At 67.9% G+C, this 56,797-nt stretch carries 49 protein-coding genes, 8 tRNA genes and 1 other RNA gene; 30 read left to right on the top strand and 28 right to left on the bottom strand.

Annotation, left to right across the window (positions count from 1 at the left end; all coding sequences use genetic code 11):
- Positions 1 to 923: 923 nt before the first annotated feature.
- The 8 genes from ACFXJL_RS04935 to ACFXJL_RS04900 form a co-directional block, all read right to left on the bottom strand.
- A complete protein-coding gene (locus ACFXJL_RS04935) occupies positions 924 to 3,041 on the bottom strand; it encodes an AAA family ATPase (RefSeq protein WP_384689287.1) in 2,118 nt (705 codons plus the stop codon).
- Between the two features lie 427 nt (positions 3,042 to 3,468).
- Positions 3,469 to 3,654 (bottom strand): hypothetical protein, encoded by a 186-nt coding sequence (locus ACFXJL_RS04930; protein ID WP_359242043.1) that lies wholly within the window; start codon positions 3,652 to 3,654, stop codon positions 3,469 to 3,471.
- Positions 3,655 to 4,263: 609 nt separating this feature from the next.
- Positions 4,264 to 4,803, bottom strand: coding sequence for a hypothetical protein (locus ACFXJL_RS04925; RefSeq protein WP_384689284.1), 540 nt, complete (start codon positions 4,801 to 4,803; stop codon positions 4,264 to 4,266).
- A gap of 791 nt (positions 4,804 to 5,594) precedes the next feature.
- Positions 5,595 to 5,915 (bottom strand): hypothetical protein, encoded by a 321-nt coding sequence (locus ACFXJL_RS04920; protein WP_384689281.1) that lies wholly within the window; start codon positions 5,913 to 5,915, stop codon positions 5,595 to 5,597.
- Positions 5,912 to 6,142: a hypothetical protein gene (locus ACFXJL_RS04915; protein WP_055560624.1), complete on the bottom strand. Its 231-nt coding sequence runs from the start codon at positions 6,140 to 6,142 to the stop codon at positions 5,912 to 5,914. The genes ACFXJL_RS04920 and ACFXJL_RS04915 overlap by 4 nt, the downstream gene beginning before the upstream one ends.
- A 96-nt stretch (positions 6,143 to 6,238) precedes the next feature.
- Entirely contained in the window at positions 6,239 to 6,745 is a 507-nt protein-coding gene (locus tag ACFXJL_RS04910; RefSeq protein ID WP_384689278.1) for a hypothetical protein, read from the bottom strand.
- A 5-nt stretch (positions 6,746 to 6,750) separates the two neighbouring features.
- Positions 6,751 to 7,080: a hypothetical protein gene (locus tag ACFXJL_RS04905; RefSeq protein ID WP_384689276.1), complete on the bottom strand. Its 330-nt coding sequence runs from the start codon at positions 7,078 to 7,080 to the stop codon at positions 6,751 to 6,753.
- Between the two features lie 131 nt (positions 7,081 to 7,211).
- Complete coding sequence (locus tag ACFXJL_RS04900) at positions 7,212 to 7,610, bottom strand: hypothetical protein (RefSeq protein ID WP_384689273.1); 399 nt, start codon at positions 7,608 to 7,610, stop codon at positions 7,212 to 7,214.
- Positions 7,611 to 7,673: 63 nt separating this feature from the next.
- Between ACFXJL_RS04900 and ACFXJL_RS04895 the strand changes: the two genes are divergently transcribed.
- From ACFXJL_RS04895 to ACFXJL_RS04885, 3 genes are all read left to right on the top strand, one after another.
- A complete protein-coding gene (locus tag ACFXJL_RS04895; RefSeq protein WP_384689270.1) occupies positions 7,674 to 8,642 on the top strand; it encodes an HNH endonuclease in 969 nt (322 codons plus the stop codon).
- A 119-nt stretch (positions 8,643 to 8,761) separates the two neighbouring features.
- Positions 8,762 to 9,217: a hypothetical protein gene (locus ACFXJL_RS04890; RefSeq protein ID WP_384689267.1), complete on the top strand. Its 456-nt coding sequence runs from the start codon at positions 8,762 to 8,764 to the stop codon at positions 9,215 to 9,217.
- 461 nt (positions 9,218 to 9,678) lie between these two features.
- Positions 9,679 to 9,879: a hypothetical protein gene (locus tag ACFXJL_RS04885; protein ID WP_384689264.1), complete on the top strand. Its 201-nt coding sequence runs from the start codon at positions 9,679 to 9,681 to the stop codon at positions 9,877 to 9,879.
- A 111-nt stretch (positions 9,880 to 9,990) separates the two neighbouring features.
- Here the strand turns inward: ACFXJL_RS04885 and ACFXJL_RS04880 are convergent, their stop codons facing one another.
- Positions 9,991 to 11,232: a helix-turn-helix domain-containing protein gene (locus ACFXJL_RS04880; RefSeq protein ID WP_384689261.1), complete on the bottom strand. Its 1,242-nt coding sequence runs from the start codon at positions 11,230 to 11,232 to the stop codon at positions 9,991 to 9,993.
- Between the two features lie 78 nt (positions 11,233 to 11,310).
- On the opposite strand from ACFXJL_RS04880, the gene ACFXJL_RS04875 reads away from it, so the two are divergent.
- Positions 11,311 to 11,508 carry a hypothetical protein gene (locus ACFXJL_RS04875; protein WP_078609429.1) on the top strand — a complete coding sequence of 66 codons (198 nt, stop codon included), beginning with the start codon at positions 11,311 to 11,313 and terminating at the stop codon, positions 11,506 to 11,508.
- Positions 11,508 to 11,774: a hypothetical protein gene (locus ACFXJL_RS04870; protein ID WP_384689258.1), complete on the top strand. Its 267-nt coding sequence runs from the start codon at positions 11,508 to 11,510 to the stop codon at positions 11,772 to 11,774. The genes ACFXJL_RS04875 and ACFXJL_RS04870 overlap by 1 nt, the downstream gene beginning before the upstream one ends.
- Positions 11,775 to 12,035: 261 nt before the next feature.
- Here the strand turns inward: ACFXJL_RS04870 and ACFXJL_RS04865 are convergent, their stop codons facing one another.
- Together ACFXJL_RS04865 and ACFXJL_RS04860 are read right to left on the bottom strand one after the other, a co-directional pair.
- The gene (locus ACFXJL_RS04865; protein ID WP_384689257.1) at positions 12,036 to 13,172 is read right to left on the bottom strand and encodes a tyrosine-type recombinase/integrase; all 1,137 of its coding nucleotides are present in this window, start codon (positions 13,170 to 13,172) and stop codon (positions 12,036 to 12,038) included.
- Positions 13,173 to 13,340: 168 nt separating this feature from the next.
- A tRNA-Ser gene (locus ACFXJL_RS04860) sits at positions 13,341 to 13,428 on the bottom strand.
- 71 nt (positions 13,429 to 13,499) lie between these two features.
- Between ACFXJL_RS04860 and ffs the strand changes: the two genes are divergently transcribed.
- The 6 genes from ffs to ACFXJL_RS04830 all read left to right on the top strand — a co-directional run bounded on the left by ffs (position 13,500) and on the right by ACFXJL_RS04830 (position 22,413).
- Positions 13,500 to 13,598: signal recognition particle sRNA small type (gene ffs, locus ACFXJL_RS04855), an RNA gene on the top strand.
- Positions 13,599 to 13,656: 58 nt separating this feature from the next.
- Positions 13,657 to 15,858, top strand: coding sequence for a DNA polymerase III subunit gamma and tau (locus ACFXJL_RS04850; protein ID WP_384689255.1), 2,202 nt, complete (start codon positions 13,657 to 13,659; stop codon positions 15,856 to 15,858).
- 59 nt (positions 15,859 to 15,917) lie between these two features.
- Complete coding sequence (gene purD, locus ACFXJL_RS04845) at positions 15,918 to 17,171, top strand: phosphoribosylamine--glycine ligase (RefSeq protein ID WP_384689253.1); 1,254 nt, start codon at positions 15,918 to 15,920, stop codon at positions 17,169 to 17,171.
- Between the two features lie 479 nt (positions 17,172 to 17,650).
- Positions 17,651 to 19,330 (top strand): hypothetical protein, encoded by a 1,680-nt coding sequence (locus ACFXJL_RS04840; protein WP_384689251.1) that lies wholly within the window; start codon positions 17,651 to 17,653, stop codon positions 19,328 to 19,330.
- Between the two features lie 489 nt (positions 19,331 to 19,819).
- Positions 19,820 to 21,277 (top strand): N,N-dimethylformamidase beta subunit family domain-containing protein, encoded by a 1,458-nt coding sequence (locus ACFXJL_RS04835; protein WP_384689249.1) that lies wholly within the window; start codon positions 19,820 to 19,822, stop codon positions 21,275 to 21,277.
- Positions 21,278 to 21,510: 233 nt separating this feature from the next.
- Positions 21,511 to 22,413, top strand: a complete 903-nt coding sequence (locus tag ACFXJL_RS04830) for a phosphoribosylaminoimidazolesuccinocarboxamide synthase (RefSeq protein WP_384689247.1) — start codon at positions 21,511 to 21,513, stop codon at positions 22,411 to 22,413.
- Between the two features lie 275 nt (positions 22,414 to 22,688).
- Here ACFXJL_RS04830 and ACFXJL_RS04825 read toward each other — a convergent pair.
- The 8 genes from ACFXJL_RS04825 to ACFXJL_RS04790 form a co-directional block, all read right to left on the bottom strand.
- Positions 22,689 to 22,761 (bottom strand) — tRNA-Gly (locus tag ACFXJL_RS04825).
- Between the two features lie 22 nt (positions 22,762 to 22,783).
- Entirely contained in the window at positions 22,784 to 23,392 is a 609-nt protein-coding gene (locus ACFXJL_RS04820; protein ID WP_329020959.1) for a response regulator transcription factor, read from the bottom strand.
- A 73-nt stretch (positions 23,393 to 23,465) separates the two neighbouring features.
- Positions 23,466 to 25,178 carry a histidine kinase gene (locus ACFXJL_RS04815; protein ID WP_384689244.1) on the bottom strand — a complete coding sequence of 571 codons (1,713 nt, stop codon included), beginning with the start codon at positions 25,176 to 25,178 and terminating at the stop codon, positions 23,466 to 23,468.
- A gap of 87 nt (positions 25,179 to 25,265) precedes the next feature.
- Positions 25,266 to 26,090 carry an ABC transporter permease gene (locus ACFXJL_RS04810; protein WP_384642447.1) on the bottom strand — a complete coding sequence of 275 codons (825 nt, stop codon included), beginning with the start codon at positions 26,088 to 26,090 and terminating at the stop codon, positions 25,266 to 25,268.
- 1 nt (position 26,091) lies between these two features.
- Entirely contained in the window at positions 26,092 to 27,009 is a 918-nt protein-coding gene (locus tag ACFXJL_RS04805; RefSeq protein ID WP_358880876.1) for an ABC transporter ATP-binding protein, read from the bottom strand.
- Between the two features lie 179 nt (positions 27,010 to 27,188).
- A tRNA-Gly gene (locus ACFXJL_RS04800) sits at positions 27,189 to 27,261 on the bottom strand.
- Between the two features lie 80 nt (positions 27,262 to 27,341).
- Positions 27,342 to 27,413 (bottom strand) — tRNA-Gly (locus ACFXJL_RS04795).
- Between the two features lie 671 nt (positions 27,414 to 28,084).
- Complete coding sequence (locus ACFXJL_RS04790; RefSeq protein WP_329020951.1) at positions 28,085 to 28,423, bottom strand: Lsr2 family protein; 339 nt, start codon at positions 28,421 to 28,423, stop codon at positions 28,085 to 28,087.
- A gap of 324 nt (positions 28,424 to 28,747) precedes the next feature.
- Here ACFXJL_RS04790 and purS point away from each other — a divergent pair, with 324 nt between their 5' ends.
- The 9 genes from purS (at position 28,748) to purM (ending at position 38,564) form a co-directional block, all read left to right on the top strand.
- Complete coding sequence (gene purS / locus ACFXJL_RS04785; RefSeq protein ID WP_250921286.1) at positions 28,748 to 28,993, top strand: phosphoribosylformylglycinamidine synthase subunit PurS; 246 nt, start codon at positions 28,748 to 28,750, stop codon at positions 28,991 to 28,993.
- Positions 28,990 to 29,670 (top strand): phosphoribosylformylglycinamidine synthase subunit PurQ, encoded by a 681-nt coding sequence (gene purQ / locus ACFXJL_RS04780; protein ID WP_329020949.1) that lies wholly within the window; start codon positions 28,990 to 28,992, stop codon positions 29,668 to 29,670. The genes purS and purQ overlap by 4 nt, the downstream gene beginning before the upstream one ends.
- Positions 29,667 to 31,916, top strand: coding sequence for a phosphoribosylformylglycinamidine synthase subunit PurL (purL, locus tag ACFXJL_RS04775; RefSeq protein ID WP_358880878.1), 2,250 nt, complete (start codon positions 29,667 to 29,669; stop codon positions 31,914 to 31,916). The genes purQ and purL overlap by 4 nt, the downstream gene beginning before the upstream one ends.
- Positions 31,917 to 32,042: 126 nt before the next feature.
- Positions 32,043 to 32,552 (top strand): ArsR/SmtB family transcription factor, encoded by a 510-nt coding sequence (locus ACFXJL_RS04770; protein ID WP_384642441.1) that lies wholly within the window; start codon positions 32,043 to 32,045, stop codon positions 32,550 to 32,552.
- Positions 32,553 to 32,702: 150 nt separating this feature from the next.
- On the top strand, positions 32,703 to 33,653 hold the full coding sequence (locus ACFXJL_RS04765; protein WP_384689238.1) for a M23 family metallopeptidase: 951 nt from the start codon (positions 32,703 to 32,705) through the stop codon (positions 33,651 to 33,653).
- 10 nt (positions 33,654 to 33,663) lie between these two features.
- Positions 33,664 to 34,458 (top strand): sterol carrier family protein, encoded by a 795-nt coding sequence (locus ACFXJL_RS04760; RefSeq protein ID WP_384689235.1) that lies wholly within the window; start codon positions 33,664 to 33,666, stop codon positions 34,456 to 34,458.
- 79 nt (positions 34,459 to 34,537) lie between these two features.
- Complete coding sequence (locus tag ACFXJL_RS04755; RefSeq protein ID WP_358880882.1) at positions 34,538 to 35,359, top strand: META domain-containing protein; 822 nt, start codon at positions 34,538 to 34,540, stop codon at positions 35,357 to 35,359.
- Between the two features lie 491 nt (positions 35,360 to 35,850).
- Entirely contained in the window at positions 35,851 to 37,368 is a 1,518-nt protein-coding gene (gene purF / locus ACFXJL_RS04750; RefSeq protein WP_358880883.1) for an amidophosphoribosyltransferase, read from the top strand.
- Positions 37,369 to 37,496: 128 nt separating this feature from the next.
- Positions 37,497 to 38,564: a phosphoribosylformylglycinamidine cyclo-ligase gene (gene purM / locus ACFXJL_RS04745; RefSeq protein WP_329020934.1), complete on the top strand. Its 1,068-nt coding sequence runs from the start codon at positions 37,497 to 37,499 to the stop codon at positions 38,562 to 38,564.
- A gap of 176 nt (positions 38,565 to 38,740) precedes the next feature.
- On the opposite strand, the gene ACFXJL_RS04740 is transcribed toward purM, so the two are convergent.
- Complete coding sequence (locus ACFXJL_RS04740) at positions 38,741 to 38,995, bottom strand: DUF3073 domain-containing protein (protein WP_329020932.1); 255 nt, start codon at positions 38,993 to 38,995, stop codon at positions 38,741 to 38,743.
- A gap of 324 nt (positions 38,996 to 39,319) precedes the next feature.
- On the bottom strand, positions 39,320 to 40,444 hold the full coding sequence (locus tag ACFXJL_RS04735) for a Leu/Phe/Val dehydrogenase (RefSeq protein ID WP_384690304.1): 1,125 nt from the start codon (positions 40,442 to 40,444) through the stop codon (positions 39,320 to 39,322).
- Positions 40,445 to 40,622: 178 nt separating this feature from the next.
- Here ACFXJL_RS04735 and ACFXJL_RS04730 point away from each other — a divergent pair, with 178 nt between their 5' ends.
- Together ACFXJL_RS04730 and bldC are read left to right on the top strand one after the other, a co-directional pair.
- A complete protein-coding gene (locus ACFXJL_RS04730) occupies positions 40,623 to 41,459 on the top strand; it encodes a hypothetical protein (RefSeq protein ID WP_358880884.1) in 837 nt (278 codons plus the stop codon).
- Between the two features lie 478 nt (positions 41,460 to 41,937).
- On the top strand, positions 41,938 to 42,144 hold the full coding sequence (gene bldC / locus ACFXJL_RS04725) for a developmental transcriptional regulator BldC (protein ID WP_003949541.1): 207 nt from the start codon (positions 41,938 to 41,940) through the stop codon (positions 42,142 to 42,144).
- A 441-nt stretch (positions 42,145 to 42,585) separates the two neighbouring features.
- Here the strand turns inward: bldC and ACFXJL_RS04720 are convergent, their stop codons facing one another.
- From ACFXJL_RS04720 to hrpA, 3 genes are all read right to left on the bottom strand, one after another.
- Entirely contained in the window at positions 42,586 to 43,020 is a 435-nt protein-coding gene (locus tag ACFXJL_RS04720) for a DUF6274 family protein (RefSeq protein WP_384689229.1), read from the bottom strand.
- A 714-nt stretch (positions 43,021 to 43,734) separates the two neighbouring features.
- Positions 43,735 to 43,809, bottom strand: a tRNA-Asp gene (locus ACFXJL_RS04715).
- A gap of 94 nt (positions 43,810 to 43,903) precedes the next feature.
- Positions 43,904 to 47,824: an ATP-dependent RNA helicase HrpA gene (gene hrpA / locus ACFXJL_RS04710; protein ID WP_384689227.1), complete on the bottom strand. Its 3,921-nt coding sequence runs from the start codon at positions 47,822 to 47,824 to the stop codon at positions 43,904 to 43,906.
- A gap of 312 nt (positions 47,825 to 48,136) precedes the next feature.
- Between hrpA and ACFXJL_RS04705 the strand changes: the two genes are divergently transcribed.
- The 3 genes from ACFXJL_RS04705 to ACFXJL_RS04695 all read left to right on the top strand — a co-directional run bounded on the left by ACFXJL_RS04705 (position 48,137) and on the right by ACFXJL_RS04695 (position 50,245).
- Entirely contained in the window at positions 48,137 to 48,526 is a 390-nt protein-coding gene (locus tag ACFXJL_RS04705; RefSeq protein ID WP_384689225.1) for a hypothetical protein, read from the top strand.
- A gap of 61 nt (positions 48,527 to 48,587) precedes the next feature.
- The gene (locus ACFXJL_RS04700; protein WP_384689223.1) at positions 48,588 to 49,364 is read left to right on the top strand and encodes a DsbA family protein; all 777 of its coding nucleotides are present in this window, start codon (positions 48,588 to 48,590) and stop codon (positions 49,362 to 49,364) included.
- On the top strand, positions 49,361 to 50,245 hold the full coding sequence (locus ACFXJL_RS04695; protein ID WP_358880889.1) for a cytochrome c biogenesis CcdA family protein: 885 nt from the start codon (positions 49,361 to 49,363) through the stop codon (positions 50,243 to 50,245). The genes ACFXJL_RS04700 and ACFXJL_RS04695 overlap by 4 nt, the downstream gene beginning before the upstream one ends.
- A gap of 156 nt (positions 50,246 to 50,401) precedes the next feature.
- Here the strand turns inward: ACFXJL_RS04695 and ACFXJL_RS04690 are convergent.
- The 4 genes from ACFXJL_RS04690 to ACFXJL_RS04675 all read right to left on the bottom strand — a co-directional run bounded on the left by ACFXJL_RS04690 (position 50,402) and on the right by ACFXJL_RS04675 (position 52,478).
- Positions 50,402 to 50,475, bottom strand: a tRNA-Phe gene (locus ACFXJL_RS04690).
- Between the two features lie 27 nt (positions 50,476 to 50,502).
- Positions 50,503 to 50,577, bottom strand: a tRNA-Asp gene (locus ACFXJL_RS04685).
- A 37-nt stretch (positions 50,578 to 50,614) separates the two neighbouring features.
- Positions 50,615 to 50,687 (bottom strand) — tRNA-Glu (locus tag ACFXJL_RS04680).
- A 150-nt stretch (positions 50,688 to 50,837) separates the two neighbouring features.
- Positions 50,838 to 52,478, bottom strand: coding sequence for a metallophosphoesterase (locus tag ACFXJL_RS04675; RefSeq protein WP_358880890.1), 1,641 nt, complete (start codon positions 52,476 to 52,478; stop codon positions 50,838 to 50,840).
- A 193-nt stretch (positions 52,479 to 52,671) separates the two neighbouring features.
- Between ACFXJL_RS04675 and ACFXJL_RS04670 the strand changes: the two genes are divergently transcribed.
- The 5 genes from ACFXJL_RS04670 to ACFXJL_RS04650 form a co-directional block, all read left to right on the top strand.
- Positions 52,672 to 53,022 (top strand): metallopeptidase family protein, encoded by a 351-nt coding sequence (locus ACFXJL_RS04670; RefSeq protein ID WP_329020913.1) that lies wholly within the window; start codon positions 52,672 to 52,674, stop codon positions 53,020 to 53,022.
- Positions 53,019 to 53,609 carry a fluoride efflux transporter CrcB gene (gene crcB / locus ACFXJL_RS04665; protein WP_384689219.1) on the top strand — a complete coding sequence of 197 codons (591 nt, stop codon included), beginning with the start codon at positions 53,019 to 53,021 and terminating at the stop codon, positions 53,607 to 53,609. The genes ACFXJL_RS04670 and crcB overlap by 4 nt, the downstream gene beginning before the upstream one ends.
- Positions 53,606 to 53,968 carry a CrcB family protein gene (locus tag ACFXJL_RS04660; RefSeq protein WP_358880891.1) on the top strand — a complete coding sequence of 121 codons (363 nt, stop codon included), beginning with the start codon at positions 53,606 to 53,608 and terminating at the stop codon, positions 53,966 to 53,968. Before crcB ends, ACFXJL_RS04660 begins: the two co-directional genes overlap by 4 nt.
- 120 nt (positions 53,969 to 54,088) lie before the next feature.
- On the top strand, positions 54,089 to 54,664 hold the full coding sequence (locus ACFXJL_RS04655) for a hypothetical protein (protein ID WP_384689216.1): 576 nt from the start codon (positions 54,089 to 54,091) through the stop codon (positions 54,662 to 54,664).
- Between the two features lie 216 nt (positions 54,665 to 54,880).
- Positions 54,881 to 56,797: DEAD/DEAH box helicase (locus ACFXJL_RS04650; protein WP_384689213.1), on the top strand; the 1,917-nt coding region annotated here is incomplete at its 3' end.

The raw sequence follows: 56,797 nt of genomic DNA, 5'->3' as shown, positions 1-56,797 counted from the left end.
GCTGCTGCTGAGGTGTCGGCCGGAGGAGAAGGCCGGCCCCAAGCGGCGGCTGCCGCGGGGCGGCGCCTCTCGTCGAGTGGGGTCAAGACGCAGGCCAGGACGGAGAAACGTTGAAGGGCCCCGTCTTGCGACGGGGCCCTTCAACGTTAGTGCCCGGTGAGGCACTGGCGGAGGATACGAGATTCGAACTCGTGAGGGGTTGCCCCCAACACGCTTTCCAATCAGGTCGACTATCTGCCTCGTGTGTGCTGCGACTAGGACCAGTCTGACCAGCGCATATGTCCTGGGTCAACAGAGACCAGGCACAACGCTGGCACACGAAGCGTCTCGCTCAGTAGCCACACGGACACATGGATATGTCACTCGCCGTACGTGCCAAAGTCACAGAGCGTCGAGCGCGCTCCTGTCTCCCCAGACGTCGATAGGCCGTCCCTAGGCCGTTCTCCGTAGCCCTTCCGGGGGGAGTCCCCAACCCACTTGCGCACACCCGACCGGGCCCATCCCTCACGCACCACACAACGTGGATGACACCTGTTCCACACCCAGCCGAGAACGAAGGCGCACTCCACCGCACTCAGACTCACCACGCGGATGACACCTGTCCCACACCACCCACGACGTTCGACAGACGCCGTTCTCCCGCGTCGTCTCGCTCGCTCTGTCCCACCGAACTCGACACGCAGCTAGACACCGATCTTGAACACGTCGAACTCGACACAACTCGACAAGCTAGACACCGATCTTGTTTTAGCGTCCGTACGTGCGGAAACAGGTCGACACGCAACTAGACAGACATCGACACACAGCATGTCTAGACACGCGCATCTCTAAGAGATGCGCAGCGTGTCTAGCTGTCGAGCGAGACAAAGAAGAGAGCACGCCACGTTGTGACGCGCTCTCGTTCTCACCCTCTCGGTACCGCCTCACACAGACGAGCCGAGATACGTCCAGGCGCTCGCCTGCCCCTGCTTCCCCTTGCTGATCTGCGTCTTCCGCTTCGGGTCTTGCTCGAACCCCTTGAGGTGCCGCTCTGCCGTCTTGTCCGACTTCCCGATGACCTCGGCTGCTCGTGCTGCCGTCACCGGTCTGCCCACCGCCAGCGACATGAAGGCCCAGATCTTCTCAGCGTCGCTTAGGTTCTCGCCCACCTCATCGAACTTGTCCTGGCTGCTCTCCAGCTCGTGAGAGGTGCAGCCGTCCGCCCACATGCCCTCGTGGTCCTTCTTGCCCCGCCGCACGATGCTGAACGAGTCGTCGCCGTGCCCCGTCCGTGTGTGCGTCCGCTTCATACCGAGGGTGATCACCACCCATTCGCCGTCCGGCTTCCTCTCCTTGCGCTCCCCCTTGACCGTCATTTCCCAGACGTGGTCAACGTCCTGCGCCTTGGCGCTGTTGCCGCGAGCGCCCTTGGTCTCGTCCTTGCCGAAGTGGTCGATACGAACGCCGCCCACACCCCGCGACTTGAGCGGCGCGTGAACGAGCCGGTAGAGCTGGAGCCACGGAGCCGAGTCGTTCTCGTTGCCCTTGATGAACCGCGACGCAGTATCGAGGATCACCACGTCTGGCTTCACCTCATCCACGATCGCCAAGAGCTGTTCGGCCGCGTTCGCCTCCGGGTCATCCAACGTGCCGTCGAAGGCTGGGAACTGCTTGTAGATGAACCGCTCGGAGAGGGCGGCCAGGTCCTTGTCGGTGACCCCGAGCGACCGCGCACGCGTGATGATGTCGCGGAGGTTGTTCTCACGGTCGAAGTAGAGAACCCGCGCGCCCGACTCCTTACCGTCCCCTTCGTCCTTGCCGTCGCCCTTCCCCTCATCGCCGAGGAACGACCACCCGAGAACCAGGGACAGGGACCAGTCGAGAAGGAGCAGAGACTTCCCCTCCTTGCCGCCAGCCACGAAGGCGATCTGTTGCCCGCGCTCCAGGAACTTGCCCAGGAGCCAATCTGGGCTGGAGTAGTCCCGCGTCCACGCCGATGCCCAGTCGAGACTGGGGAACCGCTCGGTCAGGCCGTCGCCCACGATCACGTCTCCGCCATCATCCGCGCTGGTCACGACCGGTTCAGCACTCACGCCGGCGCTCGTGCTCTGACCCCGGCTCTCAGCACCGCTATCGGGCTGGTGTGGGACCTCCTTGGAGTACACCCTCGCCACGTCGGCGGCGATCTGTGCTGGCGTCCACTTGTCCGTGGCCGCGTCGCACTCCAGGAGCACGCCCAGCGCCTCACCCTGGCTGAGCCCGATCCGCAACAGGTCCTTGGTCAGGCCGCTCGCGAGCTTGTGCCGACCGTCGTAGTTGCCCTCCGCGAACCTCCCGTTGGCCTTATCCAGAAGGCGGCGAGGTGACATCCCACCGAGCCCCGGAGCCGTCTTGCCCGCGTACTTGCGGAACGTCTCAGCAGCGCTCACGGCGTCCTCAACGGCGACAGACGCACGCTGATACTCGCTCGCACTGCTGGCGTCCGTACGGAGCGCCTGACGGACGCTCGGGAGCGTCTGACGAGACGATGACAGGCGCACAGTGCGACAGAGCACCGGTTCGCCCTTGCGGTTGAACGACCCAGGCACCCGGAGGAAGGACGCGGGGTTCTGCTTGGCGTCGCCGTCCAGCGCCACGCGGAGAGCCTGGTTCAACTGCTTGATGACGTGCGGGGGGTGTGGGACATCCAGGGGGACGAACACGTGGTGACGTCCCACACCGCCCGACTCGTTGACCGTGGCGTCCAGCCGTTCGATGAGCGCCCTCTGTTCGTCGGTGAAGTCCTGGTCCACGTCAGCCCAGATGACGGCCGCGTCCTTTGCCTGCGCCTCACTCGGCATACCCTCGCCGCTCATTGGTACGGGGGCGAAGAACAGTTCCGCCCCCTCCCGCTCAGCCTGGCGAAGCAGGCGGCGGACCGTGAAGTCCTTCGGCTTGGCCTGAGCAATGACGTCGGGAATGATGCTTCCCCGCGCATCCCTATTCGGGCTGGAGATGAACGTAATTCGCGGCATATCAGACCCATAGGTTTCCGCGAAGAAAGCCGCAGTGTTACTCTTCATTCCGTTGCCTATTCCTTTCCAGGCGCGTTGAGTTCCAGAGAAAGCCCCTGTTGCCAGGCGGGGGCTTTTCTCATGGCTCCATCTCCAGGCGAATCACTTCGTGCGCTCGGTAGCACCCGCCGCCACATCCGAAGCGGTTGATCCATTCCTCCTGACGCTTCGCGTTCTCGCGGGAGGACCAGAGGCTGACAATGCGCTGGTCTCCGGCCGTGTGCGGCTTGCGGCAGTTCGAGACCAGCGCGTACGGTAGGTCGTCGCCCGGCTCGAATGCGCGAACCCAGATAGCGTTCCGCCACACGCAACGGGCGAATGCCAGATATGTCCTGTGCTGCCTCTCGCAGTAGTGGCGGCGGTATGCCTTGAGCGGTCGAATGGCTGTCTTCATGGCCCATCGTTTCCGTTCTTCCCTCGGCTCTCAAGTGGGTAATTACTCGGCGCTCTCGGCGGCCTTGGCCTTCCGCCGCGTGCACCACGCCTTCGCCTTCGGGTCGTCGCTGTGCTCGCACCCGTCGTGGAGGCGATCGAGTCGGCACAGTCGGCGGTTGCCCCCGGTGTTCTCGTGCTCGCAGGCCGAATGATCGATGTAGGTACGGCGGGTCTTGGGTGTTTCCATCGCTGCTTCCTCCGAATTGGTTCGGCTTCCTTGATCGAATTCTCTCAGTGGCGGATTCCGCACTCAAAGGGAAGCGTGGGGTCGAATCAGCAGGCGGATTTGAAAGTCTGTAGCTTCGCACAAAGAGATCGGAATAGCGGCCATGCAAAAAGAAAGCCCGCACTGGTGGATTACCAATGCGGGCTATCTCGTGAGTGAGCGCGACGCGTGAGCGACGACAGAGCGCAGACGTATGCGTTAGGCGCTCAGAATCGACGCGTGAGGCGCCAGAAGAGTCGAGAGTGACGAACTCTGTCGGCGAGCACTTCGAGGCGTCCTAGCGCGCTCTGAGAGCTTCTGCGCTGTCGCCACTCCATGAGGTCGAGAAACGCGTTATCGGTCGGCTCGGCAATGCGCGGCATGGCTGGTCCTTCACTCGGCGGGGCGGTGTGGGAACGGTGTCACCACTGCGCCGACGCGCGCAATCCACGCCGCTCACGGTCCGTGATCGCGCGAAAGGTACCCCTGATATGTGCACGGGCCATGAATGGGAATTCCGCAGGCTGGAGGCGGTGAGTGATTCCCGCCACATCGAGCTGGTACTCATCCGTTTGGGGGAGGGCCTAGCTCCTACAGGGCAGAGACGTCCATGAGCATCCAGTGGCGCTTACGGCACCGGTCTCGCTCGTTCGGGGTGCTGGGGTGGGTGCACTCCGAGAGGTGGTCGATGAAGGGCGACCGTGGAGGTGATGAGACGGGCTGTTCCACACCACCCAGCATCAGCCCGCTGTTGGGCAGGGCCCAGAACGTGATGCGGTGCGTGGAGGTCCACCCGTCGTAATCCTCCGGGTCGTAGACGCGGGTGATCTCGCCCATGGCCTCCAAGAGAAGAAGGTGCCGCATGGCTCGGGAACAGGACTTCCTGGACCCTGAGCCGTGTACGCACGCCTTCGCCACGTCGTAAGTCGACGGCAGGGAGGAGCGGTTACCGGCTGCGCCCTCCTTGAATTCACGGGTGATGAACTCGTGGATGCGCCTGGTTAGCGCGGTGTGAGCCTTGGCCTTCCTGGCCCGAGTCTGCGGCTTATTCGGCTGGTGTGGCAGATAGCCGTCCGCCTCCAGCTCGGCTATGGCCTCGTCCAGCCAGGAGTCAGAGATGGCCGTGGTCATTTGGGCAGTTCGCTGATGTGGCCACGGTCCACCAGGAGTTGGAGAGCCGCGTCGATAAGCTCGGGTCCATTGGCCTGCATGCCTGGGTACTGTCGCCCGATCCATTCCCGCGTGAACACGGACTGCCTATCGCGGTTATATCTCATCCGCTTCAAGATAATGAAGGCCATAGTGGGAGCGTCGGGAAGTCTCCTTGCCATCATCCAACCCGAGGCGGGTAGGGCCGGATTGCCCTGGCGAGCCCTACGGCACTTAGTCATCTCCCAAGCCGTGTCCGGGTGGTCACAGTCGGCGTGGATTCCGACCCTCTTGCCAGTCTCGACAGCTCTCCGACCTTTTCTGCACTTCAGGCGGCCAGCCTGAGTAGCAGGGTGATCACAGTCCTCATGGCTGGATTGAACCATTCCGCTGGTCCCATTTAGACCCCGTGCCTCACGGCACTTCTGGCGGTCCCAAGAAGTGCTCGGGTGAGTGCAATCCCGATGAGAGATTTGATGGGTAGAGCGGAGCCGTGCCATCTCAGTTTCCCTCCTGAGTCGTGAGCGCCAGCGCGGGACAGTGCCCCGCGGATTCGGTGTCGGACATGCAGAGAGACCGGACAGCGGGGAGGGGTCAGACCCTGCTGTCCGGTCTCAGGCTCGGCCACCCTAGAGACCGAGCTATTCCCGGTGGGGCTGACGTCACCGGGAGTTGGGGGGGCTGGTGTGGAACAGGGGGATAGTCCCCGCGCGGGGTTAAGGAGGGTAAGAAGAACCCCTGGAGCCCTGTCCCACACCAGCCGGTCTAGTGGGTCAGTCCTCGGTCGTCAGGTCGTAGCCGTCGTCCTGGCACGCCGAGAGGACGCGGTCAGCCGTGGGGCCGTCGAGACGAGCGGGACGCGCCGGGCCAGGCACCAGGTGGATGCGCTGGCGGTTCAGGTCACTGCCCTCGATGGTGATGCGGCCTTGGTCCCGGAGCCTGCCGAGAGCGGCCAGGACGTCACCCTGCTCGACACCGTGCAGGCTCGGGAGACCCAGCAGGCGGGTCGTGTAGAGACCATCTCGCACCGTGCGGTGCTGGCTGTTCACAACGCCGTTGAACACCCGCGTATCGAGGTCCAGCTCGGGACTCATGACGCGGCCGCAATCGCGGACTTCACGCGGGTGACGACGGTGCTCTCCGGCGTGGCGGAGCCGGGGTTGGTCGGCGTGAGGATCACGCTGTCCGCGCCGGTGGCAACGGGCGCTCCGGCCTTGACCCGGCCGGTGTTGTAGAGGTCCAGGAACACCGCGCGACGGCGGGCAGCGCCCAGAGCCATCAGGCTGTTGAAGTCCTGGAGGTCCATCGTGACGTTGGCCATTCGGGGCCTGCCTTTCTACTGCGGGCGGATGCCCGGTTCTACGCGGTCGGATAGGTGGGTCGTGCAAACGGCCGGCGCGGTTACGCGCCTGCCGTTTCAGCTGGTGGGGTGGCCGTAGTAGTCGGCCATGAGCTTCTCCGCGACCCGGTCGCGGGACTGGATCTGGGCGACTTCGTTGACCGAGGTGCCGGGCTGGGGCGTGCGGGAGACGAGCGGCTTGGCCGCACGCGCCGCGAACTCCTCGCCCGCTGCCTGCTCTTCCTGCCGGGAGGTGTTCATCATGGCCTCGTGAGTGCGGCGGCGATCCCGCTCCTCCCGGCTCGCGCTGAGTTCCCGCCTGAGCTGTTCGCGGGCCGTCGCCTCGGGGTGCGGAACGCGCTGCTCGGCGAGCATCCGGGTCCGCTTCTGGACGGCTGCCTCGAACGCTCGGCCCTCGGTGTCGTTGGCCTCGTGGATGGAGTCGTAGTTGCGCGGCTCGCCGAGCATCCGCCGCTGGATGACGCGGGTGCCCTCATCGACTCGCCGCGTGCCGACGTCGCCGTTGGTGTACCCACTCGCCCCTCGCATCTGGGCCATGAGGCGCGCGCTCGTGCTGTCGGCCATCTTCATCACTCCATCTCTTCGAATACGGGGGGTGTGGTACGTGCCTGTGCGGCGCGGCCTTCGCGGATGATCCGGTCCAGGTCGGGATCGAACTTCTCCCACAGGGGACGAGGCGGAGCCTGCTTCTTCCGGCGCGCTTCTCGAACCGTGGCCACGTACTCCGTGCGCTGGCAGATCTCTTCCTCGGAGAGCTTCCGCGTCTTGCACGGCGGTGATGCCGACTGGGACCACAGGCCGTACTTAGAGAGAACCCTCGACAGGAGGTAAGCGGGAGCGTCGGCAACCTCTTGGGGTAGCTCTCGCCCTTCGATCTTGAGGTGGCCTATCCGGGCCATTGCTGCTAGCTCCAGGTCCTCGCCATCCAGCGAGGGTCCGTTGGCATTGATGGCGCATCGCGTATGGACAGTGCAAACCACCACACCAGCCTCAGCGCGTCGCCTGTGTTCACCCATCGAGCGGAGCGGCATTACAGATCACCGTCCCAGACAGGGTCTCCGGTGTAGACCTTCTCCATCTCCAGGGTGAGCTTGGCAGGCATTTCCAGGCCAAGGAGCTTGGACTTCTTCATCTTGAGGTCGGCGATGGTGCGGATAACTGCATTCCGCTCCGCCACCGTCTCGGCGCCCTTGAGGTTGCTGTAAGAACGGCGGATCAGCTCATCCAAGCTGGCTTCCACGTCCGTACGCATGTCGGCGAGTGCTTCCTCACCCAGGTTCTTTCGCGCCCGAGCGAGGCGACGGTTCACGACTTCCCGGGTGATTCCGAGGGAGCGGGCAATGGCTGAACGGTTGTTACCTGCCAGCCAGAGACGGTATGTCTTCTCGGCTTCCCGATCCCATTCCGCCTCTTGCTTTGCACTACCCACGCTATCCTCCTCCTCTATTCCGGGGTAATTCCGCATTGCTTATCGGCAATTCGATGATGACAGATGCTTGACAAAACGGCAAGGAATCGCATATGGAGTACCCCGTGGGTTAATGCCGTCATAGCTTCCAGCCGCAAAATCGCGCATAGCGTAAGCGTCATGAGTCACGAGGAGTGCAATCACGAAAGGACCAGGGCGGCCCGTGCTATGTGTCGACGGAATCGAGCTGGCGCTATTGGTCGTGTCGGCGACGCGTACGAGCGGTTCATATCCCGCGTCGATACGGCGGGCGAATGCTGGGTATGGAAGGGGCATCTGCACACCGACGGATACGGGATCTTCTACGACCGCCGGGACGATCGAAGGCACCTGGCCCACAGGTGGGCGCTTGAATACTCCCTGGGTCGTAAGTTGGCTCCCGGTGAGCTGGCACGTCACAAGTGCGATAACCGCCCGTGTGTCCGCCCCGAACATCTGGAGCCGGGCACGGAGGCTGACAACTCGCGAGACCGGGCAAGGCGTAACCCTCGTGGTTCAGTCGTTCACGTGGGATGTGACCACGAGCCGACCAAAGAAGCGCGTGCCAAGTGCCCCAAGTCGGGAACCCAGAAGCAATATCGGAACCTCACGCCCGAGCAGCGTTGGGCAATCAACGTGGACACCTCGGCTGGGTCAGACGCTTGCTGGCCTTGGAAGGGAACGATCCTTCGCGGCTATGGGCGAATGCGGATTAATGACCGATCCGTCTACGTGACGCGCTGGCTCATGAGCCATGCCCTGGGGCGGGAACTCACACGGGCCGAACTCGTGAGGCATCGTTGCGACAACTCGGTTTGCTGTAACCCGAGCCATCTCGAACTTGGCAGTCACACGGACAACATGCGCGACATCGTGAAGCGAGGTCGACACCACAATGCAAAGAAGACCCACTGTAAGTGGGGCCACGCATTCGATGACGAGAACACCGTCTGGAATAAGGACGGAAATCGGTCCTGCCGCGCGTGTAGTCGAGACCGTCAGCGCGAGCCATAGGCCATCGCTCGATAACAGTTCGCCACGGAATCCAGCTCTAGCCCTTCGGGCGGCTCGCCTGTGATTGGGAGTGTCTGCCGTGTCAGCAACACCGCGCAGAACCGAGGGAGTTCGAGACCATGACCAAGACCCGCTTCTCACACACCACCTGCGACCACTCGAGCACCAAGGCTGCTCGTGCCAAGTGCCGCAAGGAGATGCGCGGCGAAGCCGTCGCGTCGAACGTCACGGCACCCAAGCCCGTCGCCGTCACGCCGACCAAGAAGAAGGACCCGCGCAAGGTCGCCGCCGCCCCGAAGCCTGCGCCGGTCGAGACGCCGACCGCAGAGACCGCGCCCGCTGTGCCGACACAGCAGACCCCCGAGGCCGCTCCTGCCGCTGACCCCGTGGAGGTCACCCGCGAGACGTGGCGAGAGTTCAAGGAGCAGCGCGTCACCGTGCACGTGGTGGGTGTGGAAGAGCCCTTCACCGACCTTGAGCTGACCGGCTGGTCCATCAAGCTCGTCCAGTTCACCGACGCCGACGGCAAGTCGCACCGCCTGCCCGCGACCACCGTCGAGAAGGTCACTGCCTGACGTTCCACACCAGCCCCAGCAGAGGAGCCCGGTCACTCATCACGAGTGCCGGGCTTCTCGGTGGCTTGACCTGCGAGGACGCCGAGCCGGCGGAAGCTCTGAGAGCGCGTCAGGAGAGATCGGTTTGCGCTGTCGTACTCAGACACTCAGACGACGTGCGAGAAGCCGAGAGGCGTCAAAGAATCGCGTCTGGAGCTAGGTCTGCGCGTGACGCTCTCTCGCAGAGACGCGCGACGCGAACTCACGAGCCGCACATAACAGTTAGCCCCGGAGTCGGGTTACGAATCTCCATGGAATCCAGGCGTCATTCTCGGAGGCTGAGCCGTTCGTTCCTAGCGTCGCTCTCGTCATTCCAACTACGCGAGAGCGAGAGCGATATGGGAAAGCATCAGCGCCGATTCCGCTACACCCGCCAGCAGGGAAAGACCTACGTCTCGTGCACACGGTGCGGGATTAACCTCGTGCCCGCGCCGACCTCGTTCGACCTTGACCCGATCTGCCGCACGTGCACCCCTCGCCGTGAGATCTCCCAGCGCCAGCACTTCGCCTGGCTCGTCTCGGGACTCCTCGCCGCAGAGATCACCATCATGGGCGTGATCCTCGGACGAGACGGCATCGCGCAGATGTGCCGGTGGGTGGGGGACATGGTGACGCCCTGGTGATCTGAACGTTCCACACCACCCCTCGTGAGAAGAGGGTGTCGCCGAGCCAAGAGAGCCCCGCCGCGATAGAGGCTAACTACCGCGCCGGGGCTCTCGTCTGGGTGCAGCCAGTCAGGCCGCGTGCTCTGCCAGGAGGGTAGCGACCTCGGGTACGTCCTCGTACTCCTGGAGCCGAGCCAGCACGACACGGACCCGCTCGGCTGTGCGCTCGGAGGCGACGGCCGACACTATGCGGATCACCCGCTCCGCGACGACCGCCGACTCCTCAGGCTCGTTCGCATCAGCCAGAGCGATGGCGAGCCACGACAGGTAGAGAGCCATCTCCCGTGTGTGCGTGGCGTCGTAACCCGCGAGCACGTCACGGAGTAGCGGCACCGCTCGCAGCGGCCTGCGGAGCTCCGTGTAGACGCGGGACTCCATGACCTGAAGTTCCCCGGCGTCGACCCAGTACAGGTAAGCGGGCGGCTCCTCGGTCTCGTCGTCGCTCTGCGCCAGCGCCTCGGAGGCTTCTCCCAGTGCCCGCATAGCGGCGCGTGCGTTCTCATGGCCACCCGCTTGTGTGTGCGCCCACGCGACGCGGTCCCAGTAAAGGGCCCGAGCCTTACCCGGTGAGTCTGGTCCAGCGTCGTGCAACGCGGCCTGGGCCAGGGTCAGACCCTCGCGGATCTGGTCGGGCGTGCCGACGTTCGTCATCTGGTAGGCGAGCGATCCACCGAGGTTCCCCGCCAGCGTCATGTCCCCGGCCTGCCTGGCTGCGCTGAGACCGAGCCGGTAGATCCGCTCGGCTTCCTCGTGCCGTCCGGCATCGGATGCGATCCACCCGGCGATCTGTGCCAGCTCTCCGATCTGAACCAGCAGCGCGCGGCCAACACCCTGGGTGTGCGTGTTCTCGCGGTACAGCCGTACGGCCTCGCGCAGCTCCCTGAGAGCCGGGGCGATGAGGTCTCCGCCCGCTAGAACGTCGTCGGCAAGGCGCAGTCCGTGGACGCGCTTCTGTAGGTCCGTCACCTCTCCCACACCCACCCGCCGAGGCGAGCGAACCGTGAGCAGGCTAAGTGGGTCACCCTCCGGCAGGAAGTCGGCCAGGGTGGGCTGGAGCGCCTGGTCCTGATCGCTGGGGGACTGAGCGCCGTCGATGAGACGAGCCGCCAACTCCACCACTTCGCCATGGGCATTGAGTAAACGATCCAGGGACAACGCCAGCTCTGGGGACGGCAGTTGCTTGCCCGCCAGGACCCGCGAGAGGAACGCGTGGTCGTACACCATCGCCCGCGATGCAGCGCGGATCGATAGCCCCTGTGCCTTGAGCGCGGCTCTCACCGTGCGCCCGAACTCTCCGCCTGCGCTGCTCATGGTGAAAGCGTAGTCAGTCACCAGTCAGTCAACACCTAGTCACCGGTAGTGCTGGCGAATCGCTCCGAGACTCAGATCATGACCAAGCCGAAGAGTTACCCCAGCGCTCCGGTGGTACTGACAGAGCCAGCCGACATCTTGGAGCCAACTCCCGTGGAGGGATGCGCTGGCTGTATCGAGCTGGCCAACACCCGCGACCGTGCACGAGCGGGCGGTGACTGGACCACCGTGTCCGACTGCAACGTCTTCCTCCGCCGTCACCCGGAGGGGCACTGATGTCCGCCCGAATGGTGATGAGGTTCGTTGACCACACGATCCGCCACGCTCCCGAGGGCGGCGTGACGTACGAGGCGTTCTGTGTCTCGGTCGGATGCGGAGAGGACAGCGGTCCGAAGGATGAGCAGAACGCCGCCCAGGACTGGGCGCTCAAGCACACGGGTCGGACGGGTCACGACCTCTTCCGCCGCGTCTTCACCGACCACGCCCGCGTGACCCGAGCCGGTCAGGAAGACAGCCAGGGAGCGGGAGGTGGTGAGCAGTGATGCGCCGGATAGTCGGACGGTTCGCTTGGCCTGCCTGGTGCCTGGTGCCTGCTGTCGGCAGCGACCTGCGGCTACCTGATCGTGGCGGCTGCACGCGGGTCCTTATGACCCGGCCGAGACGACGAACGAGGGTGGTGTGGAACGTCCCGATGGATGTCCCACACCACCCTCTTGGTGTGTCTGGCTGTGCCCGCTGGGCTGTCCGCCGGCTGCGACGTAGGCCCAGGTCAGGGGTGGGTCAGTGACTGGACAGCCGGAGGATCAGTAGCGGTCCCCGAGCTGGTGCACGGCGTCTACCGCTCGGCGTGAGGCCATGTCCGCGCCATACCGCCTGAGCATCGCGGGTGACTTCCACCCACGCACCGCCATGATGTGCTCGCCCGAGACTCCCGCCGCCTTGAGGTCGTCGGCCCAGGTATGGCAGTAGGAGTGCGGCGAGACGTGAGCAGGGTCATATCCTGCGGCGGCGGCGATCTTCTTCACGAGCCGATGAAGACCCTGGTAGCCCAGCTCTCCGCGATTGCGCGTGCCGAGCCAGAGCCAGTCCAGGTGATCCGGAGAGTTCGGGTTCGCCATGCGGTGCTCGGCTCGTACGCGCAGGTACCGCGTCAGTGCCTTGACCGTCTTGGGCTGGAGCGGGATGACGCGGGCATCAATGGAGTTCCGATCGCCCTTGAGCGGGACGACGACCAGAGTTCCGTTGGGCAGGTCGAGGTCGTTGGTTCGAAGGTTCAGGAGTTCGTCCGACCTCAGCCCCTCGGTGAGTACGCGAATGATCGCGTGGTTCCTCACCGTCTCGAAGTCGCGGACCTTCGGAGAGCCGCCTCCCGTGACTGCCAGGCAGTCCTGGATGAAGTCGGTTGAGAGTGTCTTGGGCTTGCCCATCGGGGGAGTGGCGTAGCGCTGCAAGCGCGGATCGTCGTACGGGTTCGGGTGGTCGTACTCCTCGGCCAGGTAGAGGAACAGCGCCCGGAGGTTGCGCTGGGTCGTGCTGGTTCCGCCTGTGTAACCGCCCTTCCCATCCTGGGACTTCGGGACATCGTGCTCCGTGTAGTACCAGCGGAAGTAGCGGTTCAGGATGGCGGTGTCCACGTCGGTGAACGATGCGACTTCCACACCCCCCGCGTTGAGCTGCGGAGATCGGGTCAGCCAGCGGTGGAGCTGAGTAGCCGCGTACTTGTACGCGTTGACCGTGCGCCTCTGGAAGGGGCGACCGTGCTTGTTCGTCGTGGTCGACAGGTGTAGCTCAAGCTCTGCGATCGTCGCGAGACGTACGTCCTCAGCGCTCCTGACGCTGCGCACAGGCGTTGCTGACAGCGTGCGCGTGCTCTGTGTCGGCGACGACGTGTCGGCGCTCCTGACGCGCTGCTGTGCGCGCAGTGGGTTCCGTGCTGCCATGGGCTCGTGGCTCCTCGTGACTGGGAGCTAGACAAGTCCGAGTTACCGAAGCGTCTCGCCTAGCTCCGCCTGGATGCGGAGCCGCAGCACGAGCGGTCGCCAAAGCAGAGAAGCCCTGATCCGCATAAGCGCAGATCAGGGCTTCCCTGTATTGCCCGGTGAGAGCAATGGCGGAGGATACGAGATTCGAACTCGTGAGGGGTTGCCCCCAACACGCTTTCCAAGCGTGCGCCCTAGGCCACTAGGCGAATCCTCCGCGGCAAACAATACAAGACGCCGGGGGATGCTCGCGAACTCGTTCCCACCCCGGCGATCGGGTACTGTGTGCGGAGCCCCTCACGTGGCGCTATCTGACTGAACTCCCCCAGGGCCGGAAGGCAGCAAGGGTAGGTTGGCTCTGGCGGGTGCGTGGGGGGCGCTTGCGTTTGCCCAGGTGGGGGCGGGTGGGCTTCGGTTGTCAGCGGGCCCCGATAACCTCGTAGGCGTGTCGTCCCTTGCGCTGTATCGCCGCTATCGTCCCGAGTCCTTCGCCGAGGTCATCGGGCAGGAGCATGTCACTGACCCGTTGCAGCAGGCCCTGCGGAACAACCGGGTCAATCACGCCTACCTGTTCAGCGGACCGCGGGGTTGTGGCAAGACGACGAGCGCGCGCATCCTCGCCCGTTGTCTGAACTGCGAGCAGGGGCCCACCCCCACGCCCTGCGGTGAGTGCCAGTCCTGTCAGGACCTCGCCCGCAACGGCCCGGGGTCGATCGACGTCATCGAGATCGACGCCGCTTCCCACGGTGGTGTGGACGACGCCCGTGATCTGAGGGAGAAGGCGTTCTTCGGCCCGGCCAGCAGCCGGTACAAGATCTACATCATCGACGAGGCCCACATGGTCACCCCGCAGGGCTTCAACGCCCTGCTGAAGGTCGTGGAAGAGCCGCCCGAGCACCTCAAGTTCATCTTCGCGACGACCGAGCCCGAGAAGGTCATCGGCACCATCCGCTCGCGTACGCACCACTACCCCTTCCGGTTGGTGCCTCCCGGGACCCTCCGTGACTACCTCGGTGAGGTCTGCGGCAAGGAGAACATCCCCGTCGCCGACGGCGTGCTGCCCCTCGTCGTGCGGGCCGGCGCCGGATCCGTGCGGGACTCCATGTCCGTCATGGACCAGTTGCTCGCCGGGGCCACCGAAGAGGGTGTGACCTACGCCATGGCCACCGGCCTGCTCGGTTATACGGATGGCTCCCTGCTCGATGCTGTGGTGGATGCCTTCGCCTCCGGGGACGGGGCCGCCGCGTTCGAGATCGTGGACCGGATCATCGAGGGTGGGAACGACCCCCGGCGCTTCGTCGCCGACCTGTTGGAGCGGCTGCGGGACCTGGTGATCCTCGCCGCGGTGCCCGACGCGGGGGAGAAGGGGCTGATCGACGCCCCCGCCGATGTCGTGGAGCGGATGGTGGCCCAGGCGTCCGTGTTCGGTGCGGCCGAACTGAGTCGCGCCGCGGATCTGGTCAACACCGGCCTCACCGAGATGCGCGGTTCGACTTCGCCGAGGCTCCAGTTGGAGTTGATCTGTGCGCGGGTGCTGCTTCCCGCCGCGTACGACGACGAGCGTTCCACCCAGGCCCGGCTCGATCGGCTGGAGCGCGGGGCCGCCGCTGTGGGCTCCGCCGGTGCCGGTGGTGGACCGCCCGTGGGCTATGTCCCCGGCCCTCAGATGCACGCCCATATGCCAGGGCCGGACGGTCCGGTGTCCCGACCCTCCGCACCCGTGCAACAGGCACCCCCGGTACAGATGGCGCCTCCCGCGCCCGCCACCCCTCCGCCGGCCCCAGTCGCCCCGTCCCCGCCCGCCGACGCGCAGCCCGCCCAGCCGGCGGCCGGGGCCCGCCCCGGTGCCTGGCCCACCGCGTCCGCTCCCGGACAGGGGCCCCGACCGGCCGCTGCTCCGGCACCCACCCCGCAGGTCTCCGCGCCCGCCCAGGTCGCCGCGGCGTCACCATCGGCTCCCGTCATGGCGCAGGGCGCCGGCCAGGTGCGCAACATGTGGCCCGAGATCCTGGAAGCGGTCAAGAACCGTCGTCGCTTCACCTGGATCCTCCTCAGCCAGAACGCGCAGGTGGCGGGCTTCGACGGCACGACCCTCCAACTCGGCTTCCTCAACGCCGGCGCGCGGGACAACTTCGCGAGCAGCGGGAGCGAGGAAGTGCTCCGGCAGGCCCTCTCGGAGCAGTTCCACGTGCAGTGGAAGATCGAAGCGATCATCGACCCCTCAGGCGGTACGGGAGGTCCCGGTCCCTCCGGTCCGGCCGGTGGCGGTTCCGGGTTCGGCGGAGGCCGCCCCGCTCCGGCCGGATACGGGTCAGGTTCGGGTGCCCCCGCGCCGCGTCCCGCTCCCGCGCCTTCGGCGGCGCCCCAAGGCGGCTCCGGCGGTCCGTCCTCCGGGTCCGCCGGACCTATGAGCCAACCTCCTGCCGCGCAGGAGCAGCGTCCGAGTCAGCCCGCGCCGTCCAGACCGGTGGCCTCGGAGCCGACGCGCACCGCTCCTGCTCCCGTGTCCACTCCGCCGCCGGTCTCGCCCGAGGACGACGTCCCCGAGGACGACGATCCGGATCTGGTGGAGTCCGCGCTCTCGGGCCATGACCTCATCGTGCGTGAGCTGGGGGCCACTGTGGTGGAGGAATACACGAACGAATAGGACGGCTCTGCTCGGAGGGCCGTACGAGAGCACGGTCCGCGGCGGTTAGGCTGACGGGCGTGAAGGTCCTCGTCATCGGCGGCGGCGCCCGCGAACACGCCCTGTGCCGCTCTCTCTCACTCGACCCCGACGTCACCGCTGTGCACTGCGCGCCCGGAAACGCCGGCATCGGCGAGATCGCGGAGCTGCACCCGGTCGACGCCCTCGACGGCGATGCAGTCGCCCGACTCGCTGCCCGACTGGAGGTCGGGCTCGTCGTCGTCGGACCGGAGGCGCCCCTCGTCGCCGGTGTCGCCGATGCCGTACGTACCGCTGGCATTCCCTGCTTCGGACCGTCTCGCGAGGCCGCGGAGCTGGAAGGCTCCAAGGCGTTCGCGAAGGACGTCATGGCCGCAGCGGGAGTGCCCACGGCCCGTAGCTATGTCTGTACGAACGCACAGGAGATCGACGCCGCGTTGGACGCCTTCGGGCCTCCTTACGTGGTGAAGGACGACGGTCTCGCCGCTGGTAAGGGCGTCGTCGTCACCTCTGATCTGACTGAGGCCCGTGACCACGCCATCGCCTGTGGCGGCGCGGTCGTCATCGAGGAGTACCTCGACGGCCCCGAGGTCTCCCTGTTCGCCATCACCGATGGCGAGACGGTCCTTCCGCTGACCCCCGCCCAGGACTTCAAGCGTGCTCTGGACGGTGACGAAGGCCCCAACACCGGTGGCATGGGTGCGTACTCCCCACTGCCCTGGGCCGATCCCAAGCTGGTGGACGAGGTCATGACGACGGTGCTCCAGCCCACCGTCGACGAGATGCGCCGCCGCGGTACACCGTTCTCGGGGCTGCTGTACGCGGGTCTTGCGATCACCTCCCGTGGCGTACGGGTGATCGAGTTCAACGCCCGCTTCGGTGACCCCGAGACCCAGGTGGTGCTGGCACGGCTGCGCACTCCGCTCGCGGGGGTGCTGCTGCACGCCGCCAAGGGCACGCTCGTCGACGAGCCTCCGCTGCGCTGGCACGACGAGGCGGCGGTGACCGTGGTCATCGCTTCCCACAACTATCCGGACACTCCGCGCACCGGCGACCCCATCGAGGGGCTGGACGAGGTCGCGGCGCAGGATGCGCCCCATGCGTATGTCCTGCACGCCGGTACCAAACAGAACGGCGACGCGGTTGTGAGTGCGGGCGGGCGGGTGCTGTCGGTCACCGCGACCGGCAAGGACCTCAGCGAGGCCCGCGAGCGGGCCTACCGGGCCGTCGCCCGGATCAGGCTCGACGGCTCCCAGCACCGGACCGACATCGCTCGCGCGGTCGCTGAGGGCTGATCGAGGGCTGATGCAGTGGGGCGGCGGCACTCCTCGGAGGGTTGCCGCCGACCTCCGCGAGGTAGGCGACCGAACCCCGTACCTCGTCTCGATGTGTATGTGACGGGACGAGCGACCGTCCTCGACGTGTGCGCTGTCGATGTGCCCATCGGGAGCGCACGGTGACGGTGCCTGCCTGTCTCCGCACCCCGCATGCAAGCGCGCGCCCACTACGGAGCGACTACGGGCGAGCGCGGAGTGTGTGAGAAGCCGTGCGAATTGGGAGTGAACCCAGCGCCTTCTCAGCCCGTCCTCACCTTTGCCCAAGGCCATTCCATCGAGTGACGACTGAGCCATCTGGATGACGACCGCCGGGACCCCAACTATGGTGCGGCGCAAGCGTTCCGGCACTTGGCTCATCGGCATTGCGATGTCAGTGACGGGTGTCACAGTGGGGGAGTGACCTTCACCGTCGCCATGCAGAGGGGGTGAGGACCGGCGTGTCCGGTACCGGTATGGGCGAGTCGATCGGCTCGCAGGCCGCGCGATTGCGCGCGCTCGCCGTATTGCGCATCCGCAGCAGGGCGGTGGCGGTCGCCCTGCTGCCCGCCGCCGTGGCCGTGGTGTTGTTCGCCGGCGGTGTGACCGGTCATATGAGCGGGGGCGGCTGGGACACCGCACGCTGGGTCACCTCGGTGTGCGCGCTGGTCGTGCTGGTGCTCGCCGTGGCCGTCGCGGCGGTGATTGTGCGTGCCGAGCCCGCGCTGAGCCCCACCGTCGAGCTTCCCGAGAGATCAGCCCCCGACCTCTACCGCCTGGTGCGGGACCTGGCCGAGCGGCTCGATGTGCCCCCTCCCTCCGCGCTGGCGCTCACCCCCGACTGCGACAGCTGGCTGGAGGACCGCACCCACCCGGCGCACTCCCTTCGCCATGTGGTGCGCAGCGGTCCCCGTGTACGGCGTTCGACGGAGGCGCCGGTGCTGGTCATCGGCTCCCCCTTCCTGTGGTGGATGCGTGTGGCCGAGTTGCGGGCCGTGCTGGCTCCCGTCGTCGCGGGGACCGCGCCGTCCGCGCACCCGGACATAGCCGCCGCCCGACGTTTCGTACGGGGGTTGGACGCGGCGGTCGCACTGGCGTCGGACTCCGCGCAACGAGCCGTCCGATCGACCCCGCGGCGACTGCTGGGACGGCTGGCCTTCGGTTTTATCGGCCCCATATCCCGGATGCTGCTGCGCAGTTGTCACACCTACGCGGGGGAGATGGAACGGGGCGTGGCCGCAGCCGCGTCCGAGCGGGCCCAAGCTGTGGACTACGGTCTGCGGATCGTCGCCCAGGAGCAGGTCGGGCTGGCCTACGCGGGCTGGGACAGGCTCCTGACCAGGGTTGCCCTGCCGGCCTGGCGGATGGGTCGCTGGCCCTCCCGCTTGGATGCCGGAGTGGTCTCCGCGCTCACCGAACTGTCCCGGCGCGACCGCCTCGCCGAGGGCTTCGCCTCCCGGCTCGGGGAGCGCCCCGCCTGCGATCTGCTGGAAGAGCCCGGTGCCGTGGACGAGGCCGCGTCCCTGCTGGCAGCCCGCCTCTTCCACGGAGGCCCTGCGGAGACCGGTGTCAACTGGTCACCGGTCGGTTGGCAGGAGTATCCGGAGGAGGTCGTGGACCGGAAGTGGCGTACGGAGGCGGCCCGGCTCCATCGCGTGCTGGACGGTCTTGGAGTGACGCCTTCGGAAGGCCCCGACGGTCCGACGCTCGCCCGGGTGATCACCCACCTGGGCCGGCCCGCGCCCGAGGTCGGGGAGAACCTCGCGGCCGGCATCAGCGCCGAGGTCGCGCGGGAGGAGGCGGCGGCGGCCAGTGTTCCCGTGGTGCGGAGCCAGGGCGACGCGTTGAACGGATGGGGTGCCGACCCCCTACCGCTCTTCCCCCTACAGCCCCCGCGCACGGGGCGGGAACTGCTCGCCGACCATGTCACCGCGATGGTCTGCTGTGCCGCCGTGGACACCGCGGGTGCCGCTCCCGGGCTGGACTGGTTGGACGGGCCAGCCCTGCTGATACGGGGCGAGCGCTCGGCCGATCTGATGTCGCCGGTCCTGAGCCTGACGGAGGACGGCGATCCCGGACCGCTGCGGGCCTGGCTGACCAGGACGGGTGTTCGCGCCGAGAAGCCCGTCCGGCTCGTCTAGACCGCGCCCCGCCGGCTTCCTGCCTCCTCCCGGCCGCGTTCTGCCCGGCGTACGACGCCCTTCCCCGCTCCCGTGCGCCCCGCCCCTGCGCACCTCTGTTCGCGCGCACTCCCCCGTGCCGGGGGGCTACTCCTGGTGCCCGGAGGCGCACGGCCTCCTCCTGCCCGTGCTGCGGGGGCGTTCCCGTACGGCCGTTGCGGATGACGGCGCCCCGCGTGCGGTGGCACCCATCCGGACGCCGACCTCGCTGATCCACATCCGTGCCGCACTCCATGCATGGGCACCCCAGCCATGTGCACCCCATCCGTGCATACCCCATGCATGCGCATCGGGTTCGCGCGCACCACATGCGCCCACCACGGCAGAAAGCTCACTCCCTCAACAATTCGCGACGAAGGGTGACGGTCCGCGTGCGTTATGTGATGTGCTGGGGATCGGCGCCGACCATTCGGCGTAGCGCAGTTGTCCGGGGGCATTGAGGGAGGGCGCATGGGGGCCGAGCAGATCCGGCGGTGGGAGTCGGGTGCGCTCGCCCATGCGGTGACGGACCCCTTCGGGCAGGGCCCCCTCCCATGGCTGCGCGGCTCCGAGAAGTACGTGGACGCCAGCGGCCAGGTCGTCGCCTGGTACGCCGAGCCCGATCGGGGCCGTAGCGCCAGGGCACCCCGTACCGCCGATGATGTGCGTCGCCAGATCAAGGGGTTCGCCTCGACCGGTGCCGTGGCCCCCGGTGAGGCGATCGACTTCCACATCACCGTGGACCCGCCGCAACAGTTCTCCGTCGACATCTACCGGATCGGGCACTACGCCGGCGCCGGGGCATCCAAGATCGCCACCAGTCCACGGCTCTCCGGGATCGTGCAACTCCCACCGCTGACCGCCGACCGCACGGTCTCCTGCCACCACTGGTGGCTCTCCTGGCGGCTCCAGGTCCCCTCGTACTGGTCGGTCGGCGCGCATGTCGCCGTCCTCACCACGGTGGACGGCTACCGCTCCCACATCCCCTTCACCGTGCGCGACAACAAGCCGGCGGATCTGCTGCTGGTCCTGCCGGACATCACCTGGCAGGCGTACAACCTCTACCCCGAGGACGGTCGTACCGGCGCGAGTTTCTACCACGCCTGGGACGACAAGGGTCGGCTCCTCGGCGAGCGGGACGCAGCCGTCACCGTGTCCTTCGACCGCCCCTACGCAGGTGCCGGGCTCCCCCTCCACGTCGGCCACGCCTACGACTTCATCCGGTGGGCCGAGCGGTACGGCTACGACGTCACCTACGCCGACGCCCGCGATCTCCACGCCGGCCGCGTCGATGCGACCCGCTATCGCGGGCTGGTCTTCCCCGGCCATGACGAGTACTGGTCCGTGCCCATGCGCCGCACCGTCGAGGCGGCCCGCGACCAGGGCACCTCGCTGGTCTTCCTCTCCGCGAACTCCCTCTACTGGCAGGTCGAGCTCGGCCCGTCCCCCTCCGGTGTCCCCGACCGGCTCCTCACCTGCCGCAAACGCCGAGGCCCGGGGAAGGCCGCCCTCTGGCGTGAGATCGACCGGGCGGAACAGCAACTGCTGGGCATCCAGTACGCCGGCCGTGTCCCCGAGCCGCACCCCTTGGTCGTACGGAACGCCGATCACTGGCTCTGGGAGGCGACCGGCGCCGGCGAGGGCGACGAGTTGGCCGGCCTGGTCGCAGGTGAGGCGGACCGCTACTTCCCGCGCACCGCGCTCCCTGAGCACCGGCGCCGCATCCTCCTGGCCCACTCCCCCTACCGGGACGGCAAGGGGGCCCTTCGGCACCAGGAGACCTCCCTCTACCGGGCGCCGTCCGGTGGGCTCGTCTTCGCTTCGGGCACTTTCGCCTGGGCGCCCGCCCTCGACCGCCCGGGCCATGTGGACAGCCGAATCCAGCGCGCAACCGCCAACCTGCTGGACCGCATCTGCAAGCGGGACTGAGAGCGGGACGGAGACCGGGACGGAGAGGACTAGAGCGGGACGGAGAACGGCCGCCGCTTTTCCTTCCCCTACGAGCCCAGACAGCGCCCTTACGACCGTTTGAGTGGCCCCGCGATAGGGCTCCCATCCTCCCGGGCACGCTGAGCTGCGCCGCTGAGCTGCGCCCCTGCACCGGAGTCCGTCGTTCCATACGGGAGAATCGACGCTGTCAGTCAGAGCTACGGGGAGGAACCATGTCCGGTTTTGTGGAAAAGCCCGAACCGCTTCAGGTGCCGGGGCTGGTGCATCTGCACACCGGCAAGGTGCGGGAGCTGTACCGGAACGAGGCGGGCGACCTCGTCATGGTCGCCAGTGACCGTATCTCCGCGTACGACTGGGTGCTGCCGACGGAGATCCCCGACAAGGGGCGGGTCCTCACCCAGCTCTCCCTGTGGTGGTTCGAGCGCCTCACCGACCTCGTCCCGAACCACGTCCTGAGCGCGGAGCTCCCCGATGGCGCCCCCGCCGACTGGGCCGGGCGCACCCTGATCTGCAAGTCACTGCGGATGGTCCCCGTCGAGTGCGTCGCCCGCGGCTATCTCGCCGGCTCTGGCCTGGTCGAGTACGAGGAGTCCCGCACGGTCTGCGGAATCGGCCTCCCCGAGGGGCTCAGCGACGGCTCCGAGCTGCCCGGGCCCATCTTCACCCCCGCCACCAAGGCCGCGGTCGGCGACCACGACGAGAACGTCAGCTACGAGGAGGTCGCCCGGCAGGTCGGTGTCGAGACCGCCGCCCTCCTGAGGCAGACGACCCTCGCCGTCTACGGCCGGGCCCGCGACATCGCCCGGGCCCGGGGCATCATCCTCGCCGACACGAAGTTCGAGTTCGGTTTTGATGCGGACGGCGGACTGGTCATCGCCGACGAGGTGCTGACGCCCGACTCCTCGCGCTTCTGGCCCGCCGCCGACTGGCAGCCGGGACACGCCCAGCCCTCGTACGACAAGCAGTACGTGAGGGACTGGCTCACCTCGCCGGCGTCCGGCTGGGACCGCCGCAGCGAGCAGCCGCCGCCCGCCCTGCCGCAGGAGGTCGTCGACGCGACCCGGGCGAAGTACCTGGACGCGTACGAGCTGCTCACCGGCACGCCCTGGTCCTAGGGTCGCGTCGGACGGGTCGTGTCGGACCCATCCCGTCTGGTCTGTGTGATGCCCTGCCTTGTCGGGAGTCGCCCGAGTACATCTCGTACGAGTCCAGTACGAGGGCGATTCTCCGTCTTGCGATCTGACGCATCTCCCCCGCCCGGGCGGGTCGACGCATCGGCTTCTGGGCACAGGGGTGGGCAGGCGTGCGCGGGTGGGAACGGGCACGAGAAGGCATAGACAGACGGGAACATCACGAAGGCCCCGATCCTGAGGATCGGGGCCTTCACCTGAGCGGACGACCAGGTTCGAACTGGCGACCTCAACCTTGGCAAGGTTGCGCTCTACCAACTGAGCTACGTCCGCATGCGCCGTGGCGCGCAGCCCACTATACCCAACCGCGCTCCCGTGCGAGACGGGCGGCTGCGTGCCGGTTCTCCGCCCCCAGTTTCATGGCGGCCGACGACAGGTAGTTCCGTACCGTCCCTTGCGACAGTGAAGCCCGTTCCGCGATCTCCGCGATGGGTGCGCCGTCCGCCGCCAGGTCCAGCACCTCCGCCTCCCGAGCGGTCAGGGGCGAGTCCCCGGCCGAGATCGCGTCGGCCGCCAACTCCGGGTCCACGTAGCGGTGTCCGGCGTGCACGGTACGGATGATCTCGGCGAGCCGCTGGGCGCTGACCGTCTTGGGGACGAACCCCCGCACCCCCGCGGTCAGGGCCCGCTTGAGGTGGCCCGGCAGACCATGGCTGGTCACGATCATGGTTCTGCACCGGGGCAGCTCCGCCTTGAGGGATGTGGCCACACTCACACCGTCCGCTCCCGGCATCTGAAGATCGAGCACGGCGACGTCCGGACGGTGGGCGAGGGCCATGGCGAGCGCCTCGGTTCCCGACGCGGCCTCCGCGACCACGACCAGGTCGTCTTCGAGCGCCAGCAGCGCTGCCAATGCGCCCCTGATCAGATGCTCGTCGTCGGCGAGCAGTACCCGTACGGTCATCCGGTGCCTCTTCTCGATCGGTGCGGGGGGCGCAGCCGGGCCGGGCGCTCGGGCCGGGCAGGGCCGACTGCGGTCATCCGGAGTCCCGCGGGTCGCTTCCACCGGCCTTGACCGCCGCTTCCAACGAGACGCCCGCGGTGGTCTGGTCGGACGCGCACAGGTCCTGGTCGGATGAGCGCGGCCTTGCGGTGACCTCCGACGGGTTCGCCCCGACACTGTCCTGCGACGGCCCTGCCCCGAGGCCACCTTGCGACGAAACCGTCCCTGCGGTGCCGACGTCCGCGGTGCCGACGTCCGCGGTGCCGACGTCCGCGGTGCCGATGCCGACGGTGTCGATGTCTGTGGGGTCGATGTCGCGGTCGTCCGGTTCGTCGGCGGACTCCTGCCCGCCCTCCGGTCCCGTACGCCCAAAGGCCCCCGGCTCGACCCCGCCATGTCCCGCGCGCCCCTCCACGGGCACCCGGGCCGTCAGCCGGAAGCAGTCCCGAGGGGCGGCACCCGCCTCCAGGGTGCCGTCCACCGCCAGCAGTCGCTCCCTGAGGCCCGTGAGCCCGGAACCCGGTCGCCGGGATCGGTCCCGCCGTGGGTTCGGAGGGAGATCGGCAGCAGTGGTGGTCAGCGGTACCGCGGCTGCTCCACCGTCGACGGCCGTCGCCTCCCAGGCCGTCGTCTCCACGGCCGCTGCCTCTCCGGCTGTCGAGGACCTGCCCGCACCGTTGTGTGCCCTGTCGTTCTCCACCACCAACACGGCCTCGCCGTCCGTGAGCCCCACCGAGATCCGGCAGCGACGGGCGTCCCCGTGGCGGAGCACGTTGGTGGTCGCCTCCCGCACCACCCAGGCCAGCGCTGACTGCACGTCCGCGGGCAGGTCCAGCTCCGGGGCCACCACCGTGCAGTGAATCCCGGCCGCGCCCAGGACCCCTCGGGCGCCTTCCAACTCCACCCGCAGATCGGCCTCGCGATAGCCACGGACCACATCCCGGACCTCGCGCTGTGACTCCTGTGCGATCTGCTGGACCTCCGACATCTGGTCGACCGCCTCGGGCCTGCCCCGGCGGGCCAACTGCACCGCCAACTCGCTCTTCAGGGCGATGACGGCCAGATTGCGGCCCAACACGTCATGGAGGTCCCGCCCGAAGCGCAGGCGCTCCTCGGCAACGGCGAGCCGTGCTTCCACATCGCGGGCCTCACGCAGTTGCCACAGCACCCCGAGGATCCACATGGAGGCCCGTGCGGTGAACGCGGCCCAGCCGGTGGTGAACCCCACGGAGATGAAGACGGCCAGCACCGTGTCCGCCGTGTGCCCGGTCACGGCCAGCAGCCCGGCCAGCAGGGTCAGTACGGACAACTGGACCAGCGCTGTCACCCGGTTGGGCACGAAGAGGCAGTGCGCCGTCAGGAAGGGGGCCAGGGAGGCCATCAACATCCCCGCCAGCATCCCGCCCTCGTCGGGGAGGGCATCCGGCGGTGACAGGGCCAGCACCACGCCAACGGTGCCGGCCGTCACGGCCGCAGCCCAGGCCATCAGCCGCCAAGGTGCCTGGACCCGCTGGAGGTAGAAGTCCATTCCGCGGCAGCTGAGCTTCCCGCAGAGCACGCCCGACGCCACCGCGAGGGGCGGCCCGATGAGTGCGAGTGCCAGGGGGCCTTCGACCCTTATGGGAGGGGTCAGCATCATCAGGGTCAACCCGATCGGCCCCATCCACACGATCACATAGAGCGTGCCGCGGGTGTAGAGGTCCACTTTGGCCAGCCCGCTGCGACCGCTCCAACCCTTCACCCGCACGAGCCACCTCCGTCGATTCGCACACCCACTGATGATCCGCGGCCGTCGGCCCGGCGGGCACCCTGCCGTGATCAGCAGGGTGGGCGATCAGCGGCGCGGCTCCCAGCGGAACCACTTCGACACAGCAAACACCGACAACGCCATCCAGACCAGGCTGATCAGCACGGCACGCATCACATCGGTGGAATCCGCACCACCGAGCCATCCGGCCCGTACCAGGGTCATCACTCCCGTCATGGGAAGCAGCTCGCACACCGACGCCATCTTCTCGGGCATCACTTCCAGCGGTACGAGCAGGCCCGATCCCGCGACCGAGACCAGGAACATCGGCATGGTGGTGATCTGCGCGCTCTCCACCGTGCGGGTCACCGTCGCCGTCACCGCGGCCAGGGCGGTCAGCAGTACGACACCGATGACGATGCCACCGATCAGGAGGTCGGGGCGGCGGGGCCAGCTCAGATCCATCCCGACGACCCCGCCCACCACCAGCAGGACGCACTGCGTCAGCGCGAGGCCGACCGCGGGGAGCGCGGTCCCCACCAGGATCTCGTGGTCGGGCACCTCGCCCGTACGCAGCCGCTTGAGGACCAACTCCTCGCGCCGGGCCACATAGGCGGAGACCAGGTTGAGATGGACCACCAGCAGCAGGACCATTCCGATGCCGGCGGTCAGCGCCGCCTCCACGACGCTCATCCCGGCCTTGTCGAGGTCCACTCCGTCCAGCGAGGACTTCGTTGCCACCACCATGATCAACGGCATCAGCAGGGCCACGAAGAGAGCGGTCCGGTTTCTGATGAGCAGGGTCCATTCGGCCCGGCCGAGTGCGGCGAGCCGCCGGGGCGGGGAGGAAGCCGAGGACGTGCCCGCTGTGGACGTACGGGTGGTCCTGTCGCCGTTGAGGGTCGTCGTCATGTCACACACCCACCGTTTCCGTCTGCGCGATGTCGAGGAACGCCTCTTCGAGGGAGGCTGAGCGGGCGTCGAGCCCTTCCAACTGGATCTGCGACTCCCGTGCCCAGCGCAGCAGTTCCTCCAGGGACTCCTGGAGCTGATGGGTACGGATCTCGATGCGCTGACCGTCGGCCCCCGCCTGGAGGGAGAGTGGCAACCGTGCGGCCGGTACTCCCTCGGGCAGTTGGAAGCGGATGCGGGCGGGCCGCTCGGCGGTCACGGTGGCCGGTGTGCCGGTGGTGACGATGCGCCCCCGGTGCATGATCGCCAGCCGATCGGCGAGCGACTCGGCTTCCTCCAGGTAGTGCGTGGTCAGGAGGACCGTGGTGCCGGAGTCCCGGAGCGCCCGCACCAGGTCCCAGGTGTCACGCCGCCCTTCCGCGTCCAGTCCGGTGGTCGGTTCGTCGAGGAAAAGCACCTCGGGTCGGCCCAGGAGCGCGAGTGCCAGGTCGAGCCGTCGGCGTTCGCCGCCCGAGAGCTGTTTGACCCGCACCGCGGCTCGTTCGCCGAGGCCGACCAGCCCCAGTGCCTCCGCCACCGGGCGGGCGCCCGTGGTGCAGCCGGCCCACATCCGGGCGGTCTCGGCCACGGTCAGATCGGAGGGGAATCCGCCCTCCTGGAGCATCACGCCGATCCGGGGCCGCACGGCTGCCCGCTCGCGGTAGGGGTCATGGCCGAGTACGCGGACGCTGCCGGCCGTGGGGGCGGCGAGTCCCTCCAACAGTTCGACGGTGGAGGTCTTTCCGGCGCCGTTGGTGCCGAGGAGGGCGAAGACCTCGCCCCGGGCCACGGAGAAGGAGATTCCGCCCACCGCCTCGAAGCCCCCCGAGTAGCTGCGCCGCAGCCCGTCCACCGTGATCACGTACTGGTCTGTGGTCATGGGAACAGCGTCCCGCCGCTTCGGGAACGGGATCAGTGCGCGGCGTCACCGATGGCGATGACATTTGTCATGGGAGCGATGCGCGGGATGCCGACATCCGGAACCCGACGTTCTCCCGGTGTTTTCCCCGACGGCATGAGAAAGGCCCCGGTCTAGATGACCAGGGCCTTTTTACACTGAGCGGACGACGAGATTCGAACTCGCGACCCTCACCTTGGCAAGGTGATGCTCTACCAACTGAGCCACGTCCGCATTGCTTCCGCTCGGCTCTCACCGGGCGGCGCGGGCACCACTCTACCTGATCGAAATCGATGAGCTGGTAAAGCGATGAGAGCGGGTGACAGGAATTGCACACTGCGCCTTCCCCCTGGAAGGGGGATGTTCTACTACTGAACTACACCCGCACGCTGCTGAGGTGGGGCCTTTTTGGCCTTGCCCCTCGGCGTGACTCAAACTCTAGCCGACGTTTGGGGGTGCTGCGCAACTCGGCATCGGCGCAGGGGTGTCGAGGGCTTGTGAGGCGCTGACCTGAGGCGGTGCCGTGAGTGGATCTTCCGGGGTGGTGGAAGTGGATCTTCAGGGTGGGAGCGACCCGGGGTGGAGTTGGCTGCCGGGTGCCGAGGGTTCGGAGCCGACCGTTGAGCAGTGGGTCACACCCGTCACAGGGGACACAGTGGTGATGTCGGCTCCGACCCGGGCTGGGTGTCGACGATCAGGTCCGCAGGGACTCAGCCCTCGGGGAACCGACGCCGACGGCCGTGGAACGGGGGCGGTGCATGCCTGCTGCGGGTCGGTGCGGGAGCTGAGTGCTCCTCGGCGAGGCACAGAGACGGCGCCGAGCCGCCGCGCCGGGAGCGGCGCCGTCTGCCTCCTGCCCCCACCGCGCCGCCCCGGTCTGTGGGCCCGACTCAGGGCGCGCAACACAACGCAGCAGGCCCATGGGTCCACTTCGGACACCCATGGGCCAACTTCGCTTCTACCGATTCGATTCGGCCACTGCTGCTGGAGCCCCGCCGTCGGTGGCGGACCCGTTTCGCCGTGGTCACCGCGTTGGGGACGCCCTCCCGGGCAGACTTCAACTCGCCTCTCGGAACGCCTCGTAGACCGCCTTGGGGATGCGCCCCCTGGCCGGTACGTCCATCTTGTTCGACTGTGCCCAGGCACGCACCGCGGCGGGTGCCGGCTCAAGGGTCGTGTGCTTGTACGTGCCGGTCCGGGGCTTGTCGCGCTTCCCGCCGCCGAGTTGCTTTCGTCCTGCCGCCACGTACGGCGCCAGCGCCTTGCGCAGTTTCTTTGCATTGGCGTTATTGAGGTCGATCTCGTACGACTTCCCGTCCAGGGCGAACCTGACCGTTTCCGCCGCTTCCCCGCCGTCGATGTCGTCGGAGAGTGTGACCACTACTCGCTGAGCCACGGATATCGGTCCTTTCCCGCGGTGCCCCGCACGGCACCGATTCTGACGTGCGGTGATACCGGCTTTCCGGCTGTCGAGGGGCCATACTGCTTTCCTGTGTATTCCTTTGTACAGCGACCGGTAGTGCATTGTGAAGCCCACCCAATTATGTGCGCGCGTCAGGAGCAATGAGGATCGGGTTATTTTCCCTGGATTTCTGCTTCTGGATACTCAGGCCGTTCCGCCTGGTGAGTGTCGGATTTCTCCAGATATCTACGCGAGTAGATTCCTGAGCCGGGTACGCTGAGGGAACCGCCCTCGCAACACATCAATCCGGGAGTGCCCGTGGCACGCGTCGTAGTCGACGTCATGCTCAAGCCCGAGATCCTCGACCCGCAGGGACAGGCGGTGCAGCGTGCACTACCTCGCCTCGGGTTCGATGGAATCGCGGACGTCCGTCAGGGAAAGCGCTTTGAGCTGGAGGTGGAGGGTCCGGTCGACGATGCCGCCCTCGCCCGCATCCATGAGATGGCCGAAACGTTCCTCGCCAACACCGTCATTGAGGACTTCATCGTCAAGGTGGAGTCGTGACTGCTCGTATCGGAGTCGTCACTTTTCCCGGCACGCTGGATGACCGGGACAGTCTGCGGGCGGTACGCCTAGCGGGCGCGGAGCCCGTCTCCCTCTGGCACCGTGACAAGGACATCAAGCAGGTCGACGCGGTCGTGCTCGCCGGAGGCTTCTCCTACGGCGACTACCTGCGCGCCGGAGCCATCTCCCGGTTCTCGCCGGTGATGGAGACGATCATCGACCAGGCCAGGGCAGGGCTGCCGGTCCTCGGCATCTGCAACGGCTTCCAGATCCTCACCGAGTCGCATCTGCTGCCCGGTGCGATGCTGCGCAACAACCACCTGCACTTCATCTGTCGTGACCAGCGGCTGCGCGTGGAGAACGCGACGACCGCCTGGACCAGCGACTACGAGCAGGGCCAGGAGATCTCCGTACCCCTGAAGAACATCGACGGTCGCTACGTCGCCGATGAGCGGGTGCTGGACGAACTGGAGGCCGAGGGCCGGGTTGCCTTCCGATACCTGGACGGCAATCCCAACGGCTCGCTCCGCGACATCGCCGGCATCACCAACGCCGAGGGCAATGTCGTCGGTCTGATGCCGCACCCGGAGCACGCCGTCGAGCCACTGATCGGCACCGGCCGCACCGACGGGCTCGCCTTCTTCACCTCGATCCTCAAGAAGCTGGTCACCGCATGAGCCTCGATACCGTGAAGCACGCCTCGGGGACCCCCGAGACCGAGCAGCCCTGGGCCGAGCTCGGTCTGAAGGCGGACGAGTACGCGCGGATCCGGGAGATCCTCGGCCGCCGTCCCACCGGTGCCGAACTGGCGATGTACTCGGTCATGTGGTCCGAGCACTGCTCGTACAAGTCGAGCAAGGTGCATCTGAAGCAGTTCGGTGAGAAGGCGCCCGAGAACGACGCCCTGCTCGTCGGCATCGGGGAGAACGCGGGCGTCGTCGACGTCGGCCAGGGCTACGCGGTGACCTTCAAGGTCGAGTCGCACAACCACCCCTCGTACATCGAGCCCTACCAGGGCGCTGCCACCGGCGTCGGCGGCATCGTGCGCGACATCCTCGCGATGGGCGCCCGGCCGATCGCGGTGGTGGACCCGCTGCGCTTCGGTGCGGCGGATCACCCCGACACCAAGCGCGTACTGCCCGGTGTTGTCGCGGGCATCGGTGGATACGGCAACTGCCTGGGTCTGCCGAACATCGGCGGCGAGGTCGTCTTCGACCCCTGCTACCAGGGAAACCCGCTGGTCAACGCCGGTTGCATCGGTGTGATGAAGCACGAGGACATCCACCTCGCACAGGCGTCGGGCCCCGGTAACAAGGTCATTCTGTACGGTGCGCGCACCGGCGGCGACGGTATCGGCGGAGTCTCCGTCCTGGCGTCCGAGACCTTCGACGCCACCGGCCCGGCGAAGCGCCCGGCCGTGCAGGTCGGCGACCCGTTCCAGGAGAAGCTGCTGATCGAGTGCACCTTGGAGATCTTCAAGGAGAAGCTGGTCGCGGGCATCCAGGACCTCGGCGGTGCCGGTCTCTCCTGTGCGACCAGCGAGCTGGCGAGCGCCGGCTCGGGCGGCATGCGCGTCGAGTTGGACTCGGTCCCCCTGCGGGACGCGACCCTCTCGCCCGAGGAAATCCTCATGAGCGAGTCGCAGGAACGCATGTGCGCGATCGTCGAGCCCGACAAGGTCGAGCGCTTCTTGGAGATCTGCGAGAAGTGGGACGTCATCGCCACCGTCATCGGTGAGGTCACCGAGGGCGAGCGGCTGGAGATCTTCTGGCACGGCGAGCAGATCGTCGACGTACCGCCGCGCACGGTCGCCCACGAGGGCCCGGTGTACGAGCGTCCCTACGCCCGTCCCGAGTGGCAGGACGCCCTCCAGGCCGACGATGCCAACAAGCTGCCCCGTCCGAAGGACGCGGCGGAGCTGCGCGAGCAGGTCCTCAAGCTGGTCTCGTCGCCGAACCAGGCGTCGAAGGCGTGGATCACCGACCAGTACGACCGGTTCGTCCAGGGCAACACCGTCCTCGCCCAGCCCGAGGACGCGGGCATGGTCCGCATCGACGAGAACACCAACCTCGGCGTGGCCCTGGCGACCGACGGCAACGGCCGGTACACCAAGCTCGACCCCTACACCGGTGCTCAGCTCGCACTGGCGGAGTCGTACCGCAATGTCGCCGCCTCCGGCGCCACTCCGCTGGCGATCTCCGACTGCCTGAACTTCGGTTCGCCGGAGGACCCGGGTGTGATGTGGCAGTTCGCGGAGGCCACGCGCGGTCTCGCGGACGGCTGCCTGGTGCTCGGTACCCCGGTCACCGGCGGCAATGTGTCGCTGTACAACCAGACCGGTGAGACCGCCATCCACCCGACGCCCGTCGTCGCGGTCCTCGGGGTGATCGACGACGTGAACCGTCGTACGCCGATCGCCTTCGCCGAGGAGGGGCAGTTGGTCTACCTCCTCGGGGACACGAAGGAGGAGCTCGGCGGCTCCGCCTGGTCCCAGGTGGTCCATGACCATCTGGGCGGGCTGCCCCCGGCGGTGGACCTGGAGCGCGAGAAGCTGCTCGGGGAGATCCTGATCTCCGCTTCCCGCGACGGCATGATCGACGCGGCGCACGACCTGTCCGACGGCGGTCTGGTCCAGGCGGTCGTGGAGTCCTGTCTCCGCGGTGGAAAGGGCGCTCGGCTGGTCGTCCCGGACGGTCTCGACGCGTTCACCTTCCTCTTCAGCGAGTCGGCGGGGCGCGCGGTCGTCTCGGTGCCCCGCAGCGAGGAGCTCCGCTTCACCGACATGTGCGGCGCTCGCGGACTGCCCGCGACCCGTATCGGTGTGGTCGACGGGGACGAGATCGAGGTCCAGGGTCAGTTCACCCTCTCGCTGGCCGAACTGCGTACGGCCCACGAAGAGACGATTCCCGCACTGCTGGTCTGACGCACCGCGGAATCACCGAGCCCCTGTCCGGCAGCCGCCGGGCGGGGGCTCTCTTCGTTCCCCGTTGCGGTTTCCCCGTTGTGGTTCCCTGTTGCGTGAGATTACGTAATTACGTATGTTCATCTCATGGAGCTGGAGGAGCGGGTCGCCGAGTTGGAACGCAGGCTCGCCGCGCTGGAGGAGCGGGACGGCCAGGAGGAGCCCGTACGGGCCGGTGGCCGCGGGGACTTCTGGGCGCTGGAGGGTCTCAAGGACCGGCTTACGCAGGCGGGAGCGGGCGACGGCGGTGTGATGTTCACCGGGGCGGTGCGACTGCCGACGGACGAACGGTACGAGTGGCAGTACGGCACCCTCACCGAGTCCCTGTGGGAGCTGGACTGGAACCGGGCCGCCGACTCCTTCGCCGCGCTGGGGCATCCGGTGCGGCTGAGACTGCTGCGCGAGATCCTCGGCGGCCGTCGTACGGCGGCCGAGCTCACCGAACTGGACGGGCTCGGCACCACCGGCCAGATCTACCACCACCTACGCCAGTTGTCCGCCGCCGGGTGGCTGCACACGGTGGGCAGAGGGCGCTACGAAGTGCCTCCGGTACGGGTGGTGCCACTGCTGGTGGCCCTGACGGCGGCCCAACCCTGACCGGAGCCCGGGCCCGGCCCGCCCTGGCCGGAGCACGGCCCCCGTCCCGTACCGCCCTGACGGGAGCCCGGCACCCTCCCGCCCTGACCGTGGCCTGATTCGAACCGGAGCCCAGCCGTGACCGCAGAACGACCCCTGGGGGAGAAGACCATGCCCGCTCGAACGAACCAACCCGCAGCCCAGCGACGAAAACTTCTGCTCGCCGTCTATCGGACGTCCTGGTTGGCGTTTGTTGCCCTCCTGCTGGTCAGCGTGGTGTTCGACCCCTTCCACTGGGCCTGGGTCTTTCCGCCCGCCGCACTGGCGATCGCCGTGATGACGGTGCTGAACCGTTCGGCAGGCTCGGCGCACTCGGCGGCGCGCCCCGACGCCGTTGAAGTGGCTGCGCCCGTGACCGGACGTTGGCTGGCGCTCAACAGCCCCGCGGACAAGGTGCCCAGCCATGGGACGCACGCCTACGGACAGACGTACGCCATCGACATCGTCGCCGAGGGCCCGGACCCCGCAACCGAGGCAGCGGACCCCACAACCGAGGCCCGGCCCACCACCCGACCCGAATTCACCTGGTTCTGGCCGCTCCTGCGCAGGAACAGCGCCTTCCCCGCCTTCGGCGCCCCACTGCTGGCCGTCGCCGACGCCACCGTGGTGGCCGTCCAGGACCGACAGCGCGACCACCACAGCCGGACCTCATTGCCCATGTTGGTCTATCTGATGCTGATCGAGGCGTTCTTCCGGGATGTCTTCGGCCCCTCACGCATCATCGGCAATCGTGTGGTCCTCGACCTCGGAGACGGTACGTACGCCCTGTACGCCCATGTGCAGCGCGGCTCGATCAGCGTCCGGGAGGGGGAGCGGGTCCATGCCGGGCAGGAGATCGCGCGCTGCGGGAACTCCGGCAACTCCACCGAACCGCACGTCCACTTCCAGCTCATGGACGACCCCGACCCGGACATCGCACGCGGTGTGCCGTTCCGCTGGCGCGGCATCGGCATCCCGGCCAACAACGAGTCCTTCACCGCGGGCCCCGGCACCGACGACGCCTCGACCGATGCCGCGGCGCCTGCGGACGGCGGCGAGTGGACGTTCACCGTGACTGACTAGTCTCGCTCCCATGCCACCGGCCAGAAGGCGCGCACGCGCCTACGACGACACCACGATCCGTGCCGCGGTCACCGCCCAGTTCGCCCACCTCGGACGGGCGGTCGGGACACTCAACGCGGAGCAGTTGGCGCTGCCCACCCGGCTCGGCGACTGGACCGTACGGGAACTGGTCGCGCACACGGCTCTGATGGTCGATGCGATCCCCGACCTCCTCGACCGGCCGGCACCACCACGCGTCGAACTGGCCCTGCTGGACTGGCCCGCCGCCACCGCCTCCCTGGGCCCCCGACTCGACGAGGCGGCCAGATCCCTCGCAGCCGCCGAGCCCCACCCTGAGGCCCTCTACACCCGTGCGGCCGACCGCCTCGCCCGTGCCCTCGACGCCGCCGCGCCCGATCGGCTGCTGGGCACCTCGCTCGGCGCCATGCGACTGGCTGACTTCCTCGTCACGCGTACCGTCGAACTCGCCGTCCACACCGACGACCTCAACGACGCACTCGGACTGCACATCCCCCACGAGCGCCAGACGCTCGCCGCCTGCACCCGACTGCTCGCCGACGTACTCGCCTGTAAGGCTCCTGGCGGATCGGTCGAGGTGAGGGTGCCGCCGCATGCCGTCGTGCAGTGCGTCGAAGGACCCCGTCACACCCGGGGCACCCCGCCCAACGTCGTCGAGACCGATCCCTTGACCTGGCTCCGACTCGCCACCGGTCGTACGTCCTGGGCCGAAGCCCGCGACGCGGGGAAGGTCAGCGCCAGCGGGGAGCGGGCTGATCTCGCAGCCTTCCTTCCGCTTCTGGGCTGATCCCTCGGCACTCGGTGCCGGGCCGCAACGAGCGCGCGGTGAAGGGGAACCGGACCCGGGGGCCGTCCGTCCCAAGGGCATGCGTACTCAGCTGAGCGTTCCCGTCACCGTTCTGGCCCTTCTCGCGCTGGCCGCGTGCGGTTCGGATTCTGGGTCCGAGGCGGACTCCGGAACCCGTACCCCCGGTGGGAAACCAGCGGTGGCCGACGTGCCCCTCACCGGAGTGTTCTGGACCGTCGACACCCTCACGGTCGACGGCAAGAAGACCACGTCCCCGGGCGACGCCTATGTCGAGGTGACCACCAAGGACCGTGCCCAGGGCAACTTCGGCTGCAATCAGTTCGGAGCCAAAGCCGCGCTCGACGGGGAGACCCTGACGGTTGGATCGGCCGATATGACGGAAATCGGATGCGAGAAGCCCATTCAGGACTTCGAGAACTCCCTGAGGGAAGCCTTCACCGGAAGGCTCAAGGCCGAGCTCGCGGAGAAGAAGCTCACCCTCACCAACGAAAAGGGCGACACCATCGGGCTCGTCTCCGAACCGCCGGCACCGTTCATCGGCACCAAGTGGACAGTCAACTCGCTCCAGCAGCAGGACACCGTCGAATCCCTGCCCCCGGGTACGGACAAGAACGCCCACTTGACCTTCGCCAAGGACGGCACCGTCACCGGGAATCTCGGCTGCAACGACTTCAACGCCACCGTCAAGGTCAGCGGCACCCAGCTCACCTTCGGATCCATCTCCAGCACCCGGAAGATGTGTGCGGGGACATCGGGCCAGGTGGAGGCACATCTCCTCAAGGCCCTGGCGGGGCAGGCGACGTACGAGATCCATCAGCGCGGCCTCTTCCTCAAGGGCCCCGAGGGCACGGGCTTCTCGGCCGTGAAGGCCGCAAGGTGAGTCCGGCGGTCGGTACGTAGCTGCGGCTGCGGTCGTGGCCGCCGAGAGGTTCGTCCCATCCGTACGCGGTCCGCTGCGCACCACGGCGTCGAAGTCCAGAGCGCCCGAAGGCGCCTACTCCTTCGGGCGAGGGTCAGGCTTCGCGCTCCGGGAACCCGTCCGCGGTACCTCCGTCCCGCTCCCGGGCGGTGACCTTGCTCACCGCCCGGTCGGGGTGCCGACCGGTGAGAGCGACCTCCGACCGCGATGACACGACGGCCCTGCGGGGCCCGGCGCACCCGCTCTCATCCGCTCCACCGAGCCCGCTCGGCCCGCCAGGAGTAGGAATCTGCCCTTCCGCCCGTCGCCCGGGCACCCGCGCCCAGGACACGATCCGACGCCCACCCGAACCGCCCGCGAAGGCTCGGCCATCCGGTGACCGAACCATCACCCAGAGCCTTGACCCCCTCCCCAATTCGGACCGGTGGTCGATCTCGCCTACACTCGGTGCCGTGCCACGTGGTGACGGTCGACTCAATCACGATCTACTCCCCGGCGAGAAAGGCCCCCAAGACGCATGTGGCGTCTTCGGTGTCTGGGCCCCGGGTGAAGAGGTCGCCAAGCTCACTTACTTCGGGCTCTACGCCCTCCAGCATCGGGGCCAGGAATCCGCGGGAATCGCGGTCAGCAACGGCTCCCAGATTCTCGTCTTCAAGGACATGGGCCTCGTCTCCCAGGTTTTCGACGAGACCTCCCTAGGTTCTCTGCGCGGCCACATCGCTGTGGGCCACGCCCGATACTCCACCACCGGCGCCTCCGTCTGGGAAAACGCCCAGCCGACCTTCCGCGCCACCGCCCACGGATCGATCGCCCTCGGCCACAACGGCAATCTGGTGAACACCGCCCAGCTCGCCGAGATGGTCGCCGATCTGCCCCGCAAGGACGGCCGCGCCACCCAGGTCGCCGCGACCAATGACACCGATCTCGTCACTGCGCTGCTCGCCGGCCAGACCGACGCCGACGGCAAGCCGCTGACCATCGAGGAAGCCGCCACCCGGGTGCTCCCGTCGGTCCAGGGCGCGTTCTCGCTCGTCTTCATGAACGAGAGCACCCTGTACGCGGCCCGTGACCCTCAGGGCATCCGCCCGCTGGTCCTCGGACGCCTCGATCGCGGTTGGGTCGTCGCCAGCGAGTCCGCTGCCCTCGACATCTGCGGTGCGACCTACGTCCGCGAAATCGAGCCCGGCGAGCTGATCGCCATCGACGAGAACGGCGTCCGCACCTCAAAGTTTGCAGAAGCGAAGCCTAAGGGCTGTGTCTTCGAGTATGTCTATCTGGCCCGCCCTGACACAGACATCGCCGGACGCAACGTCTATCTCTCCCGAGTGGAGATGGGACGGAAACTGGCCAAGGAAGCGCCCGCCGAAGCGGATCTGGTCATAGCGACGCCGGAATCCGGCACACCCGCCGCGATCGGCTACGCAGAAGCGAGCGGCATCCCCTACGGCTCGGGCCTCGTCAAGAACGCCTATGTCGGCCGGACCTTCATCCAGCCGTCCCAGACGATCCGACAGCTCGGCATCCGACTCAAGCTCAACCCCCTGAAGGAAGTCATCAGGGGCAAGCGCCTGGTCGTCGTGGACGACTCCATCGTCCGCGGGAACACCCAGCGCGCCCTGGTCAAGATGTTGCGCGAGGCCGGAGCCGTCGAGATCCACATCCGGATCTCGTCCCCGCCGGTGAAGTGGCCCTGCTTCTTCGGCATCGACTTCGCCACCCGCGCGGAACTGATCGCGAACGGAATGACGATCGAGGAGATCGGTGCCTCGCTGGGCGCCGACTCACTGTCGTACATCTCCATCGACGGCATGATCGAGGCGACCACCATCGCCAAGCCGAATCTCTGCCGCGCCTGCTTCGACGGCGAGTACCCGATGGACCTGCCCGATCCGGAACTGCTCGGCAAGCAGCTCCTTGAGACCGAGCTGGCGGGCGGTGCGGACGCTGCCGACGCGCTCCGTCGCCCCTAGGCAATCGCCGTGATCTCCCCGCAGGTCCCTTTCCCACCCCGAGAGACCCCTCCGCGCCCGGCGGTGCGAACACTCTCGGGGCCACCGAACCCGCTCTCGGCAGCAACGACACGAAAGCTCTCTTTGTCATGACAGAGAACACAGGAGCCAGCTACGCAAGTGCGGGCGTCGACATCGAGGCGGGCGACCGCGCCGTCGAGCTGATGAAGGAGTGGGTCAAGAAGACCCGCCGCCCCGAGGTGCTCGGCGGTCTCGGCGGCTTCGCCGGACTCTTCGACGCTTCCGCACTCAAGCGCTACGAGCGTCCCCTGCTGGCCACCGCCACTGACGGTGTCGGCACGAAGGTGGACCTCGCGCGCCGGCTGGGCGTGTACGACACGATCGGCCACGACCTGGTCGGCATGGTCGTCGACGACCTGGTCGTCTGCGGGGCCGAGCCGCTGTTCATGACCGACTACATCTGCGTGGGCAAGGTCCACCCGGAGCGGGTCGCCGCCATCGTCAAGGGCATCGCCGAGGGATGTGTCCTCGCTGGTTGCGCGCTCATCGGCGGCGAGACCGCCGAGCACCCCGGGCTCCTGGGCGAGGACGACTTCGATGTCGCCGGTGCGGGCACCGGAGTGGTGGAAGCCGATCAGCTGTTGGGGCCCGACCGCATCCGCGGTGGGGACGTGGTCATCGCCATGGCCTCCTCGGGACTGCACTCCAACGGGTACTCGCTGGTCCGCCATGTGTTGTTCGACCGCGCAGGCATGGCCCTTGAGCAGCACGTGGACGAGCTGGGGCGGACTCTGGGCGAGGAACTGCTCGAACCCACCAAGATCTACTCCCTGGACTGTCTGGCGCTCGCCAGGACGGCCGAGGTCCATGCCTTCAGCCATGTCACCGGTGGCGGCCTCGCCAACAATCTGGCGCGGGTCATCCCCGACGGTCTGCACGCGATCGTCGACCGTTCGACCTGGACCCCGGGACCGGTCTTCGACCTGGTGGGCAAGGCCGGACAGGTCGAACGCCTGGAGTTGGAGAAGACGCTCAACATGGGCGTCGGCATGATCGCGATCGTCCCCGAGCAGTCGGCCGACGTGGCGATGGAACTCTTCGCCGACCGTGGGGTGGACGCGTGGGTCGCCGGGGAGATCGTGGACCGCGGCGATCACACCGTGGGCGCTGCCCTCACGGGCGACTACGCACGGTGAATGCGTCGCATCGGGCGTCGGTTCCCTGCGCCCGGTGGACTCGTCGTCCGAACTGGCCTACTTCGAGAACGCAGACAACGCGAACAACAACGCAGACAACGCGAACAACACAGACGAGCTGAACAGCACGGAACCCGGTCCGGGTGAGCCGGACCGGGTCGGTGATCACTGCAACGTCAAGCGCCGCGGCGGTGTTGCGATGACGGACCGGACTCATCGTCCTCGTCGTCGTCATCGTTGTACAAGTCCGCGTACTGTGCGTACGGGTCGTCTTCCTCGTCGTCATCCTCGAACGGCTCGCCGTTCGGAGGTTGGCTCGAAGTCGAAGCGCCCAGCTCGCTGGCCAGACGCGACAGGTCAGTCCCGCCGCTGTTGTACTTCAGCTGGCGGGCGACCTTTGTCTGCTTGGCCTTGGCCCGGCCGCGCCCCATGGCTCGACCCCCTCGGTGACGGGGCTCGACGGCCCCAGAGTCTTGACACGCGTTCATGATTCGGAACGGACTCTCCATGGAGAGACCGGCCCGTAGGGCTTCAACGGTACCTGCTTCCGCGGCCATACGGTACGCCGCCCGCATGACGTGCCACTTCACAGAACCCGCAAGGAGCCCCGTCCTCGCTGGTCAACTGCGATATTAACCTCTTCTTGGCGGCCGACCCGCCGACCGGGGTGAGTCTTGTCTCCCGAAACGGCGGGTCGAGGGGCCCCTACCGATCCCCGCGGGGGCTGGGCCGCGGGGATCGGACGGGCTTCGTCCTCAGGCCGGACGGGCCTCCGCCATGCGCTGTTCGGCGATCCGGTCCGCCGCCGCTGCTGGCGGAATACCATCTTCATTTGCGCGTGCGAAGATCTCCAGGGTGGTGTCGTAGATCCTTGCCGCCTTCGCCTTGCAGCGGTCGAAGTCGAACCCGTGCAACTCGTCCGCGACCTGGATGACACCGCCTGCGTTCACGACGTAATCGGGTGCGTAGAGGATGCCGCGGTCGGCGAGGTCCTTCTCGACGCCCGGGTGGTCGAGTTGGTTGTTGGCGGCGCCGCAGACCACCTTGGCCGTGAGCACCGGGACGGTCGCGTCGCTGAGCGCACCTCCGAGGGCACAGGGCGCGTACACGTCCAACCCTTCGGTACGGATCAGTGCGGCCGTGTCCGCGACCGCGGTGACCTGCGGATGACGGTCCAGGATGCGACGCACCGATTCCGGGCGGACATCGGTGATCACGACTTCCGCGCCGTCCTGGATGAGGTGCTCCACCAGGTGGTGGCCGACCTTCCCGACGCCGGCGATGCCGACGCGGCGGCCCCGGAGCGAGTCGGTTCCCCAGAGGTGGCGGGCGGATGCCCGCATGCCCTGGAAGACCCCGAACGCGGTGAGCACCGACGAGTCCCCGGCGCCCCCGTTCTCCGGGGAGCGGCCGGTGGCCCAGCGGGTGGCGCGGGCGACGACGTCCATGTCGGCCACGTAGGTGCCCACGTCGCAGGCGGTCACGTACCGTCCGCCGAGCGAGTCGACGAACCGGCCGTAGGCGAGCAGCAGCTCGTCGCTCTTGAGGCTCTCGGGGTCCCCGATGATGACGGCCTTGCCGCCGCCGTGGTCGAGTCCGGCCATGGCGTTCTTGTAGGACATCCCGCGGGCGAGGTTCAGCGCGTCCGTGACGGCCTCCTCCTCGGAGGCGTACGGATAGAAGCGGGTGCCGCCGAGGGCCGGGCCGAGGGCGGTGGAGTGGATGGCGATGACGGCCTTCAGGCCGGAAGCGCGGTCCTGACACAGCACGACTTGCTCGTGGCCTCCCTGGTCCGATCGGAACAGGGTGTGCAGTACGCCGGGTACGTCAGGTACACGGACAGGAGCGCCGGGCAGATCGGTCACGGTGGTGACTCCCAGATACGAGGCGGCGGGCGGGGGCTTTCCCGGTTCTCCCTTTCGCTTGTGGCAGGGGGAGAGCGGGCAAGGTACCAGCTGGGCAAGAGGGTAAGTCCTCCGTGCCCGTAGTTCTCCAGCAGTGCCGAGTATCACCCCCGAGAGGGGTAGTGCCGGGTGTCCGCGTGGAAGGATTCACGACATGCCAGCCGTGTCCTCGGTTCTCGTTCCTTACACCTCCTATCTGCGGGTCTATGAGCCCCTGACCGCCTTTCCGGCGCCGGAGCGGGAGCACTGGGAGCAGTACGCGCGGCGCGCGGACGCTCCGACCGTGCAGGACGAACTGAGGCGGTCGCTCGCCGACTTGGTGTCCACCCCACCGGTCCCGGTGCCCGTCCATGAGAGCGGGGACGCCTTCGTCGCGGTCCTCGACGGGGTGGTGTGCGTCTGTCCGTGGCGGACCCGGCTCCGCGGCTGGCTCGCACTCGAAGAACTGACCGAGCGATTTCCGGCCAGTTTGCTCGATGCGGTGCTGCCGCCTGTAGTACGGGGACAGGCCGCCGCGGACTGGGAGCGGTGGCGCAAGCGGAACCCCGACGCCCGGCCGTGGATCAGGACGGCGGTCTGGCAGGTCCCGGTGCGCTGGTTCGTGCTGTTCGCGGACGACGAGCGGGAGTACGAGCCGGCGGGAACCGGTGCGGCGGTGCTCCGCTACCGCACCCCCATGGCCCAGGCGCGTCGGCGCATCGCCAGGGCGCTGAAGGCGCTGCGGGAGTCCGAGGACTCGGGCGGATTGGCGGAGGGGCTGGTCGACGTGGGGAAGTGGCTGGAGGAGTTCCATCCGCGTTCCCTGGTCGAGCTGGACTACGGCGGCCTGGTGCACGCGCTGGGGCCGAGCCTCGCGGACGATCACTCGGCGGCGGATGTGGCGGCCGGGATCGCGGCTCTGCGGGCCGACGACGGCGAGGCGGCGCAGGTGGCATATGCCCGTCTGGCGGACCGCTGGCGGGCCGTACGCGATCTTCGGTTCGCCAATTGAGCGATCCTGTGGATGATTGGGTTCCGTTGTTGAAGGGTCCTTGGTCCCGATCCGGGCCTTTGCCTCAAGCGTGACGGACTGCACTAACTGGGCTCTTGCGTCGATCGCCCACCCTCGTGTCAAAATAGGACAAGGAGTCCGGGGAGGGTTCCTTCCGCCCAAGTAAGGGTGGAATGCTCGGCATTGCGCTCTATGGGGGGTCTGGTGGCTCCTGATTGCAGTGTGACTGATCGTTACCGTCATGTGACTGTCCGCTATGGCATGGTCCATCGTCGTTCAGCCACTGATGAACACCTCAGAGGGCAATTCCGTCGGTTTGGCCGACGTGGCTGGACAGATGGTGTAGTTGTAGTGCCGAGGACAAGCCGTTCGTCCTATAACCGACTCGGCCTGCGTCTGCCATTTCGGGCAACGTGGGTCAAGGTGCAGAATTTAGAGGAATGAACCGAGAAGGTTCGGTTCTCCGAGGAGGCCGCTCATGACCGCTCGCACCCCTGATGCCGAGCCGCTGTTGACCCCGGCTGAGGTTGCCACGATGTTCCGCGTGGACCCTAAGACGGTCACCCGCTGGGCGAAGGCAGGCAAGCTCACGTCGATTCGTACGCTCGGCGGGCATCGCCGTTACCGCGAAGCAGAGGTACGTGCTCTGCTCGCGGGCATTCCGCAACAGCGCAGCGAGGCATAACCAACCTTGCTGCTCGGGCTCGCACTGGGACCCCCATCCCGGTAAGGCCCACCCATAGCTCCATTTGACGGGCGTCTGCCCCAACAGACCTCTGTCGTCGATCGCGCTGGACTCCGCCGAGTCCAGCGCGATTTTTCTTTCCGCGGTACTGCCGGGACTGGTGTTGCGGATGATGGCGGTGGCGCTCCAGCGGTCGATTTTCCGGAGCGGAGGAAGGGGCGCGTAGAAGATGGGGGAGGTGTTTCGGAGGTAGTGCAATTGCACATATTAAATTGGTCGATTAGGTGTAGGGGCTAAGTGGCGAGGTTCCAAAAACCTATACGGTGACACCCGTCACACCGCGCAACCCTTGCCAACATCCAGCGTGTCACTTTCGCGAAGCGGATTCTTCGGGCTGAAGTCACTCAGTGAGAGGACCTTCGGCCCCGGCTCGGCCGGCGCTCAGGACCTCAGGGGCGCCCCGGGCGGCGCAGCTGCGGAATCCGTGGCCCTCTGCGGCGGCACCCGCTCCGCGTCGATTCCCGCGAGAGGGCTGGTGGCGACGGCCGGTTCGACGACGGCCTGTGCCATGACAGGTGCGTCCGCCACCCCTGGCGGGCCTTCCGACGGCACTGCGGCACCGGATTTCGTCGTGCTCACCGATCGTGGACCTGCGTCCGCCCTGGGCGCCGCCCCCGGCGCCGATGTCGTCTCGGGCGGAAGTGTCGCGACCGGCCCTGGTGGGACGTCAGATGGGCCTTCAGGCTCCATGGCGAGCCGATGGAGGCGATGGCAGATCGGGCAGTGCCGTGTCAGGTGTCGATAGCCGGATGCCGCGGCGAGGTGCGCCCGCAGCAGTGCCCTGGTCTCGTGCCGCCTCGCTGTGGACGCCGCCATGCGCGCCACCTCCGCGTCCGTTTGAGCCCTGCCCCCTAAAGAGTGGGTACCCGCGGGGAGGAGGACCGTCAAGACGATGCGCGCAGCGGGGTGCATTGCTCTGATGCCCAAGGGGGCATTGGGGACAAAGTGTCGAACCTTGGGCGAGTTGATGCCGGAGCGTGCCCGTCCGACGGTCCCGAAAGGGGCAGGGGCGGCGATCCGGGACGCGTTGATGGGGTGTGAGTCTCAGCCATTCTTGGGTACTCCCGGCTTTCTCTCCCGCGTCCCCGAATTGCGGTCGACAGTCGGCGATCGGGCCCCGAACGGCCTTGGATTCACCTCCGTGAGGGTGTTGCGACCGGTGTCGGCGTGCAGCTCCGAGTCCACGTCGGAGCCCCAGAGCCGGAGCCGATCGTACGTTTCGGCGAGCTATCTCCCCCTTCGCCTGGTTCGCCGCCTATGTAAGGCAAGGTGGCTGAGGGGGATGGTTTGGGCGCACGGGGAGAGCGTGCGGAAGATTGGGTGGCGGACGCCCGTACTCCCGTGTGGGGGCTCCGAGGTCTCGGCGTGTGACCAGCCGTCGTCGGCGCCCGGGAGGGATAGGGTCTACGGCCTCAACGGGCAAAGTGCGGAGGCCCGGAGAGCGGTCCGAGGGGTGGTCCGAAGGTCGGGTCCGGAGACAAGAAGAAGACCCGCACCTCGAAAGGTACGGGTCTCGATCGTTCAGCTGTGCGGTCCTGACGGGATTTGAACCCGCGGCCTCCACCTTGACAGGGTGGCGAGCACTCCAAGCTGCTCCACAGGACCAAGCTTCGCAGTCCGATTGTTGCGCTGGGCTGCGATAAGAGACTCTACAGCAGGGCGACCCCGGTGGTCGAACTCGCTGTGGGTGACAGGCCCGTCACGGCACGAGGGCGTCGATCGCCTTCACGATCCGCTTGTCGGAGACCGGATAGGCCGTGCCCAACGCATGGGCGAAGTAGCTCACCCGAAGCTCCTCCAGCATCCAGCGGACGTCCAGCACTTCCTGGGGAACGGGCCGCCCCTGGGGCAGCTGCTCCAGCAGCCAGGCGTACTCGTCCTGCATCTCCTGGACCTTCTCCATCCGTGTGGTGTCCCTCTGCACGGAAGTCGGCATCTGCTGGAGCCGACGGTCAGCCGCCAGCAGATAGCGCATCAGATCGGGCAGTCGCCGCAGACCGGTCCGGGTGACGAAGCCGGCCGGCATCAATGCCGTCAACTGCCCGCGGACGTCCTGGACATTGCGCAGCAGCGTCGGGCTGGTGGTCGACTTCAACCGCCGCTCGCACGCCTGCCACGCGGCCAGGATCTGCTGGACCTGGTCCACGGTCCGTACCGTCGTGTCCACGAGGTCCGCACGGACCTTGTCGTACAGCTTCCGGTAGGACTCCTCGTCCCATGCGGGGCCGCCGTGGTCCGCGATCAACTTGTCGGCCGCCGCCATCGCACAGTCGTCGAAGAGCGCCTGTATCGATCCGTGCGGATTGCCCGAGAGGGCGAGCTTCTGCTGATTGGTCAGCTTGTCCGAGGCGAACTTCGCGGGATTCACCTGGATGTTGAGCAGGATGAGTTTCCGGGTGCCCCGCCACATCGCCTGCCGCTGTTCGGCCTCCGAGTCGAAGAGCCGTACGGAGACGGTGTCGCCCGCGTCCACGAGCGCCGGATACGCCTTGACCGGCTGGCCGGCCCGACGGGTCTCGAAGACCTTGGTGAGCGTGCCGATGGTCCAGTCGGTCAGCCCGGACCGCTCGATGGACTCGCCCGACGGTCCGACGCTCGCCGCGGCGGCCTGGGAGAGCGCCTGCCGGGCCCGAGGTCTCAGCTTCAGCTGGAGCGCTGTCAGGTCCTTGTCCTCCGCGAGTTTGCGGCGACGCTCGTCAATGATTCGGAACGTGATCTTCAGGTGGTCGGGGACCCTGGACCAGTCGAAGTCGTCCGCGGTCACCGGGACGCCCACCATGGACTTGAGCTCGCGCGCCAAGGTCACCGGCAGTGGCTCCTGGAGCGGCACGGCCCGTTGGAGGAACTTGCCCGCGTAGTCCGGCGCGGGCACGTAGTGCCGGCGCACCGGCTTGGGCAGCGAGCGGATCAGCTCCGTCACCACCTCGGTCCGCAGCCCGGGGATCTGCCAGTCGAAGCCCTCGTCGGTGACCTGGTTCAGCACCTGGAGGGGAATGTGCACGGTCACCCCGTCGGCGTCCGCACCCGGTTCGAACTGGTACGTCACCCGGAACTTCAGCCGCCCCTGGCGCCAGGAGTCCGGATAGTCGTCCTTGGTGACGGCTCCGGCCTTCTCGTTGATGAGCATCTCGCGCTCGAAGTCGAGCAGGTCCGGCTCGTCGTGGCGGGTCTTCTTCCACCAGGAGTCGAAGTGCGCGCCCGAGACCACATCGGCCGGGACGCGCTGGTCGTAGAAGTCGAAGAGGGTCTCGTCGTCCACGAGGATGTCGCGCCGACGGGCCCGGTGTTCCAACTCCTCGACCTCGGTGAGCAGCTTGCGGTTGTCCGCGAAGAACTTGTGGTGAGTGCGCCAGTCCCCTTCGACCAGGGCGCGCCGGATGAACAGGTCGCGTGAGGTCTCGGGGTCGATCCGGCCGTAGTTGACCTTGCGCTGGGCGACGATCGGTACGCCGTACAGCGTGACCTTCTCGTACGCCATCACCGCGGCCTGGTCCTTCTCCCAGTGCGGCTCGCTGTAGGTCCGCTTGATCAGGTGCTGCGCGAGCGGTTCGACCCACTCCGGTTCGATCTTGGCGTTGACGCGGGCCCAGAGCCGGGAGGTCTCCACCAACTCGGCGGACATCACCAGCCGCGGGGGCTTCTTGAAGAGCGCCGACCCGGGGAAGACGGCGAACTTCGCGCCCCGTGCCCCGAGGTACTCGTTCTTGTTGTCCGTGTCCTTGAGCCCGACGTGGGAGAGCAGTCCCGACAGCAAGGAGATGTGGACGCTCGTCTCCGGCGCGTCCTCCTCGTTGACGTGGACGCCCAGTGACTTGGCCACCTGGCGAAGCTGGGCGTAGATGTCCTGCCACTCGCGGATGCGGAGGAAGTTCAGATACTCCTGCTTGCACATCCGCCGGAAGCTGGAGGAGCCGCGCTCCTTCTGCTGTTCGCGGACGTAGCGCCAGAGGTTGAGGAAGGCCAGGAAGTCGGACGTCTCGTCCTTGAAGCGGGCGTGCTGCTGATCGGCCTGCGTCTGCTTCTCGGCGGGCCGCTCGCGCGGGTCCTGGATGGAGAGCGCCGCGGCGATCACCATGACCTCGCGTACGCAGCCGTTCTTGTCGGCTTCGAGAACCATGCGGGCGAGGCGGGGGTCCACCGGGAGTTGGGCGAGCTTCCGTCCGAGCGGGGTGAGCCGCTTGCGGGGGTCCTTCTGCGCGGTGTCGAAGGCGCCGAGTTCCTGGAGCAACTGCACGCCGTCGCGGATGTTGCGGTGGTCCGGCGGGTCGATGAAGGGGAACTTCTCGATCTCGCCCAGACCGGCAGCCGTCATCTGGAGGATGACCGAGGCCAGGTTCGTCCGCAGGATCTCCGCATCCGTGAACTCGGGCCTGGCCTCGAAGTCGTCTTCGGAGTAGAGCCGGATGCAGATGCCGTCCGAGGTACGGCCGCAGCGGCCCTTGCGCTGGTTGGCGCTGGCCTGGCTGACCCGCTCGATCGGCAGCCGCTGGACCTTGGTGCGATGGCTGTAGCGCGAGATCCGGGCGGTGCCCGGGTCGATGACGTACTTGATGCCGGGAACGGTCAGCGAGGTCTCCGCCACATTGGTCGCCAGAACGATCCTGCGGCCGGTGTGCTGCTGGAAGACCCGGTGCTGCTCGGCGTGCGAGAGCCGCGCGTACAGCGGCAGGACCTCGGTGAACCGGTACTTCCGCTTGTCGAGCGCATCTGCCGTGTCCCGGATCTCCCGCTCGCCGGACAGGAAGACGAGGATGTCCCCCTTGCCCTCGCCCTGGAGCTCTTCGACCGCCTCGCAGATCGCGGTGATCTGGTCCCGGTCGCTCTCCTCGCTGTCGTCCTCCAACAGCGGCCGGTAGCGCACCTCCACCGGATACGTGCGTCCGCTGACCTCGACGATCGGCGCATCGCCGAAGTGCCGGGAGAAGCGCTCGGGGTCGATCGTGGCCGAGGTGATGATGACCTTGAGATCGGGGCGCTTGGGCAGCAGCTGGGCGAGGTAGCCCAGCAGGAAGTCGATGTTGAGCGACCGCTCGTGGGCCTCGTCGATGATGATCGTGTCGTACGCGCGCAGCTCGCGGTCCGTCTGGATCTCGGCGAGCAGGATGCCGTCCGTCATCAGCTTGACGAAGGTGTCGCCGCCGACCTGGTCGGTGAAGCGGACCTTCCAGCCGACCGCCTCCCCGAGGGGAGTGTCCAGCTCGTCGGCGACGCGTTCGGCGACCGTGCGCGCGGCGAGCCTGCGCGGCTGGGTGTGCCCGATCATGCCGCGCACGCCCCGCCCCAGCTCCAGACAGATCTTGGGGATCTGGGTCGTCTTGCCGGACCCGGTCTCACCCGCGACGATCACGACCTGGTGGTCCCGTATCGCCTCCAGGATCGTGTCCTTCTTCTGGCTGACCGGCAGCTGCTCGGGATAGCTGACCTGCGGGACCCGGGCGGCACGCCGACTGAGCCGCGCGGCGCACTGCTCGGTCTCGGCGGCGATCTCGTCCAGCACGGCCTGCCGCGCCTCGGGCTTACGGATGCGGCGGGCGCCTTCCAGACGGCGGCCCAGCCGATGGGCGTCGCGCAGCGATACCCCGGCCAGCTGTGTCTGGAGGTCGGCGAAGGAAGTAGACATACGGTCCCCAGGATCGCACCCCGAGGAAAGCACTGGCGAACGCATTTCACCGGTGTGCGGGTGGCGTCGCGGTGGGTGAGCGGGTTGCGGGTGGCTGCGGGGGGTCGTCGACGGCTTCTCGACGGCTCCTTGGGGGCGCTTCGGGGGCGCTTTGGGGACGTTCGGAGCCGGGGCGCAGGGTCCGCAGCACCGGAGTACGACCCGTGGGCCGATGCAGGCGACGGGTGGGACTGGTGCAGTATGGAGCAGATCATTCCGACTGTTCCGCCGTTTCCTGTTCGTTCCTCCTCGTGCTGAAGGGACAGCGCCGCCATGTCGCACAGCCGCGCCGACCGGTACCGCCTGCCGGCGACCGCGTCCGTGCTGCTGGCCATGGTCTGTGCGCTGCTGCTCGCACTGTGTGCGCCGGCGTCGGCGGGCTTCTCCCCCTCCTCCACCGACGGCACGGGAACGGTCGTCACCGCACAGGGCAAGTCGCCCGGCTGCGGCAGGGGACTCCTGAAGTTCGCCGACGACCGAGGGGCCCATGCGCTGGCCCCCTCACGGAGTGCTGCCGCCGAGCAGCCGAGCGCCCCCTGCGGGACGGTCTGCGCGGACGGCGCCCTGGACGACTCCCCGCTCCGCGGTGTGAGGTCACCGGATCGCGGCCCGCCGCCGCTCGCTCCCCCCACCCCGGTCGATCTGTCGGTCCTTCGCGTATAGGCGACACCACTCCCCAGCGCGCCCGTCTCCTTCACCTTTCGCCCAGGAGTGATGCACCACCATGCCTGCCCCTTCCTCACGCCCAGCGTCGTCCGCACGTCCCATCTCCATCGGGGCGGGTGTGGTCGTCGCGGCCCTCCTGCTCGGGTTCGCCTCGTACACCGCGACCAAGCCCACCAGCCCGCGGGAAGCCTCCGCCGGTGCGGAGGTCTCCGCGGACGGAGGCGCCCACGAAGGCACCGCGAAGCTCGCCCGTCGCGATCCGAAGGACCCGCTGGCCATGGGCCGCGCGGACGCCCCCGTCGTGATGATCGAGTACGCGGACTTCCTCTGCGGCTACTGCGGACAGTTCGCCCGGGAGACCGAGCCCGAGCTGATCGAGAAGTATGTGAAGTCGGGCGTACTACGCATTGAGTGGCGCAACTTCCCGATCTTCGGCGAGGAGTCCGAGGATGCGGCCCGCGCGGCCTGGGCTGCCGGACAGCAGGGCCGGTTCTGGCAGTTCCACACCGCCGCGTACGCCGAGGGCGCCAAGGAGAAGGGCTTCGGCAAGGACCAGCTGAAGGCGCTGGCCGAAGAGGCCGGCGTCCTCGACCTGGACCGCTTCGCCAAGGACCTGGACAGCGAGGCCGCCCGGGCCGCCGTCAGCCGCGATGAGAAGGAGGCCCAGGACCTGGGTGCGGCCTCCACCCCGTCCTTCCTGATCAACGGCCGACCCATCTCCGGTGCCCAACCCCTGGAGAGCTTCGGCCGGGCCATCGAAACGGCCCAGGAGACGGCGGAATGGCTCGGTGACGGCGCCAAGGGCGACACATCGGCCGAAACACCCTCCCGATGACGGACATCGGCTATCTGGCCGCGTTCCTCGGCGGTCTGTTGGCGCTGGTCAGCCCGTGCAGTGCCCTGCTCCTCCCGGCGTTCTTCGCCTACTCCCTCGACTCCGCCGGTCGGCTCCTGCTGCGCACCGGGATCTTCTACGCGGGCCTCGCGACCACCCTCGTACCGCTGGGGGTGGCCGGTTCCTACGCCAGTCGGTTCTTCTACGGCAATCGCGATCTGCTGGTCACGACCGGCGGATGGTTGATCATCGTGCTCGGCGTGGCGCAGATCCTGGGGCTCGGCTTCGCCTCCCGCAGGATGGCGGAACTGTCCGGCCGCATCCGTCCCACGACGGCGGCCCCGGTCTATGCGCTGGGCCTGGTCTACGGCCTTGCCGGGTTCTGCGCGGGTCCCATCCTCGGCAGCGTGCTCACCGTGTCCGCGCTCTCCGGCAGCCCTGTGTACGGCGGTCTGCTGCTGGCCGTCTACGCCCTGGGGATGGCGGTGCCGCTCTTTGTGCTGGCACTCCTGTGGAACCGCTTCGACCTGGGCCGTCGCGGCTGGCTCCGGGGCCGTTCCCTGAGCCTGGGCAGGCTTCGACTGCATACGACGTCACTGTTCTCGGGGCTGTTCTTCATCACCCTCGGCACGGTCTTCCTGGCCTTCGACGGCACCACCACCCTGCCGGGTCTGCTCAGGCCCGAGGACTCCTTCGCCGCCGAACAGTGGGCCGGCCGGGTCGGCGCGGCCGTGCCGGACTGGGCGCTGCTGCTCGGCGTGGTGGTGGCGGTCGCGCTGGTGTGGGGCTGGTCATCGAGGAGGCCGGGGCGCAGGCAGGAGGCAACTGAGCCTCACCCGACCGGCGGTCGCCCGTTGGAGCGGGAGAGCGAGGGGGCGTAGCGGGAACGACGATGGCCCCGACCGGTGGTTGGGGCCATCCGAGGTCCGCGCTCCGTATGCGCTGACCTGAGTGCTGACCTACGTGTCGGTGTACGGAAAACAAGAACAGCCCCGCCGAAGATCTTCGGTGGGGCTGTTTACCCAGATGGGCGACGGTGGCTGGGGCCGGGATCGAACCGGCGACCTATCGCTTTTCAGGCGATCGCTCGTACCAACTGAGCTACCCAGCCACGCAGTTCGCCGAGGCGATCTGCAAGCGGTCCTGACGGGATTTGAACCCGCGGCCTCCACCTTGACAGGGTGGCGAGCACTCCAAGCTGCTCCACAGGACCAAAGTTGTGCGAGCACAAGTCTCGCACAGGTAAAACGTGCCCCCAACGGGATTCGAACCCGTGCTACCGCCTTGAAAGGGCGGCGTCCTGGGCCACTAGACGATGAGGGCTAAGGGCCCGCCTGGGCGCTTTGCAGCGCGTCGGGGACGTGAGAAGCATATGGGATGCAGGGAGGTATCGCCAAAACGCTTTACGGGACGGGCGGGGGGACTTGGTTCCTGCCGCCCCAAGGGACGGCCGATGTGGGACGGATGCGCAGGTCAGGGCTGGGGGGAGCGGCCCGGGGCGGAGGGCGGTCGATCACCGGGAACGGGCGTCTGCCGTCCCACCGGGCCACTCGGCGCGCCGGGCGAAGCGGGTGAGGTGGGCGACGGGGACGCCGTCTCCTCCGGTCGCCGTTCCGGATCGCTTCCCTTCGGGAGCCGACGACTGATCTCCGCGGTGGTCAGCCCCAGCCCGCCCAGCGTGATCTCGTCCCATGCCTGGAGCCTCTTGGTCGTCCGGTCCAGATAGAGCACCGACGCCCGTACCTTCTCCGGCTTGTCCTGCTCCAGGGCCCGCAGGCCACCGCCGCCCGTGGAGCCCTCGATCTTGAGCCGGGTGCCGTCCTGAAGGATCTCGCTGGCGCGGTTGTGGAGGTGTCCGGCGAGGACGAGCGGGACCGCGCCGTCCGTCTCACGGGCGGCGACGGGGTTGTGGACCACGGCGATGTCGGCCGGGGTGCCGGCGTGGATCTGACCGCGCAGCGCCGATGCCAGACGGATTCCCGCCATCCGGTGCGCGTCCTTGCCCTCGTCGGCCGCGGTGCGGTCGGGGGTGAACTGAGCGTCGCCCATGCCGGCGATCCGCAGTCCCCCCACCGTGACCGTCCTGCCGTCATCGAGCACATGGGTGTTCTCCAGGCGGGAGAGGTACTTCTGCGTGATCTGCGAGTCGTGGTTGCCCCGTACCCAGACGTACGGCGCGCCCAGGTCGCTGATGGGGTCCAGGAAGCCGTTCTCGGCGGCGGTGCCGTGGTCCATGGTGTCGCCGGAGTCGATGATCACGTCGATGTCGTACTGGTCCACGAGTGAGCTGATGACGTGCCAGGACGCCGGGTTGAGGTGGATGTCGGACACGTGCAGCACCCGCATGGTGAGCGGATCGGGCTGGTAGGTCGGCAGGGTCGAGGTGGCGTCGTAGAGCTTGGTCACATTGGTGACCAGGCGGGCCAACTCCTTCTGGTAGACGTCGAAGTCCGAGACGATCGAGCGGGCGTCGCCGACCACGGACGGCGCGCTGGTGAGCAGTCCGGAGAACTTCGGCTCCAAGACCGACTCGGGGTCCCAGGTGGCCACGGCCGCGCCGCCCGATGTGGCGAGGAGGCCCAGTGCCAGCCCGCCGGCGGCCAGTGCGCGGCGGGGGCGGCGGTAGGCGACGAGCCCGAGCGCGGTGGCACCGGACACGACGGCGACGCAGGAGCGGACAGCCAGTTCGGTGGTGCCGTCCGCGACGTCCTTCGCCACCTCGTCCTGGAGGCCGGCGAGCCGTTCGGGGTGTTCGACCAGTGCAGTGGAGCGGACGGGGTCGAGTTGGTCGACGTCCACGTCGAGCCGGACGGGCGCGGTGTGGGAGTCGAGTTCGAGCGCACCGAGCGGAGAGACATTGATCTTGGTGCCGCCCGACAGGTCGGGCCGCAGGGTCATGCTGGTCTCCATCGGCCCGATGGTGGTGTGCACACTGCCCACGACGAGCAGCCCGAGCCACGCTCCGACGATCACGACCGCCGTCATGCCCAGCCCGCGGGCCCATGGGTGCGGCTGGTGCACCAGGGCATGGGTGGGATCCCCGCGGCGGGAGCGGTGACGCTGTTGGAGCCGGTGGAGCGTGGAACGGATCGGTTCCGGGACTGCACGTGCCATTGGTCCCGTATGCCCCCGGCGGTGTGTTGCCATGCGATCAAGGCGCTGCCGCCTGACGACACGTGCCGGCACGCCACCGCGCCATCGGCCCGGACGCGTGCCGGGAAGGGGAGCGGGGAGAAGGCGGTGGCGGTGGCCGTCACGCGGTGCCCGCCCGGGGGACCAACGGCCGGATGTACGTGACAATGGCCGGGTGCTGGAGATGACGCGTGAGGAGTTCGAGGAACTGGTCGCCGAGGCCCTGGACCGGATCCCGCCCGAGCTGACGCGGCTGATGGACAACGTCGCGGTGTTCGTCGAGGACGAACCCGCCGCTGACGACCCGGAGCTGCTCGGGCTGTACGAAGGGACTCCACTGACCGATCGCGGGGAGTGGTACGCGGGGGTGCTGCCGGACCGGATCACCATCTACCGCGGGCCGACGCTGCGCATGTGCGAGAGCCGCGAGGAAGTGGTGGAGGAGACGGAGATCACAGTGGTCCATGAGATCGCGCACCACTTCGGAATCGACGACGAACGGCTGCACGCACTGGGCTACGGGTGAGCCACGGGCCATCGGGGGAGCAGGGGGCTGGTGCCAACCCTGCGCCCGATGAGGATCCGGCCGGGCGGGGTGCCGACCGCGGCCAGCGGCGCGCACACCCTTCCGTCCCGCAGGAACCGGTCGACCCCGATGTCGATCTGCACCGGGCGGCACAGCGCGCGGAGACCGCCGGTGCCGGACTCGCGCAGGTCCTCGGGGCCGTCGCGGCGGGCGGGGTGATCGGCGCGCTCGCCCGATACGCGATCTTCCTGGCCTGGCCGGTCGCAGATGACGGCTTCCCCTGGGCCACCCTGGCGGTCAACGTCCTCGGTTCGGGACTCATCGGCGTACTGTTGCCGCTCGTGTCCGAGGACGGGCACAAGGAACGTCCGCTCGTCCGACTCTTCGCCGGGACCGGGGTGCTCGGCGGATTCACCACCTTCTCGGCGTACGCGTACGACCTGCGCATACTCCTGGTGGACGACCGGGTCCCGCTCGCGCTGGCGTACGCGGTCGGCACGGTGGTCGGCTGTCTGGCCGCGGTGTGGCTCACCGCCACGGTGACCAGGCGGGTCGTGGTGCACCGCAGTCGGGCGACCACGTCATGAACTGGCTGTTGGTGGCGCTCGGTGCCGCGGTCGGGGCGCCGCTGCGCTATCTGACCGATCGTGCCGTGCAGGCCCGCCATGACGCGCTGTTCCCCTGGGGAACGCTGACGGTCAACGCCGTCGGATGTCTCGTCCTGGGCGGGCTCGCCGGGGCGTCGGTCAGCTCCCAGACCTTTGCGCTGCTGGGCACGGGTCTGTGCGGAGCGCTCAGCACCTACTCCACGTTCTCGTACGAAACGCTCAGGCTGGTCGAACGCGGGCGCCAGGGGCTGATGGCGGCCAATGTGGGTGTTTCCGTGCTGGTGGGGCTGGGATCGCTGGTCCTGGGCATGGAGTTGGCGCAGTTGCTCGCGGGGTGATCCGTCCCGTCAGGAACTGCGTCGCACGGGGCGTGTACTCGTCAGGCGCTGGGCGTGTCCCTCCTGGGGCGGCGGGAGTTGGGCAGTGAAACCCGCGTTCTGCCCACCGGAGGTGCCCTCGTGCGTCAATTGCCCACCCCTGGCCGTCTTGCTGTCGCGTTCGCCACCTCTTTGGCGATCGCGGCTTCGGCGGGCTGTATGAGCGTGAGCGACGACAAGGCTGAGGCCCCCGAGCCCCGCAAGACGTCCGCGCCGTCCGGTGGGGTGATCGAACCCGAGGGCGGCCAGGCCGGCCCCGGGCGACACCACGCCGGCGGAGGCCGGGCCGACTCGGGCAGGTCGGCGCGGCGGTCCGCGGTCCCGGATACGACCCCGAGCCCCCGCAGCGCCACCACTCCGCCCGCTCCCAAGCCCACGCTCGGAGTGAGCCGACCGCAGCCGCCCAAGGCCCCCGAGCCCAGCGTGCCCGCGCCGACCCCGACCGTTCCGCTGCCCACGCCGACCCAGGAGCAGCCGCCGGAGCCGCCGAAGGAGACCCCCAGCGAACAGCCCACCGAACCCACCGAGCCACCGGCCGCTTCCCCGCCGCCCGAGGTGCAGGCCGGCGCGCTGAGGATGGCGGAGGCGGCACGGCGGAAGGTGGGTCGCGAGCCCGAGTCCTCCCCCCGGGTCGGGGCCGAGGTCGGCCCTGTATGAGCCGGTGTAGCGGGGGTCACCAGGACGCGGTTTGCCTTCGATGGGGGAGGGTGCGTATGGTGGTAGATCGTTTGATCCCATTGCCCGGCGCCGAAACAGAAGCGCGCCGTGTGGCGCGTACTCTCCCTAGCCGTGGCTGACCGCATAGAGGCGGTCGAATTGCGAAATCACGGAGTTTGGGCGCGTGCCGAGACTCCGGAAGGTTTCGCATTTCGCATGTCCAATTTCAGCACTGATCACGCCGTCCTGCCCGAGAACGAGGCAGTCGTCGACGCCGTCGAGACCGTGACCCCCGAGGTCACCGAGATCATCACCGACGTCACCATCCTCACCGACGTCGACACCTCCGCCGAGGTCGCGGACCTGATCGACGCCGGTGACGCCGTCGACGAGATCGAGGCACCCGAGACCCCTGAGGTCCCCGAGGTCACCTTCGCGACGCTCGGACTGCCTGACGGCGTCGTCCGCAAGCTTGCACAGAACGGCGTGACCGCGCCCTTCCCGATCCAGGCCGCGACCATCCCGGACGCGCTGGCGGGCAAGGACATCCTGGGCCGTGGCCGTACCGGCTCCGGCAAGACGCTCTCCTTCGGTCTGCCCCTGCTGACGACCCTGAGCAGCGGTCACACCGACAAGAAGAAGCCCCGCGGCATCATCCTCACCCCGACCCGCGAGCTCGCGATGCAGGTCGCCGATGCCCTCCAGCCGTACGGCGATGTGCTCGGCCTGAAGATGAAGGTCGTCTGCGGCGGTACGTCGATGGGCAACCAGATCTACGCCCTGGAGCGCGGTGTCGACATCCTCGTCGCCACTCCGGGTCGTCTGCGCGACATCATCAACCGCGGCGCCTGCTCCCTGGAGAACGTCCAGGTCGCGATCCTCGACGAGGCCGACCAGATGTCCGACCTGGGCTTCCTGCCCGAGGTCACCGAGCTGCTCGACCAGGTGCCGAGCGGCGGTCAGCGCATGCTGTTCTCCGCCACCATGGAGAACGAGATCAGCACGCTGGTCAAGCGCTACCTGACCAACCCGGTCAGCCACGAGGTCGACAGTGCCCAGGGCAACGTCACCACGATGACCCACCACGTCCTCGTCGTGAAGCCGAAGGACAAGGCCCCGGTCACTGCCGCGATCGCCGCCCGCAAGGGCCGCACGATCATCTTCGTCCGCACCCAGCTGGGCGCCGACCGCATCGCGGAGCAGCTGCGCGACTCGGGCGTGAAGGCCGATGCGCTGCACGGCGGCATGACGCAGGGTGCGCGCACCCGGACGCTGGCCGACTTCAAGGACGGCTACGTCAACGCGCTCGTCGCCACCGACGTGGCCGCCCGAGGCATCCACGTGGACGGCATCGACCTGGTGCTCAACGTGGACCCGGCCGGTGACCACAAGGACTACCTGCACCGTTCGGGGCGTACCGCCCGTGCCGGCAAGTCCGGTGTGGTCGTCTCCCTGTCGCTGCCGCACCAGCGCCGCCAGATCTTCCGTCTGATGGAGGACGCGGGCGTCGACGCCTCGCGTCACATCGTCGGTGGTGCGGGCGCGTTCGACCCGGAGGTCGCTGAGATCACCGGTGCTCGTTCGCTGACCGAGGTCCAGGCCGACTCCGCGAACAACGCGGCCAAGCAGGCCGAGCGCGAGGTCGCCGATCTGACCAAGCAGCTTGAGCGGGTGCAGCGTCGTGCCGTCGAGCTCCGCGAGGAGGCCGACCGTCTGGTGGCCCGTGCGGCGCGCGAGCGTGGCGACGACCCCGAGACCGCTGTCGCCGAGGTGACCGAGGCCGCCGAGGCCGAGCTGGAAGCCGCCGTCGCCGCTGCCGCCATCCCCGAGCAGCCTTCGGAGCGCCGCGACGACCGCGGCAACTTCGACCGCCGCAACGACCGCGGTGGTGACCGTGGTGGTTTCCGTCGTGACGACCGGCCTTCGGGTGGGTTCCGTCGTGACGATCGCCGCGATGACCGTCGTGATGACCGTGGTGGCCGTTCGTTCGAGCGTCGTGATGACCGCGGTGGTGACCGTGGTGGTTTCCGTCGCGATGACCGGCCTTCGGGTGGGTTCCGTCGTGACGATCGCCGCGATGACCGTCGTGATGACCGTGGTGGCCGTTCGTTCGAGCGTCGTGATGACCGCGGT

The organism is Streptomyces sp. NPDC059256 (assembly GCF_042753785.1).
Classification (GTDB): domain Bacteria; phylum Actinomycetota; class Actinomycetes; order Streptomycetales; family Streptomycetaceae; genus Streptomyces.
Note: the sequence above shows the minus strand (reverse complement) of the source record. Positions and strands in the feature narration are given on the sequence as shown.

Coding starts and splice junctions, on each gene's coding strand:
- ACFXJL_RS04820 (WP_329020959.1), bottom strand. CDS start 23,392: ATGACCGTACGGGTACTGCTCGCCGACGACGAGCATCTGATCAGGGGC.
- ACFXJL_RS04915 (WP_055560624.1), bottom strand. CDS start 6,142: ATGGCCAACGTCACGATGGACCTCCAGGACTTCAACAGCCTGATGGCT.
- ACFXJL_RS04930 (WP_359242043.1), bottom strand. CDS start 3,654: ATGGAAACACCCAAGACCCGCCGTACCTACATCGATCATTCGGCCTGC.
- ACFXJL_RS04810 (WP_384642447.1), bottom strand. CDS start 26,090: ATGACGACGACCCTCAACGGCGACAGGACCACCCGTACGTCCACAGCG.
- ACFXJL_RS04865 (WP_384689257.1), bottom strand. CDS start 13,172: ATGGCAGCACGGAACCCACTGCGCGCACAGCAGCGCGTCAGGAGCGCC.
- purL (WP_358880878.1), top strand. CDS start 29,667: ATGAGCCTCGATACCGTGAAGCACGCCTCGGGGACCCCCGAGACCGAG.
- bldC (WP_003949541.1), top strand. CDS start 41,938: ATGACCGCTCGCACCCCTGATGCCGAGCCGCTGTTGACCCCGGCTGAG.
- ACFXJL_RS04705 (WP_384689225.1), top strand. CDS start 48,137: ATGTCGCACAGCCGCGCCGACCGGTACCGCCTGCCGGCGACCGCGTCC.
- ACFXJL_RS04755 (WP_358880882.1), top strand. CDS start 34,538: ATGCGTACTCAGCTGAGCGTTCCCGTCACCGTTCTGGCCCTTCTCGCG.
- ACFXJL_RS04935 (WP_384689287.1), bottom strand. CDS start 3,041: ATGAAGAGTAACACTGCGGCTTTCTTCGCGGAAACCTATGGGTCTGAT.
- ACFXJL_RS04875 (WP_078609429.1), top strand. CDS start 11,311: ATGACCAAGCCGAAGAGTTACCCCAGCGCTCCGGTGGTACTGACAGAG.
- ACFXJL_RS04720 (WP_384689229.1), bottom strand. CDS start 43,020: ATGGCGGCGTCCACAGCGAGGCGGCACGAGACCAGGGCACTGCTGCGG.
- ACFXJL_RS04695 (WP_358880889.1), top strand. CDS start 49,361: ATGACGGACATCGGCTATCTGGCCGCGTTCCTCGGCGGTCTGTTGGCG.
- ACFXJL_RS04730 (WP_358880884.1), top strand. CDS start 40,623: ATGCCAGCCGTGTCCTCGGTTCTCGTTCCTTACACCTCCTATCTGCGG.
- ACFXJL_RS04905 (WP_384689276.1), bottom strand. CDS start 7,080: ATGGCCCGGATAGGCCACCTCAAGATCGAAGGGCGAGAGCTACCCCAA.
- ACFXJL_RS04760 (WP_384689235.1), top strand. CDS start 33,664: ATGCCACCGGCCAGAAGGCGCGCACGCGCCTACGACGACACCACGATC.
- ACFXJL_RS04765 (WP_384689238.1), top strand. CDS start 32,703: ATGCCCGCTCGAACGAACCAACCCGCAGCCCAGCGACGAAAACTTCTG.
- ACFXJL_RS04700 (WP_384689223.1), top strand. CDS start 48,588: ATGCCTGCCCCTTCCTCACGCCCAGCGTCGTCCGCACGTCCCATCTCC.
- ACFXJL_RS04660 (WP_358880891.1), top strand. CDS start 53,606: ATGAACTGGCTGTTGGTGGCGCTCGGTGCCGCGGTCGGGGCGCCGCTG.
- hrpA (WP_384689227.1), bottom strand. CDS start 47,824: ATGTCTACTTCCTTCGCCGACCTCCAGACACAGCTGGCCGGGGTATCG.
- ACFXJL_RS04925 (WP_384689284.1), bottom strand. CDS start 4,803: ATGACCACGGCCATCTCTGACTCCTGGCTGGACGAGGCCATAGCCGAG.
- ACFXJL_RS04770 (WP_384642441.1), top strand. CDS start 32,043: ATGGAGCTGGAGGAGCGGGTCGCCGAGTTGGAACGCAGGCTCGCCGCG.
- ACFXJL_RS04910 (WP_384689278.1), bottom strand. CDS start 6,745: ATGGCCGACAGCACGAGCGCGCGCCTCATGGCCCAGATGCGAGGGGCG.
- ACFXJL_RS04920 (WP_384689281.1), bottom strand. CDS start 5,915: ATGAGTCCCGAGCTGGACCTCGATACGCGGGTGTTCAACGGCGTTGTG.
- ACFXJL_RS04870 (WP_384689258.1), top strand. CDS start 11,508: ATGTCCGCCCGAATGGTGATGAGGTTCGTTGACCACACGATCCGCCAC.
- ACFXJL_RS04880 (WP_384689261.1), bottom strand. CDS start 11,232: ATGAGCAGCGCAGGCGGAGAGTTCGGGCGCACGGTGAGAGCCGCGCTC.
- ACFXJL_RS04675 (WP_358880890.1), bottom strand. CDS start 52,478: ATGGCACGTGCAGTCCCGGAACCGATCCGTTCCACGCTCCACCGGCTC.
- ACFXJL_RS04830 (WP_384689247.1), top strand. CDS start 21,511: ATGTCCGGTTTTGTGGAAAAGCCCGAACCGCTTCAGGTGCCGGGGCTG.
- ACFXJL_RS04805 (WP_358880876.1), bottom strand. CDS start 27,009: ATGACCACAGACCAGTACGTGATCACGGTGGACGGGCTGCGGCGCAGC.
- ACFXJL_RS04740 (WP_329020932.1), bottom strand. CDS start 38,995: ATGGGGCGCGGCCGGGCCAAGGCCAAGCAGACAAAGGTCGCCCGCCAG.
- ACFXJL_RS04890 (WP_384689267.1), top strand. CDS start 8,762: ATGACCAAGACCCGCTTCTCACACACCACCTGCGACCACTCGAGCACC.
- ACFXJL_RS04835 (WP_384689249.1), top strand. CDS start 19,820: ATGGGGGCCGAGCAGATCCGGCGGTGGGAGTCGGGTGCGCTCGCCCAT.
- purM (WP_329020934.1), top strand. CDS start 37,497: ATGACAGAGAACACAGGAGCCAGCTACGCAAGTGCGGGCGTCGACATC.
- ACFXJL_RS04895 (WP_384689270.1), top strand. CDS start 7,674: ATGCTTGACAAAACGGCAAGGAATCGCATATGGAGTACCCCGTGGGTT.